Origin of the sequence: Bacteroides sp. Ga6A2, assembly GCF_000702225.1 — a bacterium.
In the GTDB taxonomy this organism is placed as follows: Bacteria; Bacteroidota; Bacteroidia; order Bacteroidales; family Bacteroidaceae; genus Ga6A1.
The window spans coordinates 1-46,260 of record NZ_JNKX01000031.1 but is presented as its reverse complement, the minus strand read 5'-3'; the positions used below and the strand labels follow the sequence as shown (position 1 = coordinate 46,260).

The 46,260-nt window shown below is 45.3% G+C and carries 43 protein-coding genes, 1 tRNA gene and 2 pseudogenes; 21 read left to right on the top strand and 25 right to left on the bottom strand.

Going from position 1 to position 46,260, the window contains the following annotated elements; genetic code table 11:
* Positions 1-223 (top strand): annotated as a pseudogene (locus T538_RS18620) (IS5/IS1182 family transposase); the annotation flags it as partial.
* Positions 224-294: 71 nt separating this feature from the next.
* On the opposite strand, the gene T538_RS0109040 reads toward T538_RS18620, so the two are convergent.
* The 7 genes from T538_RS0109040 to rpsF all read right to left on the bottom strand — a co-directional run bounded on the left by T538_RS0109040 (position 295) and on the right by rpsF (position 5,099).
* On the bottom strand, positions 295-2,226 hold the full coding sequence (locus T538_RS0109040) for a ComEC/Rec2 family competence protein (RefSeq protein ID WP_031541034.1): 1,932 nt from the start codon (positions 2,224-2,226) through the stop codon (positions 295-297).
* Between the two features lie 3 nt (positions 2,227-2,229).
* On the bottom strand, positions 2,230-2,880 hold the full coding sequence (gene rpe / locus T538_RS0109035; protein WP_031533371.1) for a ribulose-phosphate 3-epimerase: 651 nt from the start codon (positions 2,878-2,880) through the stop codon (positions 2,230-2,232).
* Positions 2,880-3,044 carry a hypothetical protein gene (locus tag T538_RS18390; RefSeq protein ID WP_155993086.1) on the bottom strand — a complete coding sequence of 55 codons (165 nt, stop codon included), beginning with the start codon at positions 3,042-3,044 and terminating at the stop codon, positions 2,880-2,882. The genes rpe and T538_RS18390 overlap by 1 nt, the downstream gene beginning before the upstream one ends.
* Before the next feature lie 70 nt (positions 3,045-3,114).
* Positions 3,115-3,705 (bottom strand): RNA polymerase sigma factor, encoded by a 591-nt coding sequence (locus T538_RS0109025; protein ID WP_031533372.1) that lies wholly within the window; start codon positions 3,703-3,705, stop codon positions 3,115-3,117.
* Between the two features lie 313 nt (positions 3,706-4,018).
* On the bottom strand, positions 4,019-4,468 hold the full coding sequence (rplI, locus tag T538_RS0109015) for a 50S ribosomal protein L9 (RefSeq protein WP_031533374.1): 450 nt from the start codon (positions 4,466-4,468) through the stop codon (positions 4,019-4,021).
* 18 nt (positions 4,469-4,486) lie between these two features.
* Entirely contained in the window at positions 4,487-4,756 is a 270-nt protein-coding gene (gene rpsR, locus T538_RS0109010; RefSeq protein ID WP_170828109.1) for a 30S ribosomal protein S18, read from the bottom strand.
* 19 nt (positions 4,757-4,775) lie between these two features.
* Positions 4,776-5,099, bottom strand: a complete 324-nt coding sequence (gene rpsF / locus T538_RS0109005; protein WP_031533376.1) for a 30S ribosomal protein S6 — start codon at positions 5,097-5,099, stop codon at positions 4,776-4,778.
* 195 nt (positions 5,100-5,294) lie between these two features.
* Here rpsF and T538_RS0109000 point away from each other — a divergent pair, with 195 nt between their 5' ends.
* Complete coding sequence (locus tag T538_RS0109000) at positions 5,295-5,741, top strand: MarR family winged helix-turn-helix transcriptional regulator (RefSeq protein WP_031533377.1); 447 nt, start codon at positions 5,295-5,297, stop codon at positions 5,739-5,741.
* 359 nt (positions 5,742-6,100) lie between these two features.
* Here T538_RS0109000 and T538_RS0108990 read toward each other — a convergent pair whose 3' ends face one another.
* From T538_RS0108990 to T538_RS0108970, 5 genes are all read right to left on the bottom strand, one after another.
* Positions 6,101-6,814: a response regulator transcription factor RprY gene (locus T538_RS0108990; RefSeq protein ID WP_031533379.1), complete on the bottom strand. Its 714-nt coding sequence runs from the start codon at positions 6,812-6,814 to the stop codon at positions 6,101-6,103.
* Between the two features lie 4 nt (positions 6,815-6,818).
* Entirely contained in the window at positions 6,819-8,318 is a 1,500-nt protein-coding gene (locus tag T538_RS0108985) for a sensor histidine kinase (RefSeq protein ID WP_031533380.1), read from the bottom strand.
* 74 nt (positions 8,319-8,392) lie between these two features.
* Complete coding sequence (locus tag T538_RS0108980) at positions 8,393-9,067, bottom strand: RluA family pseudouridine synthase (RefSeq protein ID WP_031533381.1); 675 nt, start codon at positions 9,065-9,067, stop codon at positions 8,393-8,395.
* A 71-nt stretch (positions 9,068-9,138) separates the two neighbouring features.
* On the bottom strand, positions 9,139-9,885 hold the full coding sequence (gene fabG / locus T538_RS0108975; protein ID WP_031533383.1) for a 3-oxoacyl-[acyl-carrier-protein] reductase: 747 nt from the start codon (positions 9,883-9,885) through the stop codon (positions 9,139-9,141).
* A gap of 20 nt (positions 9,886-9,905) precedes the next feature.
* A complete protein-coding gene (locus T538_RS0108970) occupies positions 9,906-10,490 on the bottom strand; it encodes a TetR/AcrR family transcriptional regulator (RefSeq protein ID WP_031533384.1) in 585 nt (194 codons plus the stop codon).
* A gap of 441 nt (positions 10,491-10,931) precedes the next feature.
* Here T538_RS0108970 and T538_RS0108965 point away from each other — a divergent pair.
* Together T538_RS0108965 and T538_RS0108960 are read left to right on the top strand one after the other, a co-directional pair.
* Positions 10,932-11,004: transfer RNA gene (locus T538_RS0108965), tRNA-Met, on the top strand.
* Positions 11,005-11,061: 57 nt separating this feature from the next.
* Positions 11,062-11,655: a thymidine kinase gene (locus T538_RS0108960; protein ID WP_031533385.1), complete on the top strand. Its 594-nt coding sequence runs from the start codon at positions 11,062-11,064 to the stop codon at positions 11,653-11,655.
* A gap of 73 nt (positions 11,656-11,728) precedes the next feature.
* Here T538_RS0108960 and T538_RS0108955 read toward each other — a convergent pair whose 3' ends face one another.
* The 3 genes from T538_RS0108955 to T538_RS0108945 are packed head-to-tail and all read right to left on the bottom strand — an operon-like array spanning position 11,729 to position 15,356.
* Positions 11,729-13,435: an acyl-CoA dehydrogenase family protein gene (locus T538_RS0108955; RefSeq protein ID WP_031533386.1), complete on the bottom strand. Its 1,707-nt coding sequence runs from the start codon at positions 13,433-13,435 to the stop codon at positions 11,729-11,731.
* A gap of 5 nt (positions 13,436-13,440) precedes the next feature.
* Positions 13,441-14,463 carry an electron transfer flavoprotein subunit alpha/FixB family protein gene (locus T538_RS0108950; RefSeq protein ID WP_031533387.1) on the bottom strand — a complete coding sequence of 341 codons (1,023 nt, stop codon included), beginning with the start codon at positions 14,461-14,463 and terminating at the stop codon, positions 13,441-13,443.
* A gap of 5 nt (positions 14,464-14,468) precedes the next feature.
* Positions 14,469-15,356 (bottom strand): electron transfer flavoprotein subunit beta/FixA family protein, encoded by an 888-nt coding sequence (locus T538_RS0108945; RefSeq protein ID WP_031533389.1) that lies wholly within the window; start codon positions 15,354-15,356, stop codon positions 14,469-14,471.
* 205 nt (positions 15,357-15,561) lie between these two features.
* Here T538_RS0108945 and T538_RS0108940 point away from each other — a divergent pair, with 205 nt between their 5' ends.
* The 12 genes from T538_RS0108940 to T538_RS0108885 all read left to right on the top strand — a co-directional run bounded on the left by T538_RS0108940 (position 15,562) and on the right by T538_RS0108885 (position 31,491).
* Positions 15,562-17,595, top strand: a complete 2,034-nt coding sequence (locus T538_RS0108940; protein ID WP_031533391.1) for a leucine-rich repeat domain-containing protein — start codon at positions 15,562-15,564, stop codon at positions 17,593-17,595.
* A gap of 160 nt (positions 17,596-17,755) precedes the next feature.
* Positions 17,756-18,748, top strand: a complete 993-nt coding sequence (locus T538_RS0108935; RefSeq protein ID WP_031533392.1) for a PhoH family protein — start codon at positions 17,756-17,758, stop codon at positions 18,746-18,748.
* Positions 18,749-18,772: 24 nt separating this feature from the next.
* A complete protein-coding gene (locus tag T538_RS0108930; protein ID WP_031533394.1) occupies positions 18,773-19,717 on the top strand; it encodes a phosphoribosylaminoimidazolesuccinocarboxamide synthase in 945 nt (314 codons plus the stop codon).
* Between the two features lie 15 nt (positions 19,718-19,732).
* Positions 19,733-20,467 (top strand): bifunctional demethylmenaquinone methyltransferase/2-methoxy-6-polyprenyl-1,4-benzoquinol methylase UbiE, encoded by a 735-nt coding sequence (gene ubiE / locus T538_RS0108925; RefSeq protein WP_031533395.1) that lies wholly within the window; start codon positions 19,733-19,735, stop codon positions 20,465-20,467.
* A 13-nt stretch (positions 20,468-20,480) separates the two neighbouring features.
* Positions 20,481-21,233 (top strand): shikimate dehydrogenase family protein, encoded by a 753-nt coding sequence (locus T538_RS0108920; protein WP_031533396.1) that lies wholly within the window; start codon positions 20,481-20,483, stop codon positions 21,231-21,233.
* 2 nt (positions 21,234-21,235) lie between these two features.
* The gene (locus T538_RS0108915; RefSeq protein ID WP_031533398.1) at positions 21,236-22,189 is read left to right on the top strand and encodes a TPM domain-containing protein; all 954 of its coding nucleotides are present in this window, start codon (positions 21,236-21,238) and stop codon (positions 22,187-22,189) included.
* Between the two features lie 135 nt (positions 22,190-22,324).
* Positions 22,325-22,852, top strand: coding sequence for a LemA family protein (locus T538_RS0108910; protein WP_197025770.1), 528 nt, complete (start codon positions 22,325-22,327; stop codon positions 22,850-22,852).
* 56 nt (positions 22,853-22,908) lie between these two features.
* Positions 22,909-24,057, top strand: coding sequence for an AIR synthase-related protein (locus tag T538_RS0108905; protein WP_051655992.1), 1,149 nt, complete (start codon positions 22,909-22,911; stop codon positions 24,055-24,057).
* A gap of 134 nt (positions 24,058-24,191) precedes the next feature.
* A complete protein-coding gene (locus T538_RS0108900) occupies positions 24,192-25,880 on the top strand; it encodes a putative transporter (protein WP_031533402.1) in 1,689 nt (562 codons plus the stop codon).
* Positions 25,881-26,055: 175 nt separating this feature from the next.
* Positions 26,056-27,828: a bifunctional metallophosphatase/5'-nucleotidase gene (locus T538_RS0108895; protein ID WP_031533403.1), complete on the top strand. Its 1,773-nt coding sequence runs from the start codon at positions 26,056-26,058 to the stop codon at positions 27,826-27,828.
* Between the two features lie 33 nt (positions 27,829-27,861).
* Positions 27,862-29,688 (top strand): bifunctional metallophosphatase/5'-nucleotidase, encoded by a 1,827-nt coding sequence (locus T538_RS0108890; RefSeq protein ID WP_031533404.1) that lies wholly within the window; start codon positions 27,862-27,864, stop codon positions 29,686-29,688.
* Positions 29,689-29,694: 6 nt separating this feature from the next.
* Positions 29,695-31,491 (top strand): bifunctional metallophosphatase/5'-nucleotidase, encoded by a 1,797-nt coding sequence (locus T538_RS0108885; RefSeq protein ID WP_081834923.1) that lies wholly within the window; start codon positions 29,695-29,697, stop codon positions 31,489-31,491.
* Between the two features lie 33 nt (positions 31,492-31,524).
* Here the strand turns inward: T538_RS0108885 and T538_RS0108880 are convergent, their stop codons facing one another.
* A complete protein-coding gene (locus tag T538_RS0108880; RefSeq protein ID WP_031533406.1) occupies positions 31,525-33,174 on the bottom strand; it encodes an NAD(P)/FAD-dependent oxidoreductase in 1,650 nt (549 codons plus the stop codon).
* A 156-nt stretch (positions 33,175-33,330) separates the two neighbouring features.
* On the opposite strand from T538_RS0108880, the gene T538_RS0108875 reads away from it, so the two are divergent.
* The 3 genes from T538_RS0108875 (at position 33,331) to T538_RS0108865 (ending at position 35,153) form a co-directional block, all read left to right on the top strand.
* A complete protein-coding gene (locus T538_RS0108875) occupies positions 33,331-33,798 on the top strand; it encodes an SET domain-containing protein (protein WP_031541029.1) in 468 nt (155 codons plus the stop codon).
* Between the two features lie 165 nt (positions 33,799-33,963).
* Positions 33,964-34,236, top strand: coding sequence for an HU family DNA-binding protein (locus T538_RS0108870; RefSeq protein ID WP_031533410.1), 273 nt, complete (start codon positions 33,964-33,966; stop codon positions 34,234-34,236).
* Between the two features lie 122 nt (positions 34,237-34,358).
* A complete protein-coding gene (locus tag T538_RS0108865; protein WP_051655990.1) occupies positions 34,359-35,153 on the top strand; it encodes a carboxylesterase family protein in 795 nt (264 codons plus the stop codon).
* Here the strand turns inward: T538_RS0108865 and tsaA are convergent.
* Positions 35,146-35,850, bottom strand: a complete 705-nt coding sequence (gene tsaA / locus T538_RS0108860; protein ID WP_031533412.1) for a tRNA (N6-threonylcarbamoyladenosine(37)-N6)-methyltransferase TrmO — start codon at positions 35,848-35,850, stop codon at positions 35,146-35,148. The genes T538_RS0108865 and tsaA overlap by 8 nt on opposite strands.
* A gap of 163 nt (positions 35,851-36,013) precedes the next feature.
* Between tsaA and T538_RS0108855 the strand changes: the two genes are divergently transcribed.
* Positions 36,014-36,319 carry a rhodanese-like domain-containing protein gene (locus tag T538_RS0108855; protein WP_231497092.1) on the top strand — a complete coding sequence of 102 codons (306 nt, stop codon included), beginning with the start codon at positions 36,014-36,016 and terminating at the stop codon, positions 36,317-36,319.
* 27 nt (positions 36,320-36,346) lie between these two features.
* Here T538_RS0108855 and T538_RS0108850 read toward each other — a convergent pair whose 3' ends face one another.
* From T538_RS0108850 to udk, 7 genes are all read right to left on the bottom strand, one after another.
* On the bottom strand, positions 36,347-37,063 hold the full coding sequence (locus tag T538_RS0108850; protein WP_031533416.1) for a LytR/AlgR family response regulator transcription factor: 717 nt from the start codon (positions 37,061-37,063) through the stop codon (positions 36,347-36,349).
* Positions 37,032-38,123 carry a sensor histidine kinase gene (locus tag T538_RS17725; protein WP_051655989.1) on the bottom strand — a complete coding sequence of 364 codons (1,092 nt, stop codon included), beginning with the start codon at positions 38,121-38,123 and terminating at the stop codon, positions 37,032-37,034. Before T538_RS17725 ends, T538_RS0108850 begins: the two co-directional genes overlap by 32 nt.
* A 36-nt stretch (positions 38,124-38,159) precedes the next feature.
* Positions 38,160-40,310: an outer membrane beta-barrel protein gene (locus tag T538_RS0108840; RefSeq protein ID WP_051655988.1), complete on the bottom strand. Its 2,151-nt coding sequence runs from the start codon at positions 40,308-40,310 to the stop codon at positions 38,160-38,162.
* Positions 40,311-40,501: 191 nt separating this feature from the next.
* Positions 40,502-41,971, bottom strand: coding sequence for a chitobiase/beta-hexosaminidase C-terminal domain-containing protein (locus T538_RS0108835; protein WP_031533419.1), 1,470 nt, complete (start codon positions 41,969-41,971; stop codon positions 40,502-40,504).
* Positions 41,972-42,027: 56 nt separating this feature from the next.
* The gene (locus T538_RS0108830) at positions 42,028-42,861 is read right to left on the bottom strand and encodes a bifunctional metallophosphatase/5'-nucleotidase (protein WP_031533421.1); all 834 of its coding nucleotides are present in this window, start codon (positions 42,859-42,861) and stop codon (positions 42,028-42,030) included.
* The gene (locus T538_RS0108825; RefSeq protein WP_031533422.1) at positions 42,861-43,634 is read right to left on the bottom strand and encodes a 5'-nucleotidase C-terminal domain-containing protein; all 774 of its coding nucleotides are present in this window, start codon (positions 43,632-43,634) and stop codon (positions 42,861-42,863) included. Before T538_RS0108825 ends, T538_RS0108830 begins: the two co-directional genes overlap by 1 nt.
* Positions 43,635-43,642: 8 nt before the next feature.
* Positions 43,643-44,266 carry a uridine kinase gene (udk, locus tag T538_RS0108820; RefSeq protein WP_031533423.1) on the bottom strand — a complete coding sequence of 208 codons (624 nt, stop codon included), beginning with the start codon at positions 44,264-44,266 and terminating at the stop codon, positions 43,643-43,645.
* Between the two features lie 141 nt (positions 44,267-44,407).
* On the opposite strand from udk, the gene T538_RS0108815 reads away from it, so the two are divergent.
* Positions 44,408-45,589 (top strand): phosphoribosylaminoimidazolecarboxamide formyltransferase, encoded by a 1,182-nt coding sequence (locus T538_RS0108815; protein ID WP_031533424.1) that lies wholly within the window; start codon positions 44,408-44,410, stop codon positions 45,587-45,589.
* A 424-nt stretch (positions 45,590-46,013) separates the two neighbouring features.
* Here T538_RS0108815 and T538_RS18900 read toward each other — a convergent pair.
* Positions 46,014-46,260: pseudogene (locus T538_RS18900) on the bottom strand (transposase); the annotation flags it as partial.

Sequence of the window (46,260 nt, the reverse complement as noted above, 5' to 3'; positions counted from 1 at the left end):
CATGCAGTACAAGCGTTTCCGACACTTCGGCAAGGGCAAGGTCACCATGGACTTTGCCTTCTTCGCCATTGCCTTTGACATCAAGAAAATGGCTGCCGTGATGAGAAAACAGGCACAGAACGGTCTCTCAAAGGCTGTTTTTATACCAATATACCGACTATATAACGCAAAATGCGGCTTCGTGGGTGCTTGTGACAGATTTTACATCAAAAAAGCGGCATAGAAAGAATCTTTCCACGCCGTGCCTGTAAAAAAAACAAATAAGAGGATGTGCCTATTTTGACACACCCTCTTTTATTCTACATCTAACATTCCGCTTTTTTTCATGTCGAACGGAGTGATTTTCATCTCGCCCAACTCGCCTATGTATCTCCGTCGCCAGAAATCGGTAAGCGATGAATGAAGAACCCAGTTCTGCACCTCGAAAAGACTTTCAACATCGTTCAAACGACCTTTAAATCCCTTGCAGATGACGACATAATCAACCTTCAGCCTCTTCTCGGAAATACGATAACTCCATTTGTCCGAATCGAGCATCAGAACCGTCTTTCCGCCAACCGACAGCAATCCGTCCGTTTCAGCCCAATCATCGTGCGAAATCTGGCATACGGTCTTTCCATGACAAACAAATCCGACTTCGGGATTGCCGAAACTATCGCAGACATACATCTGCCTTCGGTCTGAAACAAGGCAATAAATCTGGCTCACAACAAGCAGAAGCACGAACATCATCCCCACTTGCAGAACGCGCACATCGGGCTTAGAGAGCATCTTGTAAACGGTCACCAAGACAAGATACATCAGCACCACCTGAACAATCGTCGGATAGAATGGTCCGGCAGACGCACCCCATAATCCGCCCACAAAATCGGTACAAGTATTCAATACAGAAACCTCGGCACTTATGCACCACGACGCTATTTGTGTAATGCCCGGAACAACGGCACACAACGGCAGCAAAGCAAACAACGAGCCGACAATTACGAACACCAGCGGAACGGCAAACAAGTTGGAGATGAAAAAATACGATGGAAAATTGTGGAAATAGAGAATACTAAGCGGAGCCACGCCAATCTGCGCCGCAAACGATACAGAAATTATCCCGAAAGCATATTTCAGAACCTTATTGTTCTGAAAACGGTTGCTGAAAAACGGCTGGAACTTCATTATAGCAAGGCAAGCCATAAACGAAAGTTGAAAACCTACATCATACAAAGCACCCGGTGAGACAAGCAGAATGGCAGTAGCAGCAAACATCAAATTACCGACGCTCCAGACTTCTCTTCTAAGCCATGCAGCTACAATACAGAGCGTAGTAAGAATGGCAGCACGAACGAGCGAATAAGGCATTCCCACAACCATAACGTAGCCCCACAGAAATGCGATTATTAAAAGCGAAGCAACAGCCTTTGCCCTTCCCTTTCGGAATATGCCGAAAAGGACATAACTGAGAATACAATAGATGATTCCAAGATGCAAACCCGACAAGGCAAGGATATGGCTTATGCCCACACGCGAATACTTCTGCCGCATGTCGTAAGTCAGCCCAGACCTATCGCCAAGAACAAGAGCTCTTACAATCGCCTCTTTCTCCTCATCAAGCGCAAGCGACAGGATTACATTCTCTATCGCATCGCGGGTTTTCTTCAAAAGCGAATGGCTCGACGCCACCCGATAATCGGCTATATGGTTGCCGTAGACAACCGATGTTCCGCCCACTCCACGGCTTTTAAGATAGAGCTCCTCGTTCCATTCGTAACGATTGCCGGTCGTGCAAGGCGAATACATCTGCGAGTAGAAAGTTATCGTATCACCCTCGCAAAAATCATGGTTCGCCGACTTCTTATCTTTCAGGAAGACGAGTCTGCAACGTATATCAGGAATCGGCTCGACTTTTCCAACCGTATCAAGAGCCATAAAGCAGTCGCCATTCAGACGGACATATTTTTCGCTGTTCTTCTGAATATCGCGAACCACGACAGAATAAAGTTTCTGCTCATCGCTCCACTCGTACGAATGTGAACGGTAAAAACAAAGCGTGCGCACCGTGCCGAGAAGCACGAAGCACACGCCTAACAAGACAACAGAAATATAATTCCGTTTAGAATAGAATGAAAATGCCATGCAGCACAGAACCGCAAGCCCTAAGAGCGGCAACATACAGCCGGATGGCAGGAAGCCAGCCAGCACAATTCCGGCAATTATGGGCAGCAGAACCCTTATCATCAACTACAGAGCCTTCAAGTCTTTTATCATCTTTATCGGGTCTTCAGCCTTGAAAACGGCACTTCCTGCCACAAGAGCATCAGCTCCGGCATCCGAAAGAAGTTTTCCTGTCTCAAGGTTCACGCCACCATCAATCTCGATAATGGTATTCAGTCCCATGCGGTTGCGCATCTCCTTCAGTTGCTCAACTTTTTTCAAGGTATTCTGAATGAACTTCTGACCTCCAAAGCCCGGATTGACACTCATCAGAAGAACCATATCCAACTCGGGCAAAATATCCTCGAGCATACACACAGGCGTTGCCGGATTAAGCGTCACGGCAGCCTTCATGCCAGCCTGTTTTATCTGCTGAATCGTGCGATGCAGATGCGTGCATGCCTCAAAATGTACGTTCATCATATATGTGCCAAGGTCGCGAACCTCGCTCACAAACTTGTCGGGCTGAACAATCATCAGATGCACGTCGAGCGGCTTCTGACTCAATTTTGCTACATATTTCAGAACAGGGAATCCAAAACTGATGTTCGGCACAAACACGCCGTCCATAATATCAATGTGAACCCAATCGGCATCGCTGCTGTTCAACATCTCGAAATCGCGTTCAAGATTGGCAAAGTTAGCCGACAACAAAGAAGGTGAAATAATCTTGCCCATCAGTTCCACGACATTGTTAGATATGTTCCTTTACTTACCGCGCAGGCATTATAGTTGTGCGCAAAGTTACGGATAAAATCGAGTGTTTTCTTTGATGGCTTCAAAACCACCTTACGCGACTTTAATGATGATGCTTTCTTTACTAAAGTAAAATCTTTCTCCATAGGCAGAAACTTTTTTAATGTTTCTGATAAAACGAAAAAACACTCTGCATTATTGTGCAGAGTGCTCGTTTTAATATTGGAAAAGCATATTTTTTTCTTCAGCAAGTTTTCTGAGATTCAGAATTGCATAGCGCATCCGCCCCAAAGCCGTATTGATGCTTACGCCCGTAATGTCCGAAATTTCCTTGAAACTAAGTTCCTGATAGTAGCGCATTTTTATTATCTCACGCTGGTCTTCGTTAAGAAGAGTTATGAGATAATTCAACTCGTCGATGGTCTGGTCGGCTACGATATTATCCTCAACATTACCCTCGAGCAACTGGCTGTAGTCGTACAAATCTACATCATACTCGTCGTTGCTGACGGTATTGTCGTGCTTCTCGAGTCTGAACACATCGAAAACCTTGTTATGCGCAATGCGCATAAGCCACGACGAAAACTTGCCACTCTCCGAATAACCACCCTGCTTTAGAGTGATGATGGCCTTAATAAAAGTCTCTTGAAACAAGTCTTCTGCCAACGCCTCGTTGTGTACGAAACCATAGATATAGTTGTACACTTTGGTGTTGTAGCGACTAAGGAGTGCATCAAATGCCTCATTATTACCCTGAACATAAAGTTTAACCAGTTCCTCATCGGAATGGCTCTTGTATGATTTCATAATTTAAACAATTTTTGTTAGAGTAAAAATTGGCTATAGGCTTAATGGTTTAAATTAAAAACTAATTATTCGTAAAACTACTCTGCAAATGTCGCTTTTTTTAGCGAGAAAAGCAAACATATTCTTACTTTTTTTTGCATCAAAAATGATAAATAGATACAAAAATCCACTATCATCTGCCAGAATAACAGCGAATAATGCTTCATAACATAAATTTAACAAGAAATTCGATGCTATTACCTGACAAGCCACAAAAAAAGGAGTACTAAAACGTACTCCTTTTATAATGATTCAAATCCTTTACAGATTTTAATTAAGCTTCTGCCTCAGCTACTACAACTACAGGAACCTCAACAGTAACCTCCTTGTGAAGCTTAAGAACAGCCTTAAACTCACCAAGAGCCTTGATATCCTTCATTGAAACAACCTTCTTGTCAATAGCAAAACCCTTCTTGTTAAGTTCATCAGCAACGTTTGCTGCAGTAACTGAACCGTAAACTGCACCAGCTGCGCTAACCTTAACAGCCAACTGAAGAGCAACGTCCTTCAAGCTGTCAGCAAGAGCCTGAGCCTCGTTCTTGATCTTCTCAAGTTTCTTAGCCTTCTGCTTCAACTCCTCTGCGAGAATCTTCTTAGCAGATGCTGTAGCAACGATAGCCTTACCAGTAGGGATAAGGAAGTTACGACCATAGCCGTTCTTCACTGTAACGATGTCGTTCTTGAAACCTAAGTTCTGAACGTCTTCTTTCAATATAATTTCCATACTTGTCCCTCCTTTTTATTATTTCATCATATCAGTTACAAATGGAAGCAAAGCCAAGTGGCGTGCTCTCTTCACTGCCTGAGCAACACGACGCTGGAACTTCAATGAAGTACCTGTAATACGACGTGGAAGAATCTTACCCTGCTCATTCAAGAACTTCTTCAAGAATTCAGGATCCTTGTAATCGATGTACTTAATACCGCTCTTCTTGAAACGGCAATACTTTTTCTTCTTAACATCTACGGTTGGTGGAGTTAAGTATCTGATTTCTGATTGCTGTGCCATAATTAATTCCTCCTTTTTTTAATTACTTGTTTCTTCTCTTAGCAGCATACTCTGCAGCGTACTTGTCCAACTTAACGGTCAAGTAACGGAGCACGCGCTCGTCACGACGGAAGTTAACCTCCAACTTAGCGATTGTTGCAGGCTCTGCCTTAAACTCGATCAACTGATAGAAACCTGTTGACTTCTTATCGATTGGATAAGCCAACTTCTTCAGGCCCCAGCTTTCTTCATTGATAATCTCGCTGTTTTCTTCAGCAAGGATACCTTTGAATTTCTCTACCGCTTCCTTCATCTGCTCATCAGATAAAACGGGAGTTAAAATGAAAACGGTTTCGTACTGATTCATACTACTTTGTTTATTAATTAAATGTTCTATGCAAAAATGCGGTGCAAAATTAAGGCATTTAGACTGAAAAAACAAATTTTTTCGTTAAAAAAACTAAAAAACATAAAAAACGTCACGACTTTTTCATATAATTCAGATGCAAACAATTATATTTGCAAACAGTTTCATTCACAACGGTTAATATATCATATTATTATGGTAAACAACTTTGACTACGACCTCAACATAATTTTCGCAATCCTGAACGGAAGGGTTACAACAGCAATCAACAAACAGTTTCTGAGAAACTGCAAAGAGGAAAAGCTGGACATAACCCCCGAACAATGGACTGTACTCGTACATCTTGTAAACAACAACGGTGTTACGCAGCAGGCTCTTTGTAATGCCACATTCAAGGACAAGCCAAGCATGACCCGCCTTATTGACAACATGGAGAAGATGGGACTCGTGACGCGACTTGCCAACAAAAAAGACAGGCGAATAAACCAGATTCAGCTTACGCGAAAAGGCAGGGATACAGAAAGACGTTCGGCAATCATCGCTATCAAGACGCTGAAGGAAGCACTCGAGGGCATTAATGTTGAGGATATTGCGATATGCCAGGACGTTCTTAAAAAAGTGTTCAAAAACATGCAGGGATAGTTTTTTTCCTGTTTATCTTATTTTTTCTCGCCTTTTATTTCGTAAAGTCAAGAATTATTGTTTTCTTTGTAGACAATAAAACGAATAAAAGTAAAACGTAATATATATTATAGAATGAAAAACCTTGGTATAATAATTATTATTATCGCTGCCATCGCTTTGGTTGCATGCGGTATCATGGGTGAGGTAAACAACAACTATATCACATTCGGTTGTGTTGGTTTGGCAGTTGTAGGTCTGATTGTTCATATTATTGTAAACAAAAGGATAACTGAATAGTCTTACTCATATATTCGGAAGAAATAAAAAGCCCTAAAGTTTTCAAAACCTTAGGGCTTTTATTTTGCCTGTATCTTTTCTTAATCTATTCCCGGAGCAATGAGCTTATAGCCCTTTCCGTGAACATTCAGAATCTCGACCTCTGGATCGGCGCGCAACAGCTTGCGCAGTTTTGTGATATACACATCCATACTGCGGGCGTTGAAATAATTGTCATCAACCCAAATAGCCTTCAGGGCATAGTCACGCTGAAGGATTTCTGTTCCGTGAGTACAGAGAAGCGAGAGAAGTTCGCACTCCTTTGTTGTCAGTTTTATTGGCTCCCACTCGTCGTTTACTGCACTCAGAGTCTGCTTCTGCGTATCAAAGATAAACTTGCCCAATCTGTACTGGAAGCTATTATCCTTCTGCTGCTGAATCTTTACACGGCGCAAGATTGCCTCGATGCGCGATGTTAGCTCTTCCATAGAGAATGGCTTAGCCACATAGTCGTCACCTCCGAGTTTGAAGCCCTCCAATATGTCTTCCTTTTCAGCCTTGGCAGTAAGGAATATGATAGGTACTGTTGGATTTGATGCACGAACCTCTGTTGCCAACGTAAAACCATCTTTCTTAGGCATCATCACATCGAAAACGCAAATATCAAATACTGCTCGCTGAAATGCCTTATAACCTGCCTCACCATCGGTACACAACTCAACAGTGAAGTTTTTTGCCTGCAGATACTCCTTGAGCAATGCGCCAAGGTTCTCATCGTCTTCACAGAGCAAAAGCCGTACTTTATCGTCTTCCATGACTTTAGTTGTTTTTAATAATAGGTATAGTTATAAAAAATCTTGTTCCCTTGCCGAGTTCGCTGTCGCACTTTATCGTGCCCTTGTGCTCCTCGACTATCTTGTTTACGTATGCAAGGCCAAGGCCGAAGCCCTTAACGTTATGAACGTTGCCTGTATGCACACGATAGAATTTTTCGAACACACGCTTCACATCGTCTTTCTTTATTCCGATGCCATTGTCCTGAACAGAGATTCCGATGCGGTCTTTCCCTACGTTTGCCGTGGTGATTACAAGCCTCAGCGGAATTTCCTCGCGACGATATTTCACGGCATTGTCCATCAGGTTGAAGATAACGTTAGTGAAATGCATCTCGTCTACATACACCATCGCGCTCTGCGCATTCAGTTTCATCTCGATGCTTCCTCCAACCTGCTCTATCTTCAGGCGGAACGTCTTTGTCACGCCCTCAATCAGCTCATTGCAATTCAGTTCAACCTTTTTCAGGGTGGTTTCCTGTTTTTCAAACATAGACATCTGAAGGACCTTGTCTACCTGAAAGCGAAGTCTCTTTGTCTCGTCGTTAATAACTCCGCTTATCTTCTTCAGCATTGCCGGCGACTTTGCCAGACTCTCGTCCTTCAGCATCTGCGCAGCGAGCGATATGGTTGATATCGGAGTCTTGAACTCGTGCGTCATGTTGCTTATGAAGTCGCTTTTTATTTCCGATAGTTTTTTCTGACGGAATATGAGATATATTGTAAACACGAATGTTACAAGCAGAACGATGGTAAAGCACACCGACGGCACCATAAGGCGCATTGATCCTGTGATGTAGCTCGAGTAATCCGGAAAATGAACCTCTACAAAGGCATTGTCCTTGTCGTCCATCCACTTGAACATCTTTGCGCGGTAGAACACCTCGTTTTTCTCCTCGGAATAGTCGGAGCAGCGATAGAGCACATTGCCCTTTGCATCAAGCACCTTGATATGATAAGGCATCATCAGACCATTGTCTCGCAACTCGTTCTTGACCTCCTGGTCGAGCATTCTGAAGTTTATCCTTTTCTTCAACTGAAGACCTCTGCCCGCCTCTATCATAGAATACACGGCCTTGTCGAGCGTTGCGCGGCGATTCATATACATTTTTTTGATGACATCGCCCATCTGACTTCTGCTCACATCGCCGATTACAGCTTTAGGTCTGTTGTCGCGGCGATTGTCGAACGTTGTCTGCTCGAAGGTTGTGTAATGACTTCTAACCTTCTGTACGTTAGTATCGACCTCTTCGCTTGCATACATCGAATCTCTCAGATTCTCGCGAACAAGGTTTTCGAGATACAATCGGCTTTCGTTTAGTTCCACATTGCTAACCGCTTCACTAAGACTGCGGTTAACATTCTCGTCGAACTGTGCCTTGCGAAGCGTTACAAATCGGGTCATGTAGTTTATCTGCAAGAAGAGCAGAACCAGAAACGATAAGCTCATGCCCACACCAAGCGCCCATATTGTAGCTCTTTTCATACTACAAAGATATACATTTTTCACCTAAATGAGGTTTAACATTGGTGAAAAAATGTAAAAAAAACTGGTTGAATTTACATTTCAGAAGAAAAACTGTGCCATAGCGCATCGTTTGGGACCGGTGCAACCACGTCGATATCTATCTTCGATACAGGATGAACAAACTGAATTCTGCGTGCATGAAGACTTATACTTCCATCGGGATTGCTGCGTTTAGCACCATATTTCAAATCGCCTTTTATCGGACATCCCATCTTGGCAAGTTGGCATCTGATTTGATGATGGCGACCTGTCTTCAAGTCAATCTCAAGCAGCGTATAATTATCGCTGTGCGCAATGACTTTGTAATGTAGAATAGCCTTCTTTGAGTTCGGAACTTCCTTGTCGTAGGCATAACTTTTATTCTGCTTCTCATTTCGCACAAGCCAATGAACAAGTTCGCCCTCGGGATTCTTGGGCGCATCCTTGACAATAGCCCAGTATGTTTTATGAACATCTTTGGTTCTGAACATCTCGTTAAGGCGAGCCAGAGACTTTCCTGTACGGGCAAATGTGACAACTCCGCTCACCGGACGGTCGAGACGATGCACAACACCAAGAAAGACATTTCCCGGCTTAGCATATTTTTCCTTGATATACTGCTTTACAGTCTCACTCAGCGGAACATCGCCAGTCTTGTCGCCCTGAACAATCTCCGAACTGCTTTTGTTTACAATAATTATGTGATTATCTTCGTAAAGAACCTCCATTTATACAAAAAATATACGCCCCTACCATCTTTCAGGCAAGGGCGTAGGTTATTTAATATATTCTGCAAAAATTACATATTCATACCGCCATCGACCTGAATAACCTGACCGCTGATGTATGATGACATGTCAGATGCAAGGAATACTGCACAATTTGCTATATCCTCAACCTGACCGCCGCGACGAAGCGGAATAGACTTAATCCACTCCTTGCGGATATCCTCAGACAACTGAGCAGTCATGGCTGTCTCGATGAAGCCTGGAGCAATAGCATTTGCACGGATGCCCTTTGCACCCATCTCCTGAGCGATAGACTTAGCAAGAGCGATAAGACCAGCCTTTGATGCAGCGTAGTTACACTGAGCAGCATTTCCGTGAACACCTACGACAGATGCCATGTTGATGATAGAACCGCTGCGCTGACGCATCATGATTGGAGTACAAGCATGAATGAAGTTGAAAGCAGACTTAAGGTTTACTGCGATTACAGCATCCCACTGAGCCTCTGTCATACGAAGCATCAAACCATCTTTTGTGATACCTGCATTGTTTACAAGAATATCGATAGAGCCGAAGTCTTCCTTAACCTTGTTTACAACCTCTTCGCTCTGTGCAAAATCAGCTGCGTTTGAAGCATAGCCTACGCACTTTACGCCATGAGCAGCGATTTCAGCCTCAGTAGCCTTACCGTTCTCATCGATTACAAGGTCAGTGAAAGCGATGTTAGCACCTTCCTGAGCAAACTTCAAGGCGATAGCCTTACCGATACCACGAGCAGCACCTGTGATAAGCGCTGTTTTTCCTGTTAATAGTCCCATAATTATTTTTTTAATTTATTTTATTTCTTACCAAGAGCCTTGCGAATGAAGCGGGCAACAAGCGGAGCAGCCGTTTCTTCGGTGAGGCCTCTACCAATTCTTCCAAAAATGTAAGGAACCTCGAGTCCCTTTACGCAATAGTGAGCAATATCAGCCGTGAGGTCGACATTCTCAATATCAAAAACGCCAAGTTTATTGCCCTCTTCCATCACCTTGCGGAATGCCATAATCTCTTTACGGTCGAAACTCTTGCGCACACTTTCCACTCCCCAGATGTCTCTGAAAAATTCGGCACGGAGATTTCCGTTCCGATAGACTGTTTCCTTTACACTATTCAGGTGAGTATATATAAGTTCTATGATTTTTTGGTCGGGCGTTGTATCTTTGGCTGCAACCCCCATCAGTTTGTCACTTAGCCTATCAAGTTCAGACTGAACAACAGACATGAAAATTTCTTCTTTACTGTCAAAATAAGTGTACAACGTACGTCGACCAAAACCTGAGGCTATGGCAATATCATTCATCGTGGTATTCTCTACACCCTTCTGTGCAAAGAGCTTTCGAGCAACATCAATAAGCTTGTCTTTTGTTTTTGATATCGGCATAAGTATTCAAACTATTCTGCAAATATACAATTTTTTTCATTTCGACATCAATTTATACTCTATTTTTCCCCATGCACCAAAGTTTTAACGCTATTTTTTTTGATATTTATTTTTTTATGCTACTTTTGCAAATACTATTGTACACAATAGTTATGGCAAACCGAAAGAGTCGGACACAAAGCCATATTGAACGGAATATGCAAAAATAAGGCGGTGCTTTGTCACTGCCTTATGTTGTTTTCAGAAGATGCAAAATTGACGGTCACACAAAGCAATTCTGCATTTTTGATATAAATATATTAGGTATAAAACAGAAAAATTACATATTTTTCGAAAAAATATAAAATTTTGTCTTAAAAAATTTGGTCGAATCCATTTTTTGCCGTAATTTTGCATCGCAATTCGGGAATGAACGACAGTTCAACACTGAATAACTAACATCGCGGAGTGGAGCAGTTGGTAGCTCGCCAGGCTCATAACCTGGAGGTCGTTCGTTCGAGTCGAGCCTCCGCAACTTTAAAACCAAGAGATTCTTCTCTTGGTATTTTTTTGCTCTAAAATGAAAAGGACAATGACATTGAAAGGTGGTGAAACGGTACACCGCGGACGCATTGAGGTTATATGCGGAAGCATGTTCTCTGGCAAAACAGAAGAACTTATAAGAAGACTGCGCCGCGCCGAATTTGCAAAGCAAAGCATAATGGTCTTTAAGCCCGCGCTCGACATAAGATACAGTGCAGACGACGTTGTCACCCACAACGGTCTGTCGGTATCGTCTACCCCGATTTCGAGTTCGGCAGAGATTTGCGAACAAGCCTGCGGATTTGATGTCATTGGAATTGACGAGGCTCAATTCTTCGACGAAGGACTTGTTGATGTCTGCAACAGTCTGGCATACAAAGGTACAAGGGTGATAATCGCCGGACTCGACCTAGACTATACAGGAAAGCCGTTCGGTCCGATGCCTTCGCTTTGCGCCATAGCCGACGATGTTACGAAAGTGAATGCCATCTGCGTAAAATGCGGTTCGCTGGCATACATCTCGCACCGCATAATTGCAGCCGAAGGTCAGGTTCTGCTTGGCGAAACGCACGAGTACGAGCCTCTTTGCAGAGAATGCTACAATAAAGTAAATATCAAAAAAATAGAGGTAAATTTAACTTAAAAGTGAATGCAACGTGAAAGCCCCCGCTCTTATTCGGAGCGGGGGCTTTATTTTTGTTCTGTACTACAGAATATTACTTCTTGTATGAATCGAGCTGATCGGCAGTCATGCGGCTAATCCAATTGTAGTTTTTCTCAACTTCGCTCTCTGCAAGATTAACATAAACGTTAAGCGACTTTGCAAAGAGTTCTGGAGCCTTTGTTGCATTCTGAAGCAACAAATGAGACATTACAATCGAACCTGTCATATCGTACAAGTGGCGAGAACAGATATCGAGCAACTCCTGATTTTCAGCCTCCTTAACGGCTGCAATGCTTTCATTAAGTTTGCCAGCCATAGCCTTTATGCGATCGAGATAAGACTCGAACTCTGCTGTTGTCTGGACATTCTCAAAGTCCTGAATAACCGAACTGTAGAATCCGTTTGTGATGTAACGGATAGCAGCAACAGTCTGCAACTGAGTAGTACCCTCGTAGATTGAAGTGATACGAGCATCGCGATACAAACGCTGGCAAGCATACTCGAGCATGAAGCCAGAACCTCCGTGAACCTGAATACAATCGTAGGCATTCTGGTTTGCATATTCAGAGTTCATACCCTTTGCCAACGGAGTGAAGGCATCGGCAAGTTTAGCAAACTTCTTCTGCTCTGCACGCTCCTCTGGAGTAAGTTTGCGGCTGCGAGCGATATCGTCGAGAGCCTTGTAGATATCGACATAGCGAGATGTCTGATAAAGCAACGCACGACCGGCATCAAGCTTAGCCTTGATGTTTGAAATCATCTCGTAAACGGCAGGAAACTCGATGATTGCCTTGCCAAACTGCTTACGGTCCTTGGCATAAGCCAAAGCCTCGTTGTAAGAAGCCTGAGAGATTCCGACGCTCTGTGCAGCGATACCAAGACGAGCACCATTCATAAGTGCCATGACATACTTGATAAGTCCGAGTTTGCGGTCGCCGCAGAGTTCAGCCTTTGCATTCTTGTAGACAAGTTCGGTTGTTGGAGAACCGTGGATACCCATCTTGTTCTCGATACGACGAACATCAACACCGCCATCGCGCTTGTCGTAGATGAACATTGACAAGCCACGGCCATCGCGTGTGCCAGCCTCTGAACGGGCAAGAACCAAGTGGATGTCAGAATCGCCGTTTGTGATGAAACGCTTACAGCCATTCAGACGCCAGCAGTTGTTCTCTTCATCGAAAGTAGCCTTAAGCATAACGCTCTGCAAATCAGAACCAGCATCAGGCTCGGTCAAGTCCATAGACATAGTCTCGCCTTCACACACGCGAGGAATGAAACGATTGTGCTGATCTTCGTTACCGAACTCGTAAAGAGTCTCGATACAATCCTGCAAAGACCAGATGTTTTCAAGACCTGCATCGGCAGCCGAAACCATCTCGTTAGCAGCAGTATATACGGTGATAGGCAGATTAAGACCACCAAAACGGCGTGGCATCGTCATACCGTTAAGACCAGCCTTCTTCAAAGCCTCCATATTTTCGTAAGTCTTTGATGCGTATCTCACTCTGCCGTTCTCGCAGTGAGGTCCTTCGGCATCAACATCCTCGGCATTAGGAGCGATAACGTTCTCTGCAATGTCGCCAAGAATATCGAGTACACGTCCGTAATTATCCAGCGCATCGGCATAATCCTGAGGTGCCTCGTCGTATTTATCCTTATCTTCGTAGTCGCGCTCCTTCAACTGAGCGATACGCTCCATGAGAGGATTATTCATCTCGAACATCAGTTCGGGAACTCCGCTATAATAATTTGCCATAACTTTTACTTTGAATTCTGCTTGTAATACTTTATTAGTTTAGGAAGAACCTCCTCTACCGAGCCATTGATTACATAGTCGGCAATTGCGTTGATTGGAGCATTCTCGTCGGTATTGATAGAGATGATGATACCACTCTCCTTCATACCTGCAACATGCTGAATTGCGCCTGAGATTCCGCAAGCGATGTAGACCTTTGGACGAACTGTCACACCTGTCTGACCAATCTGAAGATCGTGATCGCAGAAGCCTGCATCGACAGCAGCACGGCTTGCGCCAACCTCGGCATGAATCTCGCGTGCAAAATCGTAAAGAAGGTCGAAGCCTTCCTTGCTGCCAACACCATATCCGCCGGCAACAACGATTGGAGCACCCTTCAGGTTATTCTTTGCAGCCTCAACATGACGCTCGATAACCTTTGTTACATATTCAGCCTCTGGAACGAACTTTGCAACATCCTCAATTACGACCTCGCCCTTGTAGTTAGGGTCGAGAATCTCAGCCTTCATAACACCGCTACGAACGGTAGCCATCTGAGGGCGGTTCTCCGGGTTAACAATTGTTGCTACGATGTTTCCGCCGAAGGCAGGACGAATCTGATAAAGCAGATTATCGTAGTGCTTGCCAAGTTTCTTGTCATCGTGAGGACCGATTTCGAGTGAAGTACAATCGGCTGTAAGACCGCTATGAAGAGCCGATGAAACGCGAGGTCCAAGGTCGCGGCCTACAACGTCTGCACCCATCAGGCAAATCTGCGGTTTTTCCTGCTTAAACAAGTTTACAAGAACTGCTGTATGAGGTTTTGATGTGTAAGGAGCAAGTCCCGGAGCATCGAAAATATGAAGTTTGTCAACGCCATAAGGCAGAATCTGCGATTCGACCTTTCCTACAATGCCCGAGCCGGCTGCGATAGCCTCTAACTGAACGCCCAGAGTATTGGCCAACTTGCGACCTTTTGTTAAAAGTTCCTGACTTACCTCGGCAACCTGAGTGCCTTCAAGTTCGCAATATACAAATACGTTGTTCATCTTGATTATCCTATTGTATGGTTAGCCAAAAGTTCCTGAATAAGACCGTTCATGTCGGCATCAGAACTTGTTAATACTTTACTTTCCTTAGCCTTGAATACGATGTTCTCGACATTCTTGACCTTTGTTGGAGAACCGGCAAGACCGCACTGGCTCAAGTCAGCGTTCACGTCGGCGCAACTAAGCTGACCAATCTTGAGGTAAGGCTTCTTTTCATACTGGTCGGCATAAGGAAGGTCGGCGTATGTTGTATCCTTCTCCAACTCCATAGGTGCAAGGGCGCGCTTGTACTTCATTACAAGTTTGGCGTTGCGTGGACGGCATGGAGCAGCCGAGCCGTTTACTGTAAGGACAAGGGGCAATGCACTCTCAACTGTCTCTACACCGCCATCGATGTGACGCTTAACGGTGATGCGGCCATCCTTGCAGCTAAGAATCTCCTCGGTGTATGTAATCTGATTAAGACCAAGCTTTTCTGCCACCTGAGGACCAACCTGTGCTGTATCGCCATCGATAGCCTGACGACCACCGATAATCAAATCTACATCTGGAGCAACATGCTTGATAGCTGTTGAAAGTGCATAAGATGTTGCCAGAGTATCAGCTCCAGCAAAGGCGCGGTCGGTTAGCAGATAACCACCATCGGCACCACGATACATAGCCTCGCGGATAACCTCGGCAGCACGGCCAGGACCCATTGTGACAACTGTTACTGTCGAACCGGGATTTTCATCCTTCAATCTCAATGCCTGCTCAAGAGCATTCATATCTTCGGGGTTGAAGATAGCAGGAAGAGCAGAGCGATTCACTGTGCCTTCCGGTGTCATTGCATCAGGACCCACATTTCGTGTATCAGGAACCTGCTTTGCAAGAACTACGATTTTTAAGCTCATATTTGTTATAAGTTATAATTATAATTACATTCAAGTTTAACCTTACGGTGCCTACCCCACCGGTAAGCTACGCAAAATTATACATTTTTGCCAATCCACAATGAAATTGAGCAAAAAAATTACATTTTTTAACAAATGTTTCGTTAAATATTGTATCTTTGCGATGTCACAAGATTAAGATAATAAGAGAGATAAGTTTTATATTATGAAGATTACACTGAGAGAAAAAATTATAACCATAGGCTTTTTATTTTCAGTAGGCTGCACTGCACAGGATTTTATTGTTGACGACATTGGCTACAACCGTCTTGCAAACAATACTGTGGAAGTTACAGCAAAGAGAAGCATGCACTATGTTGGCGATGTAACCATTCCGAAAAAAGTTGAGTACAACAAAATCAGTTACGAAGTGGTGGCTATTGCCGATGACGCCTTTTCGAGCAACACAAATCTTACAAGCGTAAACATTGAGGCAAAACTGAAACGAATAGGAAACAGCGCATTCTCAACGTGCACCTCGCTGAAAGAGATAAACATTCCGAAATCAACTTCGGAGATAGGCAAATATGCATTCCGTTCGTGCAAGATGCTTGGAAAAATAGAACTTCCGCAGAGCATCACGGCAATAAGCGAATGTTGCTTTACGGGTTGCACAAGTCTGACCAACATCGTTATTCCTAACGGAGTTACGAAAATTGATTTCTGCGCCTTCCGCGGATGCACGCAACTCTTATCGGTCGTGATGCCGTCGTCGCTTTCCGTTATCGCCGACAAGGCTTTCAAAGATTGTCATTCGCTGAAAAGCATCCATTTTCCGAAAGCCCTCAATTCGATAGGAACATACTGTTTTGAAGAATGTACGGACATCGAATCACTCCATCTGCCAAAGACAGAAAACATTGGCGAAGGCGCATTCTCGGGCTGTACGGGTCTAAGAAACGTTACCATTCAGGAAGGCACGCATACCCTTCCGCTCGCAATGTTTGCCAACTGTACAAATCTCAATTCGGTTGTTATGCCAAACAGCATCGTAAAAGTTGGCAGGCAGATATTTATAAGATGCACGAATCTGAAGAACGTTACCCTACCCAACCATCTGACGGAGATTTCGAACGGAATGTTCAGCGGATGCGCATCGCTCAAGAGCGTAAAACTTCCAGAGTCGGTTACAGAGATAAAAGCAAATGCCTTTTACAATTCGGGACTCGAACGGATGTTCATTCCTGCAAAAGTAGCACAGATTAACAATGGCGCATTCAACGGCTGCAAGAATCTTTCGGTAATCTCGGTTGATGAAAACAACGACTTCTTCACGTCGGACGAATACGTTCTTTACAACAAAGACAGAACGAAACTTATTTATGCCTTCGGACACATTACAGAATTCGACACGCCCGAATCGGTTACCGAGATAAGCCATCTGGCATTTGCCAACCACGAAGAACTTCGGAAGGTACGCATCTCGAAAAACGTAAAGATTATAAAAAGCAGAGCCTTCAGTCCATGCGACAACATTCAGGAATTTTGGGTTGATGAAAAAAATGCGAATTTCAAGACGATAGGCAACGTCATCTTCAACAAGCAAGGAACCGAAATAATAAAGGCATACTCGCTGAAGGGTACATACCAAGTGCCCGATTCGGTAATAGAGATTATGCCTCACGCCTTCAGCGGAAACGACGACTTAACCGAGGTGATAATTGGCAATCACGTTGAAACAATAGATGCGTGCGCCTTTGCCCGATGCAAGCAACTCAAAAAGATTACAATTCCGGCTTCGGTAGTAAGCATCAAGTCGCTCGTATTCTACAACTGCACAAATCTTGAGGAAATAGAGATTGACAAGGCAAACCCGATGTACTGCACAGACAATAATATAATGTATAACAAAAGCAGGACAACGCTCTTCAAGGCTTTCGGAAACAAGGAGAAATACAACATTGCACCAACCGTGACGAATATTCAGCCGTTTGCATTCGAGGGTTGCAACAAACTTTCGTACATCAATATTCCGGCAAGCACGTCGAAATTCGGCGAGAAGATTTTTGAGAGTTGCAGCAATCTGCAAAACATCAAGGTAAACTGGATTAAGCCATTCTACATGCCAATAAGCAAGATGTTCAGCAACAGCACAATGCAGAAGGCGATACTCATCGTTCCGGACATGAGCGTACAGAAATATCGCGAAAACGAATTTTGGGGACAATTCAAATACATCGAGCCCGACCTTAATCAATAAAGTCGGGCTCTGCCCTTTTCTGGAGGCAGAAAAACATCAGCCATCGGACTTTACAGGCAAAAACAACGCATAATTCTCGGACTTCGGAAAAAAACAACCGCATAAAAACCAAAGTTAGAAATAAAAAGATTAAATTTGCAGCGTATATTGCATTTGCTAAATGATAGAACGACACATTGTACTTGAGGATATTGACCCCGTGGTATTCTATGGGGTAAACAACAACAACTTCCAGCAAATAAAAGCCTACTATCCCAAACTACGAATTGTTGCGCGCGGAAACGTAATAAAGGTAATGGGAGACGAGGAAGAATTGTGCGCCTTTGAAGAAAACATCATGAAGCTGCAAAAGCATTGCGCCACGTTCAACTCGCTCGACAACGAGGCAATCCACGACATTATGGAAGGCAAGCGCACAAGCAAGGAAAGCAGCGACGAAGTGATTGTTTACAGCACCACCGGAAAGCCTATAACCCCAAGAAGCGAAAATCAGAAGAAACTTGTAAAGGAATTCGAGAAAAACGACATGATTTTTGCCATCGGTCCGGCAGGCTCGGGAAAGACCTACATAGCAATAGCATTGGCAATAAAACTCCTGAAGAACAAGGTTATCAGAAAAATAATACTTAGCCGTCCGGCAGTTGAGGCTGGCGAGAAACTCGGCTTTCTGCCCGGCGACATGAAAGAGAAAATAGATCCGTATCTGCAACCTCTCTACGATGCTCTTGAAGACATGATTCCGGCAAACAAACTTAAAGAGCACATGGAAAACAACGTGATACAGATTGCACCGCTCGCCTTTATGCGAGGCAGAACGCTAAACGATGCCGTAGTTATCCTTGACGAGGCGCAGAACACAACGAGCGCACAGATAAAAATGTTCCTAACCCGAATGGGACAGAACACCAAGATGATTGTTACTGGAGATGCCTCGCAGATTGACCTTCCGCCATCAACGCGCTCGGGACTGCTTGAGGCTCAGCGCATTCTGAAAGACGTGAAAGGCATTTCGTTCATCGAGATGAACCAGAAAGACATAGTGCGCCACAAACTCGTTACACGAATAGTCGAAGCCTACGACAAGTTCGACAAAGAGCAGGCCGAGAAGCAGAAGGCTCAAAGAAAAGCCAAGGAAAACCCGAACAAAGACTAATAAAGTTAAACAACATAAAAAACAATGAAAGCATTAACAAAAACTGATTTTCAGTTTCCCGGACAGAAGAGTGTTTATCACGGCAAGGTTCGTGATGTTTACAACATCAACGACGACATCATGGTGATGGTTGCAACAGACCGCATCTCTGCATTCGACGTTATTCTTCCGAAGGGCATTCCATTCAAGGGACAGGTTCTGAACCAGATTGCTGCAAAGTTCCTCGACGCAACATCCGACATCGTTCCTAACTGGAAACTTGCTACTCCAGACCCAATGGTAACCGTTGGCCTAAAGTGCGAAGGCTTCCGCGTCGAGATGATTATCCGCGGCTACCTTACAGGCTCGGCTTGGAGAGAGTACAAGGCAGGCAACCGCGTTCTATGCGGAGTTAAACTGCCAGACGGCATGCGCGAGAACGAGAAGTTCCCTCACCCAATAATCACCCCAACAACAAAGGCTGACGAGGGGCACGATGAGAACATCTCAAAGGAAGAAATCATTGCTCAGGGCATCGTAAGCAAGGAAGACTACGAGCAGATGGAGCAGTACACATACGCTCTGTTCGAGCGCGGCTCACAGATTGCAGCAAAGCGCGGTCTTATTCTTGTTGACACAAAATACGAGTTCGGAAAGCGCGACGGCAAGATTTATCTTATCGACGAAATCCACACTCCTGACTCAAGCCGCTACTTCTACGCAGAGGGCTACGAGGAGAAGTTCCAAAAGGGCGAGGCTCAGAAGCAGCTTTCAAAGGAGTTCGTGCGCCAGTGGCTCATCGAGAACAACTTCATGGGACAGGCCGGTCAGCAGGTTCCTGAGATGACAGACGAGTATGTAAACAGCGTATCAGACCGTTACATCGAACTGTACGAAGGCATCGTTGGCGAGAAGTTTGACAAGGCTTCGGTTGACGGCGACATCGCTGCACGCATCGAGGCTAACGTAAAGGCATATCTCAACAAGTAAAAAAGATATCATAAGGTGTACAAACAAGAAACGATAAAGCCTTATGGAGTTGATGGCTCCAAGAGAGAGCAGGTGGAGAAGATGTTCGATAAGATTGCACATTCTTACGACACTCTGAACCACTCGCTCTCGTGGGGCATCGACAAATACTGGCGCAACAAGGCGATAAGGCTTCTTGCCAAGCAGAAACCCGAATCGGTTCTCGACATTGCAACCGGAACGGGCGACTTTGCCATCATCGCCTGCAAGAAAGCCAATCCGAAAGAGGTTTTGGGAGTTGACATATCGGAGGGGATGATGAACATCGGACGCGAGAAAGCGAAGAAAGAAGGTCTTGACGGCAAAATCAGTTTTCAAAAAGAAGACTGCGCCAAGATGAGTTTCGGCGACAACCGCTTCAGTTCGATAATATCGGCTTTCGGAGTAAGAAACTTCGAGAATCTTGACATCTGCCTAAAAGAGATGCACCGCGTGCTCTCTCCCGGCGGACACCTTATTATATTGGAACTTTCGGTGCCACGACGCTTCCCGATGAAGCAGTTGTTCCACTTCTACTCGCACGTGATAATGCCGATGGCAGGCAGAATAATATCAAAAGATGCCAGCGCATACACATACTTGCCACAGAGCATGGAGGCTTTTCCGCAAGCCGAGACAATGAAGCAGGTATTGCTAAAAGCAGGATTCAGAAAAGCATATTTTGAACGATTAACTTTTGGTATCTGCACAATGTTTGTAGCAGAAAAATAAACATCAACGACTTATGAAGAAATACGGACTAATTGGCAACCCGCTTGGACACTCATTCTCAAAAGGATACTTTAACGAGAAATTCTCCAACGAAAACATTGATGCCGAATATGTTAACTTCGAGATTCCGACAATCGACGACCTTCCTGCCGTGATTGCCGAGAACAAAAACCTATGCGGCCTTAATGTAACTATACCGTACAAGGAAAAAGTTATCTCGTACCTCGACGAAGTTACGACCGACGCCAGAGCCATCGGCGCGGTAAACGTAATACGCATCGAGCGTAGCGCCAAGGGCGAGCCAAGACTAATCGGCTACAACTCTGACATTGTGGGCTTTACGCAGAGCATCGAGCCTATGCTCGAGAATCATCACAAGAAAGCCCTTATTCTGGGCACGGGCGGAGCATCAAAAGCCATCTTCCACGGACTGAAGAAACTGGGCATCGAGGCCATCTTCGTATCGCGCAGAAACATGGCTGGAACTGTTCAGTACAAGGACATCACTCCCGAGGTGATTCAGGAATACAACGTGATTGTAAACTGCACACCTTGCGGAATGTATCCGCATACCGACGAATGTCCCGACCTTCCTTACGAGGCGATAACTGAGAAGAATCTGCTTTACGACCTCATATATAATCCCGACCAGACGCTGTTCATGCGCAAAGGCGCAGAGCGCGGAGCAAAGGTTAAAAACGGACTCGAAATGCTGTTGTTGCAAGCCTTCGACAGTTGGAGATTCTGGAACAGCACACGCTATTGATAATGACTAAGAGACTCTTCGGTTTTCTTCTGCTGTCGGTAATAAGTCTTGCCGTCTTTGCCGCAGGCCACAAGCCAGCCGACATTCCGATGGTTCACTTGCAGGACAGGACCAAATATGCCTGCAATCCCGACGGAGTGCTGAGCGACGCTGCCATTGCGCGCATAGACTCTACCCTTTCGTGGCTCGAGGCAAACAAGGGCATTCAAACTATTCTGGTTGTTGTCAGAAAGATGGAGAACGAAGACTCGTTCAGTTTTGCATTCGAACTGGCGCAACTTCACAAGCCCGGACACAAAGAGAAAAACACAGGACTTGTAATCCTGCTCTCTACCGAAGACCGCCAATACACAATCCTGACGGGACGCGGCCTCGAAGGAACACTTCCCGATGCCATCTGCAAGAGAATTGAGAACAGATACATGCTTCCGCATCTGAAGGAAGGCAACTGGGACGATGCCATGATTGCAACCGTTGAAGCGATAAAGAAGTACACCGAGGGCGACAAGGAACTGCACGGATTCACAAATTCGCCAGCCGAAGGCGACGACGATGGTCTGATGCCTATGATATTGGTTCTCTTTATCGGCGGAATCTTGGTTGCTGCCGGATATTACGCAAAACGTCAGCGCAAAAGATGTCCGAAATGCGGAAAGTACGACTTCAACATGATTAACGAGACCTTTATAGGCACAGTTATGCGAAACGGCGCCAGATACAAGCACTACCGCAGATGCTATGTGTGCAAGAACTGCAACCACACCGTTTTCAAGGACGATTATGACAGAGACGAAGACGACTTCATAGGACGTTCGGGCGGACCGATAATCTTTGGCTTTGGCAGAGGATTCGGCCGAGGTTTCGGCGGAGGAAGTTCGTGGGGCAGCGGAGGCTTCTCGGGCGGTTCGTTCGGCGGAGGCTCATTTGGCGGAGGCGGCGCAAGCGGCAGATTCTGACATCAAGACAATAACTTAAAACAAAATTAAATTATGAACTCAATTACAAACTGGATTAAATCTCACAAAATAGCATCGGGCGGCTGCGGCTGTCTGGTGGTGATTCTTTTTTTAGCCATTGCCATTGGCGGATGGATGAAGAAATCATACAACGGAATGGTTGAACTCGACGAAGGCGTTTCAACCGCATGGAGCAACGTTCAGTCGCAATATCAGCGCAGAGCCGACCTCATTCCAAACCTCGTAAACACGGTTAAAGGCTACGCTGCACACGAGAAGGAGACTCTCGAGGGCGTAATCGCGGCACGAAGCAAGGCTACACAGATGACAATAGACCCTTCGAACCTTACCGAAGAGAACATGAAGAAGTTTCAGCAAGCACAGGGCGAACTTTCAAACGCACTCGGCAAACTCCTCATGGTTCAGGAAAGATATCCAGAGTTGAAGGCAAACGAGAACTTCTCAGAACTTCAGGCACAGCTTGAGGGAACAGAAAACCGCATTGCCGTTGAGCGAAACAACTTCAACAAGGTTGTAGAGGCATACAACCTGAAAGTCCGCTCGTTCCCAAACAACATCCTCGCCGGAATGTTCGGATTCGAGAAGAAGAGCAAGTTCGAGGCTGAGGCAGGCAGCGAGAAAGCACCCGAAGTAAAATTCTAAAAAAAGATAGAAGAACAAATTAACATAAACTTATAATGGACAGCAATCAGAGATACATGATGCGTGGCGTAAGCGCGGCGAAAGAAGACGTGCACAACGCCATCAAGAACATTGACAAAGGCATTTTTCCACAGGCATTCTGCAAAATCATTCCTGATATTCTGGGAGGCGACCCTGAATACTGCAACATAATGCATGCCGACGGAGCAGGAACAAAGTCGAGCCTTGCCTACATGTACTGGAAGGAAACCGGCGACCTGTCGGTGTGGAAAGGCATTGCACAAGATGCCCTCATTATGAACACCGACGACCTTCTTTGCGTGGGAGCCGTTGACAACATTCTGGTTTCATCTACCATTGGCCGCAACAAAATGCTCATTCCGGGCGAGGTTATCTCTGCCATCATCAACGGAACAGACGAACTTTTGCAGCAGATGCGCGACATGGGCGTGGGCATCTACGCAACAGGTGGCGAGACTGCCGACGTGGGCGACCTTGTACGCACCATCATCGTTGATTCGACTGTTACTTGCCGCATGAAGAGAAGCGACGTAATAAACAATGCAAACATACGTCCGGGCGATGTAATCGTAGGACTCTCATCTTGCGGACAGGCTACATACGAGAAGGAATACAACGGCGGAATGGGTTCGAACGGACTCACAAGCGCGCGTCACGACGTGTTCGCCAAGTATCTTGCCGAGAAATATCCAGAGAGCTACGACAAGGCAGTTCCAGAAGAGCTCGTGTACAGCGGAAGCTACAAACTGACAGACGAGGTTGAAGGCTCGCCGATAAACGCAGGCAAGCTCGTTCTCTCTCCTACCCGCACATACGCACCAGTCGTGAAGAAGATGCTCGACGAGATGCGTCCACAGATTCACGGTATGGTTCACTGCACCGGCGGAGCACAGACAAAGGTTCTGCACTTCGTAGGCGACAACTGCAAGGTTGTGAAAGACAACATGTTCCCAGTTCCGCCATTGTTCAAGGCTATCATCAAGGAAAGCGGAACAGACTATGCCGAGGCTTACAAAGTGTTCAACATGGGACACCGACTCGAAGTCTACGTCAGCCCTGAAGATGCACAGAAGGTTATCGACATCAGCAAGAGTTTCAACATCGACGCTCAGATTGTCGGCCACATCGAAGAAGGCAAGAAATCGCTCACAATCAAGAGCGAGTTCGGCGAATTCAACTACTAAAAATAACAATATGCTGTTTCCTTCCGAAAAAACTGGAAACAGCATTTTTTCTTCGATAAAACAAATTTATTGCTGGATAATTATTCAGATTTTAATCTTTTCACTAACTTTGCAGCCGCAAAAATCAAAAACAGATGGATTGGTTAACAAAATTATTTTTAGAACCTGACTCTATTGCACATATCGTGCTGCTCTACGCACTCGTTATTACAATAGGTGTGTACTTGGGAAAAATCAAAGTCTGTGGAATCTCACTTGGAGTTACGTTCGTACTTTTTGCCGGAATCATAGCCGGCCACTTTGGCATGACCGGAACGCTTACGACGCTCAACTTCATTCAGGATTTCGGACTTATTCTTTTCGTGTACTGCATAGGACTTCAAGTTGGTCCTTCGTTCTTCTCTTCCTTCAAGGAAGGAGGCGTATCAATGAACCTGATAGCAGTCGGAATCATCACCCTCGACATCGTTGTGATGCTGCTGTTCTACTGGTTCGGCTTTGAGCACACCGGCGAGAACCTTGCAATGATGGTTGGCGTGCTTTGCGGAGCCGTTACCAACACTCCGGGACTTGGTGCCGCAAACGAGGCCCTGTCGCAAATTGCAGCCTCAACAGGCAAGGCTGCTCCCCAGATTGCATCGGCATACGCTTGTGCATATCCTCTTGCCGTTGTGGGTATGATTGGCTGTCTTATCGCCCTGAAGTTCATTCTCCGCGTAAACACAGAGAAAGAAGAGAACGAACTTAACTCTGAAGAATCAGATCCTAAGAAGAAGCCTCACATGATGCATCTTGAGATGACAAACCCATCTCTCGACGGCAAGAAACTTGTTGAGGTAAAGAACTTTATGGGTCGTCAGTTCGTAATTTCACGCATCTTGCAGGACGGACATGTTTCTATTCCTAACAGAGACACCGTGTTCCACATGGGCGACCAGATGTTTGTTGTCTGCGCCGAGGACGATTACGAGCCAATCGTTGCCTTTATCGGAAAGGTTATCGAGGTTGACTGGGAGAAGCAGGATACTCCGATGGTGAGCCGCCGAATCCTTGTAACTCAGGAGAGCATCAATGGTAAGACTCTCGGACAGCTTCATTTGAGTTCTGTTTACGGCGTGAACGTTACTCGCGTTAACCGTGCTGGCATGAACATCTTTGCAAGCGACAACTTCCGCCTTCAACTTGGCGACCGCGTTATGACCGTTGGTCCTGAGGATGCCGTTCAGCGCGTGGCAAACCTTCTTGGAAACTCGCTCCGCAAACTCGACCACCCAAATCTGGCAACAATCTTCGTTGGCATCTTCATCGGTATCATCTTCGGTATGATTCCAATCGCAATTCCGGGCATTCCAACTCCTGTGAAACTCGGTCTGGCTGGTGGTCCGCTGGTTATTGCAATCCTTATCGGTGCGTTCGGCTACAAGATTAAGCTGCCTGCATACACTACGATGAGTGCCAACCTTATGCTTCGCGAGATAGGCTTGGTATTGTTCCTCGCAAGCGTCGGCATCAAGGCAGGAGCAACATTCGTCGATACAGTTCTTCAGGGCGACGGACTGAAATATGTAGCCTACGGATTCTTCATCACAATCATTCCTATTCTGATTATGGGAGTTATTGCACGCTGGAGATACAAGATGAACTACTTCACTCTGATTGGACTTATTGCAGGTTCGAACACCGACCCACCTGCATTGGCATACTCAAACTCAATCACATCGACAAGTGCTCCAGCCGTTGGATACTCAACGGTTTATCCACTTGCCATGTTCCTGAGAATCGTGACTGCACAGATTATAATTTTGCTTCTTTGCAGTTTGTAACTGAAATTTTTCATTTCTATAAGGCAATATTCACAAACGGGCTTTGCATGTAATGATGCAAGCCCGTTTTTCTATTAACATTTATTAACATATCCCCGACATTTTATAACATTTTTTATGTTATTTTTGCAATGAGTTTTAATAATTATTTTATATAAGGGCTTCATATACAAAAATGTTTAGGATTACAACATATCTAATATTATTTTGCCTATTTTTTCTTTCGTCTTGCTCATCAGTAACACAAAATAACGAAACCGAGTTAAAGATAATATACACGACAGATACACACGGCAGCCTGCTCCCATACGATTTTTTCAAGCAGGAAACAGATTCGTGTTCTCTGGCAAACCTGAGCTCGTATATAAAGAAACAAAGGCAAGAATATCCCGGCAGGCTTATTTTGCTTGACGGCGGAGACCTTATTCAGGGTTCGCCGGATATGTACTACTATAACTATCAGGCAATCCGAAACACTCATCTGGCTTCGAGAGTGATGAACTATCTTGGATACGATGCCATGACTCTCGGAAATCACGACTTTGAACCGGGCGAGGCTGTGTACTACGACCATCTGCCAATACAGTGCAAGATGTCTCTGCTGGCGGCTAATGCCATAGACACACGCACAAACGAACCTATGTTCAAACCATACACAATTATAGAGCGCGACGGATTCAAGATTTGCGTATTCGGCATGATAACCGCCGATACAGAACACTGGCTTCCAAGAATGCTGATTCCGAACCTAAGGTTCGACCCTATGATTGAGACGGCACGCAAATGGCTTCCGGAAATCATAAAGAAAGAACAGCCCGACTATGTTATCGGAATGTTCCATGCCGGCAGCGAAATTGTAAACCGCACCGACAAAAACGGCATTGGCTACATGGACGGAAGCATTCCGGTGGCAATGTCGGTCAGAGGCATAGACATGCTTCTGATGGGACACGACCATGCCATAAGATGCGACTATCTGGTAAACGACTACGGCGACACCATTCCGGTGATGCAGCCAAACTCGCACGCCGACGAATTTGGAGAGATTAAACTCCATCTGAAGCGTAATCTTGACGGCACAGTAAAGAGCGATGTCAAGATGAAACGCCTAAAAACAAAGAATTTCCCTATTGACAAAGACTACGCCAAGGCTTTCCAAGGCGCGATAGATTCGGTGAACGCATACCTCGACCAGCCACTTGGAAAGGTCAGCACCACACTCGACGGTCTGGGCAGTCTGGTTGGCCAGACAAACCTGATGGACCTCATCCACACCGTCCAACTTTCGGTTACCGAGGCGCAGATTTCGCTCACGAGCACACTCTCAACCTTCAGCGACATAAACAAGGGATCAATTACGATGCGTAACCTGTTCGACATGTACAAGTACGAAAATCAGGTTCACAAACTATGGATGACGGGCAGAGATGTCAAGAACTTCCTCGAATACGGATATTCGCGCCAGTTTAACCAGATGACATCGGCTAACGACCATCTGCTAAGTTTCAGCGTAGACCACAACGGAAACGTGGAGGTTGACCACTTCGGACCAAAACTGAAGACTCCACAATACAACTTCACTTCAGCCGCTGGAATCAACTACATCGTAGACGTATCAAAGCCATACGGACAGAGAGTGGTGATAAAGAGCATGGCAGACGGCAGCAAGTTCGAGTTGGACAAACGCTACTACGTTGTGATGAACTCGTATCAGGCAGCCGGCGGAGGAGGCTTCCTGACGAATGGTCTGGGATGGACGAAAGAAGACATCAAGTATCACACCATCACCGAATCGACCCTCGATATGAGATATTACATAGCATCATACATTAAGGAACACGGAACCATAGAGCCAACCAAAAACGGAGAGTGGAAGGTTGTGCCCGAAAACTGGTGGAAACAAAACAAGGAAAGAGACAAGAAGATTATGGAACCGTACCTTAAATAAAATCTTTATATCCACAAAACGTAAAAAAGCAGAATGTATAAAACAAAAATTCTAACACTTGTCATTGCAATGCTGACACTTGTGTCGTGCCAGAACAACGAGATAGATATATCCATCATATATACCACCGATGTGTTTGGATTTATCTATCCATACGATTACCAGACCGACAACAACTCGCGCACAAGTCTGGCACACTTCATGACACTTGTGAAAGAGCAGAGGCAAATTTACGGCGACGACCATTGCCTTGTACTCGACAACGGCAACAAGGCTACCGGCCAGAGTTCATCATTCTATTACAATTTTGTTGACACTAAAAACGAACCAATCTGCTACAAGGCAGAACGAATGATAAACTACGATGCCTGCGGAGTTGGATTCCGCGACACGGAGATTTCGAGTTTCATTCATCACAGCAGATACTCTCCCGAGCGTCAGCCACCATACATCTGCGCAAACCTCATCGACATAAAGACAGGCAAGCCGCATTTCAAACCATATTTCATAAAAGACTGCGACGGAGTGAAGATTGCCGTACTTGCCATGACATCGCCTCAGGCAACAAGATGGATTCCGAAGGAAGACCTTAGCAACCTTGAGTGCGAGGACATGATTGAGTGCGCGCAAAAGTGGATAAAAGTAATAAAGCAGCAGGAAAAGCCCGACCTCATAGTCGGTCTATTCAACTGCATGTCTGAATACAACCAGAACAACTACGACATCGACACATACAAGAATCCTAACGGAGGAGTGCCGGCAGTTATCAGAGTGCCGGGCTTCGACATCGCCCTGTTTGGCGGAAGTTCGATGAAAAACGAGCGTATATTCAGACTGAAGAACGATGCCAACGAATACGTTCAGTGCATTCAACTTTCGCAGGCGTGCTACTCCGCCGGAACGGTTCGCGTGCATCTGAAGAAAAAAGGCAACGGCTACATGAAGCGCATCTTCGGCTCAATCGTGAACCTAAAGATGTACGAGCCCGACGAGCATTTCTGCGAGGTCTTCAAGAACTCGCACGACAGCATATACAACTGGTTCAACAAGCCTATCGGCTTCCTTCCCGACACGATTTTCGGCGACGACGGTCTGTACGGTCCGGACAAATACCGAAAACTGATAAACGACGTTCAGATGTGGGCAACAAAGGCCGACATCTCGCTCGCCGCTACAACCATTGCCCACGACACCATCCCACCCGGCCCCGTAACGATGAAGCGCATATTCAAGATTTATCCTTACGAGAACAACGTGTGCATAATGAGCATGATGGGCGAAGACATAAGGCGATATCTCGAAGCATCGGTTAACGAGCAGTACGAACAATACAAAAACGGAGACACGCCTCTGCTGCGCGTGAAGAAAGACAGATTCGGGCACATACTATATACCGAAGACAGCAAAACGTATCTGTTGTCTTCTCCCGACAACTTCTTCGCCGCAGGTGGAATAAGATACACAATCGACCTTACAAAACCCGAAGGCAGCCGGGTAAACATAATATCGAAAACCGACGGCACGCCTTTCGAACTGAGGAATACATACAACGTGGCGATAAACTCGTACGTTGCCCGAGGCGGCGACAACACGTTCGTGAACTGGCTGGGATGGAACGACGAGACCATCAGAATACACGCCACGCAGAGCCGTCCTGTGAGTATAAGACAGTACATGAGAGAATACATCATCTCGCACAAGGATACGCTTAAGATTAGCGACGACTCAAACTGGCACATTGAGCCTTACGCTTGGTGGAAAAACCAAAAAGAACTCGAAAAACAAAGACAGGACTTTGTATGGACGGCAACTTACAAGGCGATAAGAAGCCGCGAAGCGAATCCACACTATAAAAAATAAGAACAAATGAAATATATCCGCCATATTCTAATACCTTTTATAATATTGCTATATAGTTGCGACAGACCATCGTCTGCCGACATAACCATACTATACACAAGCGATGTGTACGGATTCATCTTTCCATACGACCTGCTTACCGACAGCACCTCGAACAACTGTCTGGCAAGTTTCGCAACTCTCGTAGACGAGCAGAGAGCCATAAACGGAGACTATATGCTTGTGCTTGACAACGGCAACAAGTGCGTGGGCTCGGCAGTAAACACATACTTCAACTTTATCGACACAATCAGCGAGCCTATCTATTTTAAGGCAGAGAGAATGATTGGCTACGATGCCACCGGCGTTGGCGTGCGCGACCTCGAAGTGAAAGAGACCATCAACCCTACGAGGCACGACGAGAAAACGTGTCCGCCGAGAGTGTGCGCCAATATCATAAACAAGCACACCGGAAAACCTCACTTCGCGCCCTATTTCATAAAAGAGATAAACGGAATAAAGGTTGCCGTTCTGCCTATGACATCGCCAAACATCGTTGGCATTCCGCAAGAAGAGAGAGAGAATATCTACATCGAGGACATGGTTGAGTGCGCACAGAAGTGGGTAAAGATAATCAGAGAGAAAGAAAATCCCGACGTTCTTATCGGAATGTTCTGCTGCAACTCAAACTACAAGAAAGATAACATAAACATTGACAGCAACAAGAATCCTAACGGAGGAATTCCGGCAGCAATAAAGGTCGCAGGATTCGACCTTGTTCTGCTTGGCGATGCCGAGGAGGACGAAGACAACATCTGTACGATAAACAACTACAACGGCGACAACATTACGGTTATACAACTTGCACAAGGCTGCAACACAGCCGGACAAGCCCGAATACATCTCGACAAAGACCCGAAGACAAACCGATACACAAAGCGAGTGTTCGCCACAATCGTAGAACTGGACAGTTATGAACCAAAGGCTGAAATCTCAGAAAACTGCAAGGCTGAGTTCGACTCGGTTTACAAGTGGTTCAACAAGCCAATAGGATATCTTGTCGACGACCTTTACGGTGACAAGTCGATGTACGGTCCCGACTACTACCGCAATCTCATCCACAACATTCAACTTTACTACACAAAGGCAGATGTTTCGATGAGTAGCGCGCTGCTTGCCGGCGACACGATAAAGGCTGGTCCGATGAGCATGAAGCGAATCTACTGTCTGTATCCTTACGAGAACCAACTCTACACAGTTAAGATGACGGGGCAAGACATCATAAACTTTCTTGAATGGGGATTCAGCAACCAGTACGAGACGATGACGCACGAAAATGCTCCGATGCTGAAGCTGAAGCGAGATACCAAAGGTCACATAATCTATCGCGAAGACGGCAGACCTTATCTAAATGCGAATCCGAACATCTACACTTGCGCCGCCGGAATTTCGTACACGGTAGACCTTACAAAACCCGAATTTCAGCGAGTAAGAATAGATTCCTTCTGCGACGGAAGACGATTCTGTCCAAAACAGACATACGTCGTTGCGCTTAATTCCTATCAGATTGGCGACGGCGGATATTACATCAGCAAAGGTCTGAGATGGGACAACGCCACGCTCGAACAGCACACAATTCCGACACAGAACAACAACATCCGCCTGTATATCGGAAAGTATTTCCAAATGAAGAAGAAAGTAGGACTCGAGTTCAGAAGAGACTGGATGCCGTCGCCCGAAAAATGGTTCAGGACGGCACGACACCGCGAAGAAAAAGAATTGCATCCGGTGTGGAACGGAAACAACGCACCTGAACAAGACTGATAATTAGAAAAGAACTAAAGCGAAGGTTTCGCTTTAGTTCTTTTCTTCTATATACCGCAATGCGCTCTCGGCACAACGTTCGCCGTCGACACCTGCCGAAACAATTCCGCCGGCATATCCTGCGCCCTCGCCGCAAGGGAAAAGTCCTTTTATTTCGATATGCTGAAGCGTTTCCTTGTCGCGCACAATTCGCACGGGCGACGACGTTCTGGTTTCAACACCTATCATAACGGCCTCGTTGGTCAGAAAACCGTGGCTCATCTTTCCAAACTGAAGAAAGCCTTTCGACAGCCTGCCGCTTATGAATTCCGGCATCCAGAAATGCAGAGGCGAAGAGATAAGTCCCGGACTGTAAGACGAATCGGGCAAGTCGTAGCTTAGCTTTCGGTTCACGAAATCGGCCATTCGCTGCGCCGGAGCAGTCTGTCGCATGTTTCCAGCCTTCCAGTTCTGCCTTTCGAGCGCATCCTGAAACTGCATCATCGCCAGCGGATGAGCAGCATCGAGATGAGTTGCATCGATGCCTTCGTCCTTCAATCCGCCAACATATTCAGAAATGAAATTCTTCATCGAGTTTTCGGCCAAGTCCTCGGGATGAAGTTCAACAACCATTCCTGAGTTGCTCCACTTTGAGCCTCGGTTAGACGGACTCATGCCGTTTACCACAATCTGGTGAGGACCGCTCGCAGCAGGCACAACGAATCCGCCCGGACACATGCAGAACGAATACACACCTCTGCCATCAACCTGATGAACAAACGAATATTCGGCTGCCGGAAGATATTTTCCTCTGCCCTGACGGTTATGATACTGAATGCAGTCGATAAGATGCGAAGGATGCTCAAGGCGCACTCCCACCGCCAAGCCTTTAGCCTCAACGTGCACATTATTATTGTAGAGCCAGCGATAAACATCGCGCGCGCTATGACCTGTTGCCAGAATCACCGGTCCAAAGAGTTCCTGCTCCACACCTGTATCGAGATGCTTAACCACGACGCCCTTCACCTCGTTTTTCTCAATGCTGATTGACTCCATTCGGGTTTGGAAATGAACCTCGCCGCCGCACTCGAGAATCGTGTTTCGCATATTCTCGATAACTCGCGGAAGTTTGTCCGTTCCGATATGCGGGTGGGCATCAACAAGGATAGACGTGCTTGCGCCATGCTGACAGAAGACATTCAGAATCTTGTCGATGTTTCCTCTCTTCTTGCTTCGAGTATAGAGTTTTCCGTCGGAATACGCACCTGCTCCACCCTCGCCAAAGCTGTAGTTGCTCTCGCTGTCAACCTTGTGTTCGCGCGAGATTCGGGCGATATCGTGCTTGCGGTCGCGAACGTTCTTTCCGCGCTCAACCACGATAGGACAAAGTCCAAGTTCTATAAGACGAAGCGCGGCGAACAATCCGCCGGGACCTGCGCCAACAACCAAGACCTTCGGCTTGCCTTCGACATTTCTGTACTCGGTGCGCACAAACTCATCGTCTTGCGGCTGCTCGTTAATGTAGGCACGAACCTTAAGATTAACCATCACGGTACGCTGACGGGCATCGATACTGCGTTTCAGCACACGCACCGCCGTCAACGTGCGAATGTCGAGCCCCTCCTCGTGCGCAATAAAATCCTTAACAGCCTGTTCGTTTACCGCATTCTGCGGCAGCACTCTATACTGAAATTCCTTTATCATAAGAAATATAAATAATGTGTTTAAGCGAGCAAAATTAGCCAAAAATCGCCAAATATCGGGCAAGGTGGAAACAAAAATCAAAATCAGCCAAATTATTTTGCAAAATTCGGAAAGATTGTGCATTTTTGCAGTCGAAACCTAAAAAACAAAACAAAAATGAAAAAAATCATCAGCAGACTGTTACTCTCACTTGTTTTTTTGTTTGCCATCGGCATAAGCCGCAGCAACGCGCAGGCACAGCTCAGTTTCAAGGGAGTAGACCTAAACCAATCGCCTAAAGACGTGGCATTCATCTTGCAACGACAGAAAGGCTTTGTATTCAATCAAGAAACTGCCAACGGAATTTATCTGAAAGGCGAATACTGCGGATGCAAATGCATCGTTTACATAAAGGCATATCGCGACAATCCCAAGGGCGTAGAAAAACTTGTATGCTACATGGAAGACTATACCGAAGAGGTTCAGAACGGAATGGTTGAGCATCTTACAAAACGCTACGGCGAGACAAACGCCGAGGATTTTTACTGCCGATACGGACGTATAGAACCTACCTATTCTGTAATAATGACTGCCGTAGACCACTTCCTTCTACTTAGCTTCTACACGCATCAAATAGAGTATTAAAAAGGGTCAAAAGCCCTAAAAACGGTAAAAACATCTTAAAAAATGCAAAAAAAAGGCATTATGACGAATAATAACCTACATAAAATTTGTATATGTGAGTTTTTTCGTTACCTTTGCCACCGTTATTAACGGAATTTTCGGTAAATTACTTTAATAGATTCTAGTATGAACAAATCACAGTTAATTGACGCTATCGCAGCTAAAAGCGGCCTTAGCAAAGCAGATTCAAAGAAAGCTCTTGAAGGCACTATCGACGCCATCACAGCAGCATTGAAAGAAGGCGATAAAATTGCTCTTGTAGGTTTCGGAACATTCTCTGTAGAGGAAAGAGCTGCAAGAACTGGTATTAACCCAGCAACACGCGAGAAGATTGAAATCGCAGCAAAGAAAGTCGCTAAATTCAAGGCAGGTGCAGAACTTTCAGAGGCTATAAAGTAACAAAAAAACTTAAATAGCTAAATAGAGGGGATGTTTCATTACATCTCCTCTATATTTTTAAATTCTCCGACAAGATTTTTTTCAGCCAACTATAAATTAAAAACAACATTGCTATAACCATCATGAGAAAAATTCTGTTCATACTCTCATTTGTTCTTTGTCTATGCGCCTACGGGCAGGGCTACCATCTTGGAGTAAACAAGAGCGTGGCTATAAAGGGCAAAGTTGAAAACGGATACAACTTCTGGTTGTATAGCCCCGACTCGCTGCAAGCATCGGAAAAGAAACCGCTCATTATCTTCCTGCACGGAAAAAGCCTGTCGGGAACAGACATGAACCGCGTGCTCAGATACGGAACGATAAAAGCTATAAACAAGTATCATCTGGCAATAGATGCCTACGTCATCGCACCGCAGACAACAAACGGATGGAATCCAGACAAGATTATGAATATCGTGAACTGGATGAAGTCGAACTGCAATATCGACACAACCCGAATCTATGCCCTCGGAATGAGCATGGGCGGATACGGAACTGCCGACCTCTGCGCTGCATATCCCGACAAAATTGCAGCCGGAATAGAGATTTGCGGAGGATGCTCGCGACGCGATGTGTCGGGGCTGAGCAAACTGCCTTTCTGGATTTTTCACGGAACAGCCGACAGAGCCGTGGCCTACAACACGGCAACAACGCTGTCTGAGAAGATTAAACAGAACGGCGACTCACGACTTCTGTTCACAAAACTGAAGGGGTACAACCACGGACAGCCAGAGCGCATCTTCAACATAATCGAGACATACGACTGGCTCATGTCGCACAGCCTTACGGATGAGGACCGCCCCGTAAACAAGGACTACTACGATGTTATTACGGTAGAAAAACTAACATTCAAGGCGAACAGCAACTATACTAGATAACCGTAATTTTGTTTTCGGAAACCACAAAATGAATGTCGATGCTGGCAAAAGTCATTCCGTACACGCGGCTAGCATCGTGCTGATAGTGTGGTCGCGGATCGTTTGAGAGAATCTGTTCGAGTGCCATAATCTTTCTTCGAGCCTCGTTTGCTCCAAATTTATCGGCATACAAACTGGCAAGGCGTTCTTCTGCGCCATCGGCATAACACACATCAAGCAAAGGCTGATTCTGCTGAATGGCATCGGTAAAGCCTCCGACGGCATCGGGTATGCTATCAGCATAAGGAAGATAAGGCTTGACATCGTAAATTGGAGTACCGTTCATAAGGTCGGCACCTTCGACAACGAGCACGGGCGCATCGGCACAATCAAAATCGATGGAAACGAGCCTTACAACCGACAATCCTATCGCATTAGGACGAAACGGCGAGCGAGTGGCAAAGACTCCCACCCTTTTGTTTCCGCCAAGGCGCGGAGGACGAACGGTCGGACTCCACTTGTCCTTGTGGGTTTCAGAAAAATCCCACAGTAGCCAGATATGACTGAATCCGTCGAGTTCTCGGAATGCTTCCGGGTTGCGGAATTCGTGGGCGAAAACAATGCGGGCGGTAAGTTCTTTCACAACACCGCTCTGGCGAGGAATGCCGAACTTTGAGTCAAAATCACATTCAATATGCGCTATGGGTAAAATTTCCATATCTTTATTTCAAAAATTATTACAAAGTTAAAATGAATATTTGTATTTTTGCAAAAATCAATAAAAAATGAAATCTAACATAATACTATTCATCTTATCAGCACTATTGTTTTTAGGATGCCAAAAGAACAAATGCTATACTATAAACGATGGTTTTAAATCAATGAAACCAAACTGTTTTGAGAAGGCAATCAGAAAAGACAACGTAACGATTGTTGACGTGCGGAAGATAAGCGAGTTTGTCGAAGGACACATAGACGGAGCAATAAATATCGATGTGCTGTCGAGCGACTTCAGAAACCGAGCCTTGGCAATTCTGCCGAAGGAGAATGTCATTGCGGTTTACTGCCGAGGCGGAAAACGCTCGAAAAACGCCGCACAAATTCTTATCTCCGAAGGATACGATGTGATAGAACTAGACAGCGGTTTCCTTGCATGGGAAAAAGCAGGAAAGCCTATAGTGAAATAAAATTCACCATAGGCTTTTCTTTTTTCCTTATTCGATCTTAGAATTGAAGTCGTCGAGATAGTTTTCTGAAATCGGAATCAACTCGTCGCCGATTTTTATGCGGTTGTGCTCAATGCTCTCAATCTGACTTATTGCCACGATATACGAGCGATGCACGCGGCAAAACTGACTCTGCGGAAGTTTCTCCTCTATCGCCTTCATGGTTGAAAGGGCAATTACCGGGCGACCTCCCGATGCCAGATGAATGCGCACATAATCTTTCATTCCGCTTATGAAAAGGATGTCGTCGAGGTTCACCCTTACCTGACGGTAATCGCTCTTTACGAAGATGAAATTGCGCTGCGCATCCTGTACCTGTGCCAACGACATCTCGCTGAGTCTTTCCTGCTGCTCGAACCATTCCTTGCCCTTCGTTACTGCCTTCAGAAAAGCCGTGTAGTTTATCGGCTTCAGAAGATAGTCGAGGGCGTTAACCTCGTAACTGTCCAAGGCATACTCGCGGAATGCTGTTGTGAAGATTATTCTCGTCTTCCCGCTTACGAGCCTCGACAGTTCAAGCCCCGTTATCCCGGGCATATTTATGTCGAGAAAAAGCAGATGAACATCGTCGTTTATTGCCCCAACCGCCTCCATCGGGTCGAGATACGATGCCTGAAGTTGCGTGAATGGAGTTTTCTCGATGAAATTCTTCAGAAGTTTTATTGCCAGCGGCTCATCGTCGACGATAATGCAGTTTAGAGTCATACCTTTTTTGGTTAAAGAGTTTTATTGATGCCCGATATTTTCCGTCGCCAGTCAGCCCGTAAGTATATTCATAACAGGCGGGATAGATTATGTCGAGTCGTTTCTTCAGATTCGATATTCCCACTCCGCCCTTGTGAGCGTTGTTCACCTCGCTGTCTTTTAACAGAGTGTTGGTAACGACGAATGTGATGGCTGAATCATCTTCAGAAACATCAATGTCTATCGACGAATTTACCTTGCTGCTCGCGCCGTATTTGAAGGCATTCTCGACAATCGATATATAGAGCATCGGAGCAATCTTGCATTGCATGTTAGCGACATTCACACTTACGTTTACCGAAAGTGTAGATTCGTCGTAGCGCAACTTCATCAAATCAACATAATTCATTATGAAGTCTATTTCTTTCTTCAACTCAACCTTCGGACTCGTTGTGTCGTAGATGACGTAACGGAGCATGTCGCTAAGTTTGCTGATTGAAAGTTGAGTGGCATCGGTATCGAATGTTGAGAGCGACGAGATGTTGTTGAGCGTATTGAACAGAAAATGCGGATTGAGTTGGCTTTTCAGTTGTTCAAGTTCGGCCTGAATCTGAAAGTTACGGCGTTCAAGCACTTCCTTCTTCAGTTCGGTGTTTGCCTGTAACGCCCTGAATCCAACGGCAACAAAGACAACGAGAATATTCGACAACAGCTTGATTAGCACCACAATAAGTCCAGTTCCGTTAAAAACGAATTTCCAGCCCATCTTGCTGTTTATGTAAGACACTATACATTCGGAAATCAGAAATACGACAAACGTAATGGCAAAGAACTTGGCATACTTACGGCACATAAAATAGCGCGGAACGGTGATGTCGTAAGCCACGCAGAACGTGAGAATTGTCATCAGATTCGTGCTGTAATAGAATCGCGAGTCGTAAAAGGCTGCGACAAACCGCTCAGCCGTAGGAGCGCCGTCTCCGAACACTCCTATGAGCGGTGCTGCAAGGATTACGAGTATGAACACGAATCCCAGAATCTGTTGTCCTTTAGTTGTCTTTAAAATTGTGTATTCATCCATACAGATAATTTGTTTGGCACACAAATATACACTTTTTTACTTGAATACACTGTTTATGCCGCTGTCTTTTGCTTCCTTAACGTCCTCGTTGCTTATTCTTGAGGCATTGCTGCTCTTTGGCTTCAGATTTCCGAGGCGGATGTTTGCCGTGAAGATAACCGAGCGCATGTTTACTCGCACATCAGAAATGCTGCTGAAGTCTGCGCCGCGAGTTTCGTCCTTAATCTTCATTATCGATGCAAACGGATTTATCGTGTTTACAGACAGGTTTACTCTGTCCTTGCAAAGCGACTTGCTAAGGTTCAGACCATGAACGCTGATTGCCGGACTCTTTCCCTGCAACTTAAACTCAGGCGTGTTTGTAAAGCAGAAGAGGCTCAGTTTCAGTTTCCACCACAAATCCTGCTGAATGTTTGCCATGAGAGAACCTTGCCATCCGCTGTTCGAATAGCCCAGAACATCGCTTCGGAGGTCGGCATAACTAACCGAGCCGTTAATCATCGCCTTCGTCTTTGGCGTTAGGGTAACGCTACAGAAGAGGTTGAGCGACGTGTTGCGCTTCTTGGCGATGTTGCCGTAGGTTGTATGCATTACGTCGTTCTCGCTGAACGAATATTTCTCGATGCTGTTGTTCTGGAAGTTGTGACGGAGCGATGCGTTTATCATCACCTTCTGACTGAACATTCCGTAAGAAAGCTGAATGTTGTGAATCTTCTCAGCCTCCAGATTTGGATTTCCATACTCGAGCATCGTTGGATTCTGAGTGTTTACATACGGATTGAGCAGAGAAATGCCCGGACGGCTTATTCGCATGTTGTACGAAAGTCCGAGGTTCTGCATGTTCTTCAGATTCAGACCGAATGTCACGGTTGGAACTACATTGTCGTATCCGATAGAAAAATCGTTCTCCGTACCCGTAATCTTCTGGCTCGTATGCTCGTATCTCACTCCTGCCTTCGAACTGAACATCTTGTAGTTGTAGCCGTAACTTGCATAGAGCGCGCCAATGTCGTTGGCGTTGCGATAATTCAGAAGCGATGTGTTACTTGTGTTTCGGCGGAAGATGTACTTCGCTCCCGTTTCGAGTCGCATTGAAGATGAAAGCGGCAGATTGTAATCGGCCTGAAGCGTATTCTCGACCATATTGCTGCGGTTTATCTCGCTATACGCAGGCATATACGCAACCGAATATTCACTCTCGCTCTCGGTACGCGTTGGCTGACTGCTCAAGCGATAGGCAAGCATCAGACTATGTCCGTTTCCACCACGGAAATTATGCTTGTAGTCGGCTCCGGCAAAGAAATTATTGTTGCGAGTGCGATTATTGCTGTGTGTCGAGTAGTTTGAATTCTGCGCGCCTCTGATATCCGTCAAGGCATCGCTCCAAGTGTGCTGAGGAGTAAACGAGACGCCGCCATTTACAGAAAACGAGTTGAGCGAATCTACATCCACGCTGATGTCGGTGTTGGCATTTATAGAGTTTGTCCAGCCCTTTGTAAGCGATTTGAAAGTCTGCTTTGTGGCTGTTGCCATATTGTCGTACTGATTCTCGATCTCAATTTTAGGCTGAATAAGATAATTGTCGCCTACGTTGAACGAAACCGTAACCTTCTTCTTCTGGATTGTCGAATATACTCCACCGCCGTTTACGCGGTTTCCGCCTATGGCATAGATGTTGGCCAGATAGCCTTCCATGCTGCTGTCGGTAAGCATCGTAATGTTAAGGATTCCGCCAGTACCCTCGGCATCGTACTTTGCGCCCGGATTTGTAACGACCTCGATATTCTTAACCACTGATGCCGGCATTGCCTTCAGAATCGTGCTCGGATTCGAACTAATCATGGCATTCGGCTTGCCGTTTACATAAACTTTGAAACTGCTGCTTCCGTTTACCTTGATGTTATCCTGACCGTCTACCGTCACCATCGGAACCTTACGGAGCATGTCGAGCACGTTGTTTGTCTTAGCATCCGAATCGTCCTTCACGCTGTAGGTAATCTTGTCCGACTCGACCTTTACGATGCGCTTCTGTGCCACGACCTCAACGTTCTTCAGCGTGTCTTGCATAGCAGCCCATGAGTTTTCGAGCGAATCGAGCTGATGCTCAGTCATGTAACTTTGTGCAAAGGTTCTGTTTGCCGATAGCAGCGAAACAGTAATCAATCCTAAAAAAATCTTCTTATTCATATTTGTTTCTTTTTATTTTCTGCAAAAATAATCTATGCTGTATCATCATTAAAATATTTTCGACCAAAGGGGATTTTCGTTCGACAAAAGTTCACCCTTGGCATCAATGCCGTTTGGTTTTACACAGAAAAATCCGCCGGAAAAGCGATTATTTCCGACGGATTTATTTTATAATGATGTCCGATAATCAATTACTTGTTGAAGTACTTCTTTCCGTTGATTACGACAATACCCTTAGTGTCTGGAGCAACCTTTACACCGTGAAGGTTGTAAGCCTCAGAAGTCTTAACATCGGCAGAAACGGCAGAAACACCTGTTGCCCCGGCAGCCTTTATAGCACGAAGGTAGATTGTTCCCTTCTTTGATGAGACGCCGTTAACAATTCCCTCGATGTCGTAAAGCTGACCTTCCTTTGTAAACTCGCTCTCGGCAGGCAATTCAACCGTGCCAACGTTGCTAAGAGATACAACCTCATCGCCTTTATAGATTAAATACTTTTTATTTTCAACCTTCAAAGAAACGCCTGAAATCTTAACAAGATCGAAGATGTGCTGACAATTGATTACCTCGGCAAGAGTTGCAACAACAGGCTCGGCAACCACGCCTGATTTTGTAATCTGCAAAGCAGAAACATCTGTATACTCGGCATCTGCCTTAGACTCGATAAACTCTGGCAGAGAATTGTAAGACTCTGCACAACCCTTTATTGTTCCGTTAAGAATGTCGTTAGTCTCAACCTTGTTTTTCAAGCCTGACATCTTGTAAAGTTCGATGCACTTGCCGTCCTCGCGCAAGAAAACCAAATCGCCGATAGCAAACAGAACCTTTGCATTATTCAATGTCAGAGTTGAAAAGTCCTGATAAACAGTTCCGGTCTTGTCCGAACTCCACTCAATAAGGTTTGAGACAGTGAATGGAGTAACCTTGTTTACTTCGAAACTTGAAACAAAACTTGCCTTCTCACCCTTAACAGCGATTGCCTTGATTGTTGAAGTTGCAGAAACCTCGAACTCGTTAACATACCTTAGGCTTGATGTTGTAGGCTCAGTTCCGTCGAGAGTATAGTAGATGTCTGTACCCTCGTCGCCTGTTATGCTAACCTTTGTTGAAGTCTCGAACACCTTTGATGTTGCAGAAATTACAGGCTCGTTAACCTTGCTTTCATCAACCTCGTAGAAATGGATTTTCTGTATCTGTGCATTATGTGCACTTAAAATCTTGTAGGTATAAACCGTTCCTGCTGCCTGATATTCCGATTTTATATCAAATGCAGCAGTAATATTAGCACCTTTCACCTTGCTACTTACTTCTTTATCACCAACAAGGATATTTGCTTCCGTACTTTTTGAAGCTCCTTCATCACCTACAACTTCGATTCGTGCAACCTTGAAATTCATTGCAGGAAGTTCAATGGTAGAATTTTTCTTACCAATAAACAATGCTGTACCTCCCGAGATATAATAGGCTTTATCCGCAGCAGTCAACTTTATGGTATACGTACCATCTGTAAATTCACCACTCTTAACGCCATCTGCCGAATTAGAAGGCAGGCCCCAAGTCTTTGCACCATTGGTAAAATCCAATGTAACTTTCTGAGCACTTACGGCAGAGCACATCAGCAATGCGGCAAATGCAAAAATTGAACGTAAGAAATGTCCCATAATAAAAAAATTTTAGTTAATTATTATTTTGATTATTTATATGTAAAACCGAATTATCATTCAACTTCGAGGACAGACTTTGCCACCCAGCGTCCGCTCTTTCCCATCTGGAAGTCGGGAACTTCCTTTCCGTCGGCATCCTTTACATAAAGCGGCTCGGTAAAATAAGTGTGCGAATGTCCTCCAACAACATAATCGATGTAATGTGTCTCTGGAATAAACTCTTTATTGTCTGAACCAAGAATGTCCCAACCAAGATGAGAAATGCAGATTATGACATCGCACTTTTTAACGTCGTGCAAGTATTTTGTAACCTTGTTAACAGCCTCTGAAGGCTTGATATACTTGGCATTTCCGTAATTTACATGTGCCACGAGTCCTGCAAGCCGTGGACTTACTCCAGTGATGCCAATCTTCTTGCCGCCACGCTTTACGATGATATAAGGCTTAACGATATTCTTAAGGCAAGTCTGGCTGAAATCGTAGTTGCAGCACACAACCTTGAACTTTGCCATCTTGAACAGGCGAGCCATATTGTCGAGTCCAAAATCGAACTCATGATTGCCAATTCCGCAGGCATCATATTTCATCATGTTCATGAGTTTAACCTCAACCTCGCCCTTGAACTGGCTGTAATAGATTGAGCCTTGAGAGAAGTCGCCGTCGTCGAGCAGAAGCATGTCTGGATACAGTTTGCGCTGCTCGCGTATGAATTTTAAGCGACGCAGATATCCGCCCTTGTCAGCCATATCGGTTGCAAGATTTGCATTCAGCGGCTCAACGCAACTGTGCGTATCGTTTGTATGAAAGATAACAATCTCGGTTTTCTTCTGCGCAAAAGCCGAAATTGCCGTACACAGAAGCATTATTGTAAGAAAACGTCTCATCATCATTCTACTAATTTACATCTGCCGTCCTTTGCGGCACTAATCTTACGTCCTTCGGAATGAAGGCGTTTAATGTAATTAAGGATAACCTCGCGCGCAAGCACGTTCTTTATTTCCTTCTTTATCGACTTTTTGAAATGTTCAAGATAGTCGTTGCCCTCTGCCATGTAATCGGTTGTGCAGATTACGTATTCCTTGTCTGGGTCAACAGGCTCGCCGTTGATGGTTGCCTTGCGCAACTTTTTGTCGCGAGTGATTTCGAGACGGACATTGCGGCTCTGACATTCGCCGCCAGTGAATGCGATATCCTCAAAGAGTCCAACAACATCGCTTCCCTTCAGCGTTACAAAGGCAACGAGATTGTTGAACGGCGCAAGAGCCAAGATGTCGCCGTTTCTCACAACGCCTTCGGGAATGTCGGCACGGTTTCCGCCCATGTTAAGGACTACAAAATCGGCTTTCTGACCGTAGCGTTCGCTCTCGTCAAAAAACGTATCAGCCATAAAATTGCCGAGCGCACTCTCCGGACGAAGGTCTACGCCGCTTTTCATGAATGTCTCACTGTATCCTACCACAGGCTGAAGAATACTGTCTACCTTCTGCTTGTATGGAGCCAAGAAAGCAACCGCATCGGCTTCGGGATTCTTGTCTAGTTCGTTTGTAATTTCAAATCGGGTTGCACTTTTAAGTCTTACCTTGCTCTGTGCAAAGGCATCGGAACTCGGAACGAGCACCAATGAGGCAAGAGTCAGATATGTTAATATTTTTTTATTCATCTGTCAAATCAGATATTTTTTCGTTTCAACAAAATTCTCTCAATGTAATGACACATAAGGTTTATCGCCCTCTTGTTGTGTCCGCCCTGCGGAATGATGATGTCGGCATTCTGCTTTGTAGGCTCAACAAACTCCTGATGCATAGGCTTCAGGACTGCTTCGTATCGCTGCAAAACCATCTCTACGGTTCTGCCACGCTCAACAATGTCGCGCTGAATAACGCGTATCAGGCGGTCGTCGGCATCGGCATCGACAAAGATTTTCAAGTCCATCAAGTCGCGCATCTCCTTGTTGTACAGAGCAAGGATTCCCTCTACAATGATAACTTCTTTTGGCTCAACGTGTACCGTTTCAGGCAGACGGTTGCTTTCGATATACGAATAGGTAGGTTGTTCAATCGCCTTTCCGTTTTTCAAGTCGCTTATCTGCTTTGAGAACAGTTCCCAGTCGAATGCGCTCGGATGGTCAAAGTTTAGTTTCCTTCGTTCGTCCATCGTGAGATGCGTTGTATCGTTATAATACGAATCCTGACTGATAAGTGCCACCTCGTCCTTAGGCAAACGCTCTACAATCTTGCGTGCCACCGTGGTTTTGCCACTGCCCGTACCACCTGCAATTCCAATAATAATCATGCTACTATCTTTAGTTACAATAAAAACCTTAATTGCAAAATTAGCAAAAATTTCTGTTGTGAGAAAAATATTTTGCCATTTCTTCAAAATGTGTTATCTTCGCACCATTATTAAGCAAAACCAAACATAATTATAGAATAAATGAAAGAATTAGCTTTAAAGTACGGATGTAATCCAAACCAAAAGCCATCACGCATTTATATGGAAGAAGGCGAACTTCCTATCGAAGTTCTTAGTGGAAAACCGGGTTACATCAACTTTTTGGATGCTCTGAACAGCTGGCAGCTGGTTAAGGAGCTGAAGGAAGCGACAGGGCTACCAGCCGCAGCATCGTTCAAGCATGTTTCGCCAGCCGGCGCAGCAGTAGGACTGCCGATGAACGACACCCTGAAGAAAATCTACTGGGTTGAAGACGCTCCGCTGCCCCTTACTCCAATAGCAACGGCATACGCCAGAGCACGCGGCGCCGACAGAATGTCGTCATACGGAGATTTCATCGCACTCAGCGACACTTGCGACGAGGCTACGGCAATGCTCATCAAGCGCGAAGTATCAGACGGCGTAATCGCTCCAGACTTTACACCTAAGGCTCTTGAGATTCTAAAAGAAAAACGCAAAGGCACATACAACGTAATAAAAATAGACCCTACATACGTTCCTAATCCTATAGAACGCAAGCAGTGTTTCGGCGTTACATTCGAGCAGGGCAGAAACGAGATTAAACTTAACGGCGACGAACTTTTCGCCAACATTCCAACCGACAACAAGAACTTTACAGACGAGGCTAAGCGCGATCTTATGATTGCCCTCATCACACTGAAGTACACTCAGAGTAACTCTGTATGCTACGTCAAGGACGGACAGGCAATCGGCATCGGAGCCGGTCAGCAGAGCCGAATCCATTGTACTCGCCTTGCAGGAAACAAGGCTGACATTTGGTGGCTTCGCCAGCATCCAAAGGTTCTTAACCTGCCATTCGTTCCTAACATCCGCCGCGCTGACCGCGACAATACCATCGACATCTACATCAGCGAAGACCACGACGATGTATTGGCTGACGGCGTATGGCAGCAGTTCTTCACAGAAAAGCCTGAGGTTCTGACAAGAGAGGAGAAGAAGGAGTGGATTGCAAAGAACACTAACGTTGCTTTGGGTTCTGACGCATTCTTCCCATTTGGCGACAACATCGAAAGAGCGCACAAGAGCGGCGTTCAGTATGTAGCACAGGCTGGCGGTTCTGTTCGCGACGACCATGTTATCGAGACTTGCAACAAGTACGGCATCGCTATGGCATTCACTGGCATCCGCTTGTTCCATCATTGATTTTCCCCTTCGGAAACTAAATATAAAATCAGCGGACTTTCTCACGAGAGTCCGCTGTTTTTTTCTTTTTCAAAACAAAGGTTTGTCATATCCTAACATAAAATGTGTTGAATTCGGCTGAGCCAAGAACTCCGATTTTTTTATTAGCCTTAAGTCTTAAAAACTCAACATTACCGGCATTTCAAATTATCAATACATCAGTTCGGCTCAATTATTATTCTCACGTATCTTGCATACGTCTTACAAGAATCCATCTTGGCACGATTTTTCAATTTTCAACTTTTCAAGAAACATTATCAATTGTCCATTGTGAATTGTCAATTGTGAATATTGCTGTCCGGTAAAACTCAAAAGGCAATAAAAATCCTCCCCGAAGCCCAGTAAATATGCGCCTCGGGGTCTTTTTTAAAAAAAGTAAGCCCCCTCAATCAAAAAATGTGGGTTCTGGTGGTGCTTTCTGCGTCTCTTTCGCAACTATGTCATTCCAAGTTCTGTCTGGTTTTTCCATAAACCGAATGAAGTCGATGTAGTACATGAGCGTAAGGCGTATCATGGTGACAACTTGCGAGAATGCGCAGTTTCGTTTTATGCTTCTTGAGAGGACCGTTATGAGCAGATTGGCAATGAGTACGACCCACGTCTGTACTTGTATGGCATTGACGCTGTCACCA

Bases quoted from the DNA above. Each gene is read 5' to 3' on its own strand.
- T538_RS0109040 (WP_031541034.1), bottom strand. From the start codon at position 2,226: ATGATAAGGGTTCTGCTGCCCATAATTGCCGGAATTGTGCTGGCTGGC.
- rpe (WP_031533371.1), bottom strand. From the start codon at position 2,880: ATGGGCAAGATTATTTCACCTTCTTTGTTGTCGGCTAACTTTGCCAAT.
- T538_RS18390 (WP_155993086.1), bottom strand. From the start codon at position 3,044: ATGGAGAAAGATTTTACTTTAGTAAAGAAAGCATCATCATTAAAGTCG.
- T538_RS0109025 (WP_031533372.1), bottom strand. From the start codon at position 3,705: ATGAAATCATACAAGAGCCATTCCGATGAGGAACTGGTTAAACTTTAT.
- rplI (WP_031533374.1), bottom strand. From the start codon at position 4,468: ATGGAAATTATATTGAAAGAAGACGTTCAGAACTTAGGTTTCAAGAAC.
- rpsF (WP_031533376.1), bottom strand. From the start codon at position 5,099: ATGAATCAGTACGAAACCGTTTTCATTTTAACTCCCGTTTTATCTGAT.
- T538_RS0109000 (WP_031533377.1), top strand. From the start codon at position 5,295: ATGGTAAACAACTTTGACTACGACCTCAACATAATTTTCGCAATCCTG.
- T538_RS0108990 (WP_031533379.1), bottom strand. From the start codon at position 6,814: ATGGAAGACGATAAAGTACGGCTTTTGCTCTGTGAAGACGATGAGAAC.
- T538_RS0108985 (WP_031533380.1), bottom strand. From the start codon at position 8,318: ATGAAAAGAGCTACAATATGGGCGCTTGGTGTGGGCATGAGCTTATCG.
- T538_RS0108980 (WP_031533381.1), bottom strand. From the start codon at position 9,067: ATGGAGGTTCTTTACGAAGATAATCACATAATTATTGTAAACAAAAGC.
- fabG (WP_031533383.1), bottom strand. From the start codon at position 9,885: ATGGGACTATTAACAGGAAAAACAGCGCTTATCACAGGTGCTGCTCGT.
- T538_RS0108970 (WP_031533384.1), bottom strand. From the start codon at position 10,490: ATGCCGATATCAAAAACAAAAGACAAGCTTATTGATGTTGCTCGAAAG.
- T538_RS0108960 (WP_031533385.1), top strand. From the start codon at position 11,062: ATGACATTGAAAGGTGGTGAAACGGTACACCGCGGACGCATTGAGGTT.
- T538_RS0108955 (WP_031533386.1), bottom strand. From the start codon at position 13,435: ATGGCAAATTATTATAGCGGAGTTCCCGAACTGATGTTCGAGATGAAT.
- T538_RS0108950 (WP_031533387.1), bottom strand. From the start codon at position 14,463: ATGAACAACGTATTTGTATATTGCGAACTTGAAGGCACTCAGGTTGCC.
- T538_RS0108945 (WP_031533389.1), bottom strand. From the start codon at position 15,356: ATGAGCTTAAAAATCGTAGTTCTTGCAAAGCAGGTTCCTGATACACGA.
- T538_RS0108940 (WP_031533391.1), top strand. From the start codon at position 15,562: ATGAAGATTACACTGAGAGAAAAAATTATAACCATAGGCTTTTTATTT.
- T538_RS0108935 (WP_031533392.1), top strand. From the start codon at position 17,756: ATGATAGAACGACACATTGTACTTGAGGATATTGACCCCGTGGTATTC.
- T538_RS0108930 (WP_031533394.1), top strand. From the start codon at position 18,773: ATGAAAGCATTAACAAAAACTGATTTTCAGTTTCCCGGACAGAAGAGT.
- T538_RS0108920 (WP_031533396.1), top strand. From the start codon at position 20,481: ATGAAGAAATACGGACTAATTGGCAACCCGCTTGGACACTCATTCTCA.
- T538_RS0108915 (WP_031533398.1), top strand. From the start codon at position 21,236: ATGACTAAGAGACTCTTCGGTTTTCTTCTGCTGTCGGTAATAAGTCTT.
- T538_RS0108910 (WP_197025770.1), top strand. From the start codon at position 22,325: ATGAAGAAATCATACAACGGAATGGTTGAACTCGACGAAGGCGTTTCA.
- T538_RS0108905 (WP_051655992.1), top strand. From the start codon at position 22,909: ATGATGCGTGGCGTAAGCGCGGCGAAAGAAGACGTGCACAACGCCATC.
- T538_RS0108900 (WP_031533402.1), top strand. From the start codon at position 24,192: ATGGATTGGTTAACAAAATTATTTTTAGAACCTGACTCTATTGCACAT.
- T538_RS0108895 (WP_031533403.1), top strand. From the start codon at position 26,056: ATGTTTAGGATTACAACATATCTAATATTATTTTGCCTATTTTTTCTT.
- T538_RS0108890 (WP_031533404.1), top strand. From the start codon at position 27,862: ATGTATAAAACAAAAATTCTAACACTTGTCATTGCAATGCTGACACTT.
- T538_RS0108885 (WP_081834923.1), top strand. From the start codon at position 29,695: ATGAAATATATCCGCCATATTCTAATACCTTTTATAATATTGCTATAT.
- T538_RS0108880 (WP_031533406.1), bottom strand. From the start codon at position 33,174: ATGATAAAGGAATTTCAGTATAGAGTGCTGCCGCAGAATGCGGTAAAC.
- T538_RS0108875 (WP_031541029.1), top strand. From the start codon at position 33,331: ATGAAAAAAATCATCAGCAGACTGTTACTCTCACTTGTTTTTTTGTTT.
- T538_RS0108870 (WP_031533410.1), top strand. From the start codon at position 33,964: ATGAACAAATCACAGTTAATTGACGCTATCGCAGCTAAAAGCGGCCTT.
- T538_RS0108865 (WP_051655990.1), top strand. From the start codon at position 34,359: ATGAGAAAAATTCTGTTCATACTCTCATTTGTTCTTTGTCTATGCGCC.
- tsaA (WP_031533412.1), bottom strand. From the start codon at position 35,850: ATGGAAATTTTACCCATAGCGCATATTGAATGTGATTTTGACTCAAAG.
- T538_RS0108855 (WP_231497092.1), top strand. From the start codon at position 36,014: ATGAAACCAAACTGTTTTGAGAAGGCAATCAGAAAAGACAACGTAACG.
- T538_RS0108850 (WP_031533416.1), bottom strand. From the start codon at position 37,063: ATGACTCTAAACTGCATTATCGTCGACGATGAGCCGCTGGCAATAAAA.
- T538_RS17725 (WP_051655989.1), bottom strand. From the start codon at position 38,123: ATGGATGAATACACAATTTTAAAGACAACTAAAGGACAACAGATTCTG.
- T538_RS0108840 (WP_051655988.1), bottom strand. From the start codon at position 40,310: ATGAATAAGAAGATTTTTTTAGGATTGATTACTGTTTCGCTGCTATCG.
- T538_RS0108835 (WP_031533419.1), bottom strand. From the start codon at position 41,971: ATGGGACATTTCTTACGTTCAATTTTTGCATTTGCCGCATTGCTGATG.
- T538_RS0108830 (WP_031533421.1), bottom strand. From the start codon at position 42,861: ATGATGAGACGTTTTCTTACAATAATGCTTCTGTGTACGGCAATTTCG.
- T538_RS0108825 (WP_031533422.1), bottom strand. From the start codon at position 43,634: ATGAATAAAAAAATATTAACATATCTGACTCTTGCCTCATTGGTGCTC.
- udk (WP_031533423.1), bottom strand. From the start codon at position 44,266: ATGATTATTATTGGAATTGCAGGTGGTACGGGCAGTGGCAAAACCACG.
- T538_RS0108815 (WP_031533424.1), top strand. From the start codon at position 44,408: ATGAAAGAATTAGCTTTAAAGTACGGATGTAATCCAAACCAAAAGCCA.